General features: G+C 52.1%; 55 protein-coding genes, 5 tRNA genes and 2 pseudogenes (2 of these 62 running past the window's edge). 27 read left to right on the top strand and 35 right to left on the bottom strand.

Annotated features, from left to right (window positions below; genetic code table 11):
* The 3 genes from galK to gpmA form a co-directional block, all read left to right on the top strand.
* Positions 1-1,118 carry the 3' portion of a galactokinase gene (gene galK / locus OGX97_RS17630; protein WP_032942744.1) on the top strand. It extends 31 nt beyond the left edge of the window, so 1,118 of the gene's 1,149 nt are visible here — the last part of the coding sequence; its start codon lies beyond the left edge, outside the window; its stop codon occupies positions 1,116-1,118.
* A complete protein-coding gene (galM, locus tag OGX97_RS17625; RefSeq protein ID WP_279850456.1) occupies positions 1,112-2,152 on the top strand; it encodes a galactose-1-epimerase in 1,041 nt (346 codons plus the stop codon). The genes galK and galM overlap by 7 nt, the downstream gene beginning before the upstream one ends.
* 232 nt (positions 2,153-2,384) lie before the next feature.
* Positions 2,385-3,137 carry a 2,3-diphosphoglycerate-dependent phosphoglycerate mutase gene (gene gpmA, locus OGX97_RS17620; protein WP_003022999.1) on the top strand — a complete coding sequence of 251 codons (753 nt, stop codon included), beginning with the start codon at positions 2,385-2,387 and terminating at the stop codon, positions 3,135-3,137.
* Between the two features lie 108 nt (positions 3,138-3,245).
* On the opposite strand, the gene aroG is transcribed toward gpmA, so the two are convergent.
* On the bottom strand, positions 3,246-4,298 hold the full coding sequence (aroG, locus tag OGX97_RS17615; protein ID WP_020996538.1) for a 3-deoxy-7-phosphoheptulonate synthase AroG: 1,053 nt from the start codon (positions 4,296-4,298) through the stop codon (positions 3,246-3,248).
* Positions 4,299-4,615: 317 nt separating this feature from the next.
* Here aroG and OGX97_RS17610 point away from each other — a divergent pair, with 317 nt between their 5' ends.
* Entirely contained in the window at positions 4,616-4,990 is a 375-nt protein-coding gene (locus OGX97_RS17610) for a YbgS-like family protein (protein WP_003022994.1), read from the top strand.
* Between the two features lie 113 nt (positions 4,991-5,103).
* Entirely contained in the window at positions 5,104-6,045 is a 942-nt protein-coding gene (gene zitB, locus OGX97_RS17605) for a CDF family zinc transporter ZitB (protein WP_032942740.1), read from the top strand.
* Here zitB and pnuC read toward each other — a convergent pair.
* From pnuC to cydA, 18 genes are all read right to left on the bottom strand, one after another.
* Entirely contained in the window at positions 6,042-6,761 is a 720-nt protein-coding gene (pnuC, locus tag OGX97_RS17600) for a nicotinamide riboside transporter PnuC (RefSeq protein ID WP_003831446.1), read from the bottom strand. The genes zitB and pnuC overlap by 4 nt on opposite strands.
* Before the next feature lie 26 nt (positions 6,762-6,787).
* The gene (gene nadA, locus OGX97_RS17595; protein WP_279850455.1) at positions 6,788-7,831 is read right to left on the bottom strand and encodes a quinolinate synthase NadA; all 1,044 of its coding nucleotides are present in this window, start codon (positions 7,829-7,831) and stop codon (positions 6,788-6,790) included.
* Positions 7,832-8,112: 281 nt separating this feature from the next.
* Positions 8,113-8,188 (bottom strand) — tRNA-Lys (locus OGX97_RS17590).
* A gap of 32 nt (positions 8,189-8,220) precedes the next feature.
* Positions 8,221-8,296: transfer RNA gene (locus OGX97_RS17585), tRNA-Lys, on the bottom strand.
* A 45-nt stretch (positions 8,297-8,341) separates the two neighbouring features.
* Positions 8,342-8,417 (bottom strand) — tRNA-Lys (locus OGX97_RS17580).
* A gap of 3 nt (positions 8,418-8,420) precedes the next feature.
* Positions 8,421-8,496 (bottom strand) — tRNA-Val (locus OGX97_RS17575).
* 137 nt (positions 8,497-8,633) lie between these two features.
* Positions 8,634-8,709 (bottom strand) — tRNA-Lys (locus tag OGX97_RS17570).
* A 165-nt stretch (positions 8,710-8,874) separates the two neighbouring features.
* Positions 8,875-9,666, bottom strand: coding sequence for a cell division protein CpoB (cpoB, locus tag OGX97_RS17565; RefSeq protein WP_003831441.1), 792 nt, complete (start codon positions 9,664-9,666; stop codon positions 8,875-8,877).
* Positions 9,667-9,675: 9 nt separating this feature from the next.
* Complete coding sequence (pal, locus tag OGX97_RS17560) at positions 9,676-10,194, bottom strand: peptidoglycan-associated lipoprotein Pal (RefSeq protein ID WP_003022983.1); 519 nt, start codon at positions 10,192-10,194, stop codon at positions 9,676-9,678.
* A gap of 34 nt (positions 10,195-10,228) precedes the next feature.
* Positions 10,229-11,521: a Tol-Pal system beta propeller repeat protein TolB gene (tolB, locus tag OGX97_RS17555; RefSeq protein ID WP_003022981.1), complete on the bottom strand. Its 1,293-nt coding sequence runs from the start codon at positions 11,519-11,521 to the stop codon at positions 10,229-10,231.
* Between the two features lie 128 nt (positions 11,522-11,649).
* Positions 11,650-12,906 carry a cell envelope integrity protein TolA gene (tolA, locus tag OGX97_RS17550; protein WP_008784157.1) on the bottom strand — a complete coding sequence of 419 codons (1,257 nt, stop codon included), beginning with the start codon at positions 12,904-12,906 and terminating at the stop codon, positions 11,650-11,652.
* Between the two features lie 64 nt (positions 12,907-12,970).
* Complete coding sequence (gene tolR / locus OGX97_RS17545) at positions 12,971-13,399, bottom strand: colicin uptake protein TolR (protein ID WP_003022978.1); 429 nt, start codon at positions 13,397-13,399, stop codon at positions 12,971-12,973.
* A 3-nt stretch (positions 13,400-13,402) separates the two neighbouring features.
* Positions 13,403-14,095 (bottom strand): Tol-Pal system protein TolQ, encoded by a 693-nt coding sequence (gene tolQ / locus OGX97_RS17540; protein WP_003022976.1) that lies wholly within the window; start codon positions 14,093-14,095, stop codon positions 13,403-13,405.
* Positions 14,092-14,496, bottom strand: a complete 405-nt coding sequence (gene ybgC / locus OGX97_RS17535) for a tol-pal system-associated acyl-CoA thioesterase (RefSeq protein WP_003831439.1) — start codon at positions 14,494-14,496, stop codon at positions 14,092-14,094. Before ybgC ends, tolQ begins: the two co-directional genes overlap by 4 nt.
* A 275-nt stretch (positions 14,497-14,771) precedes the next feature.
* On the bottom strand, positions 14,772-15,065 hold the full coding sequence (gene ybgE / locus OGX97_RS17530; protein WP_003831434.1) for a cyd operon protein YbgE: 294 nt from the start codon (positions 15,063-15,065) through the stop codon (positions 14,772-14,774).
* Positions 15,065-15,178, bottom strand: a complete 114-nt coding sequence (gene cydX, locus OGX97_RS17525; RefSeq protein ID WP_003022970.1) for a cytochrome bd-I oxidase subunit CydX — start codon at positions 15,176-15,178, stop codon at positions 15,065-15,067. The genes ybgE and cydX overlap by 1 nt, the downstream gene beginning before the upstream one ends.
* Before the next feature lie 14 nt (positions 15,179-15,192).
* Positions 15,193-16,332, bottom strand: a complete 1,140-nt coding sequence (gene cydB, locus OGX97_RS17520) for a cytochrome d ubiquinol oxidase subunit II (protein WP_003831431.1) — start codon at positions 16,330-16,332, stop codon at positions 15,193-15,195.
* A 15-nt stretch (positions 16,333-16,347) separates the two neighbouring features.
* Positions 16,348-17,916: a cytochrome ubiquinol oxidase subunit I gene (gene cydA, locus OGX97_RS17515; protein WP_008784156.1), complete on the bottom strand. Its 1,569-nt coding sequence runs from the start codon at positions 17,914-17,916 to the stop codon at positions 16,348-16,350.
* Positions 17,917-19,133: 1,217 nt separating this feature from the next.
* Between cydA and glmS the strand changes: the two genes are divergently transcribed.
* The 10 genes and pseudogenes from glmS to cobO all read left to right on the top strand — a co-directional run bounded on the left by glmS (position 19,134) and on the right by cobO (position 30,342).
* Positions 19,134-19,583, top strand: a complete 450-nt coding sequence (glmS, locus tag OGX97_RS17510) for a methylaspartate mutase subunit S (RefSeq protein ID WP_003022963.1) — start codon at positions 19,134-19,136, stop codon at positions 19,581-19,583.
* Positions 19,583-20,971 (top strand): methylaspartate mutase accessory protein GlmL, encoded by a 1,389-nt coding sequence (glmL, locus tag OGX97_RS17505; RefSeq protein ID WP_032942739.1) that lies wholly within the window; start codon positions 19,583-19,585, stop codon positions 20,969-20,971. Before glmS ends, glmL begins: the two co-directional genes overlap by 1 nt.
* 18 nt (positions 20,972-20,989) lie before the next feature.
* On the top strand, positions 20,990-22,435 hold the full coding sequence (locus OGX97_RS17500; RefSeq protein ID WP_003831428.1) for a methylaspartate mutase subunit E: 1,446 nt from the start codon (positions 20,990-20,992) through the stop codon (positions 22,433-22,435).
* Positions 22,435-23,676, top strand: coding sequence for a methylaspartate ammonia-lyase (locus OGX97_RS17495; RefSeq protein ID WP_286592651.1), 1,242 nt, complete (start codon positions 22,435-22,437; stop codon positions 23,674-23,676). The genes OGX97_RS17500 and OGX97_RS17495 overlap by 1 nt, the downstream gene beginning before the upstream one ends.
* 3 nt (positions 23,677-23,679) lie before the next feature.
* Positions 23,680-25,050 (top strand): acyclic terpene utilization AtuA family protein, encoded by a 1,371-nt coding sequence (locus tag OGX97_RS17490; RefSeq protein WP_279850454.1) that lies wholly within the window; start codon positions 23,680-23,682, stop codon positions 25,048-25,050.
* Entirely contained in the window at positions 25,047-25,364 is a 318-nt protein-coding gene (locus tag OGX97_RS17485; RefSeq protein WP_219987768.1) for a DUF4387 domain-containing protein, read from the top strand. The genes OGX97_RS17490 and OGX97_RS17485 overlap by 4 nt, the downstream gene beginning before the upstream one ends.
* Before the next feature lie 169 nt (positions 25,365-25,533).
* A pseudogene (locus OGX97_RS17480) lies at positions 25,534-26,815 on the top strand (dicarboxylate/amino acid:cation symporter); the annotation flags it as partial.
* Between the two features lie 151 nt (positions 26,816-26,966).
* Positions 26,967-27,968: a glutaminase A gene (gene glsA / locus OGX97_RS17475; protein WP_032942734.1), complete on the top strand. Its 1,002-nt coding sequence runs from the start codon at positions 26,967-26,969 to the stop codon at positions 27,966-27,968.
* 109 nt (positions 27,969-28,077) lie between these two features.
* Positions 28,078-29,730, top strand: a complete 1,653-nt coding sequence (locus OGX97_RS17470; RefSeq protein ID WP_279850453.1) for a class I fumarate hydratase — start codon at positions 28,078-28,080, stop codon at positions 29,728-29,730.
* A 9-nt stretch (positions 29,731-29,739) separates the two neighbouring features.
* Positions 29,740-30,342 carry a cob(I)yrinic acid a,c-diamide adenosyltransferase gene (gene cobO, locus OGX97_RS17465; RefSeq protein WP_003022939.1) on the top strand — a complete coding sequence of 201 codons (603 nt, stop codon included), beginning with the start codon at positions 29,740-29,742 and terminating at the stop codon, positions 30,340-30,342.
* Between the two features lie 82 nt (positions 30,343-30,424).
* Here the strand turns inward: cobO and OGX97_RS17460 are convergent, their stop codons facing one another.
* Entirely contained in the window at positions 30,425-31,327 is a 903-nt protein-coding gene (locus OGX97_RS17460; RefSeq protein ID WP_003022936.1) for a LysR substrate-binding domain-containing protein, read from the bottom strand.
* A gap of 405 nt (positions 31,328-31,732) precedes the next feature.
* On the opposite strand from OGX97_RS17460, the gene cobA reads away from it, so the two are divergent.
* Complete coding sequence (gene cobA / locus OGX97_RS17455) at positions 31,733-32,521, top strand: uroporphyrinogen-III C-methyltransferase (RefSeq protein WP_003831416.1); 789 nt, start codon at positions 31,733-31,735, stop codon at positions 32,519-32,521.
* Here cobA and OGX97_RS17450 read toward each other — a convergent pair.
* Complete coding sequence (locus OGX97_RS17450; RefSeq protein ID WP_103015097.1) at positions 32,500-33,393, bottom strand: PocR ligand-binding domain-containing protein; 894 nt, start codon at positions 33,391-33,393, stop codon at positions 32,500-32,502. The genes cobA and OGX97_RS17450 overlap by 22 nt on opposite strands.
* A 372-nt stretch (positions 33,394-33,765) precedes the next feature.
* On the opposite strand from OGX97_RS17450, the gene otnK reads away from it, so the two are divergent.
* Genes otnK through OGX97_RS17410 form a run of 8 tightly spaced genes read left to right on the top strand, consistent with a single transcriptional unit; the run spans position 33,766 to position 40,520 of the window.
* The gene (otnK, locus tag OGX97_RS17445; protein ID WP_279850451.1) at positions 33,766-35,022 is read left to right on the top strand and encodes a 3-oxo-tetronate kinase; all 1,257 of its coding nucleotides are present in this window, start codon (positions 33,766-33,768) and stop codon (positions 35,020-35,022) included.
* On the top strand, positions 35,019-35,663 hold the full coding sequence (gene otnC / locus OGX97_RS17440) for a 3-oxo-tetronate 4-phosphate decarboxylase (RefSeq protein ID WP_235124577.1): 645 nt from the start codon (positions 35,019-35,021) through the stop codon (positions 35,661-35,663). The genes otnK and otnC overlap by 4 nt, the downstream gene beginning before the upstream one ends.
* Before the next feature lie 6 nt (positions 35,664-35,669).
* The gene (locus OGX97_RS17435) at positions 35,670-36,479 is read left to right on the top strand and encodes a DeoR/GlpR family DNA-binding transcription regulator (protein WP_008784145.1); all 810 of its coding nucleotides are present in this window, start codon (positions 35,670-35,672) and stop codon (positions 36,477-36,479) included.
* Positions 36,460-37,236 (top strand): hydroxypyruvate isomerase family protein, encoded by a 777-nt coding sequence (locus OGX97_RS17430; protein ID WP_020996542.1) that lies wholly within the window; start codon positions 36,460-36,462, stop codon positions 37,234-37,236. The genes OGX97_RS17435 and OGX97_RS17430 overlap by 20 nt, the downstream gene beginning before the upstream one ends.
* Positions 37,237-37,264: 28 nt before the next feature.
* The gene (locus tag OGX97_RS17425) at positions 37,265-38,077 is read left to right on the top strand and encodes a 3-keto-5-aminohexanoate cleavage protein (protein ID WP_008784143.1); all 813 of its coding nucleotides are present in this window, start codon (positions 37,265-37,267) and stop codon (positions 38,075-38,077) included.
* A 21-nt stretch (positions 38,078-38,098) separates the two neighbouring features.
* Positions 38,099-39,445, top strand: coding sequence for a bile acid:sodium symporter family protein (locus OGX97_RS17420; RefSeq protein WP_153686960.1), 1,347 nt, complete (start codon positions 38,099-38,101; stop codon positions 39,443-39,445).
* A 5-nt stretch (positions 39,446-39,450) separates the two neighbouring features.
* The gene (locus OGX97_RS17415; RefSeq protein WP_267445097.1) at positions 39,451-39,870 is read left to right on the top strand and encodes a GlcG/HbpS family heme-binding protein; all 420 of its coding nucleotides are present in this window, start codon (positions 39,451-39,453) and stop codon (positions 39,868-39,870) included.
* Complete coding sequence (locus OGX97_RS17410; RefSeq protein ID WP_279850450.1) at positions 39,867-40,520, top strand: aspartate/glutamate racemase family protein; 654 nt, start codon at positions 39,867-39,869, stop codon at positions 40,518-40,520. The genes OGX97_RS17415 and OGX97_RS17410 overlap by 4 nt, the downstream gene beginning before the upstream one ends.
* A 96-nt stretch (positions 40,521-40,616) precedes the next feature.
* On the opposite strand, the gene sucD is transcribed toward OGX97_RS17410, so the two are convergent.
* The 8 genes from sucD to sdhC form a co-directional block, all read right to left on the bottom strand.
* Positions 40,617-41,486, bottom strand: a complete 870-nt coding sequence (gene sucD / locus OGX97_RS17405) for a succinate--CoA ligase subunit alpha (RefSeq protein WP_003022929.1) — start codon at positions 41,484-41,486, stop codon at positions 40,617-40,619.
* Positions 41,486-42,652 carry an ADP-forming succinate--CoA ligase subunit beta gene (sucC, locus tag OGX97_RS17400; RefSeq protein WP_003022927.1) on the bottom strand — a complete coding sequence of 389 codons (1,167 nt, stop codon included), beginning with the start codon at positions 42,650-42,652 and terminating at the stop codon, positions 41,486-41,488. Before sucC ends, sucD begins: the two co-directional genes overlap by 1 nt.
* Positions 42,653-42,742: 90 nt before the next feature.
* The gene (gene odhB, locus OGX97_RS17395; protein ID WP_003022925.1) at positions 42,743-43,966 is read right to left on the bottom strand and encodes a 2-oxoglutarate dehydrogenase complex dihydrolipoyllysine-residue succinyltransferase; all 1,224 of its coding nucleotides are present in this window, start codon (positions 43,964-43,966) and stop codon (positions 42,743-42,745) included.
* A 14-nt stretch (positions 43,967-43,980) separates the two neighbouring features.
* Complete coding sequence (gene sucA / locus OGX97_RS17390) at positions 43,981-46,782, bottom strand: 2-oxoglutarate dehydrogenase E1 component (RefSeq protein ID WP_003831411.1); 2,802 nt, start codon at positions 46,780-46,782, stop codon at positions 43,981-43,983.
* A 265-nt stretch (positions 46,783-47,047) separates the two neighbouring features.
* Positions 47,048-47,764 (bottom strand): succinate dehydrogenase iron-sulfur subunit SdhB, encoded by a 717-nt coding sequence (sdhB, locus tag OGX97_RS17385; protein WP_286592644.1) that lies wholly within the window; start codon positions 47,762-47,764, stop codon positions 47,048-47,050.
* Between the two features lie 15 nt (positions 47,765-47,779).
* Complete coding sequence (gene sdhA, locus OGX97_RS17380) at positions 47,780-49,546, bottom strand: succinate dehydrogenase flavoprotein subunit (protein WP_003022919.1); 1,767 nt, start codon at positions 49,544-49,546, stop codon at positions 47,780-47,782.
* Entirely contained in the window at positions 49,546-49,893 is a 348-nt protein-coding gene (sdhD, locus tag OGX97_RS17375) for a succinate dehydrogenase membrane anchor subunit (protein WP_003831408.1), read from the bottom strand. The genes sdhA and sdhD overlap by 1 nt, the downstream gene beginning before the upstream one ends.
* A complete protein-coding gene (sdhC, locus tag OGX97_RS17370) occupies positions 49,887-50,291 on the bottom strand; it encodes a succinate dehydrogenase cytochrome b556 subunit (RefSeq protein WP_003831406.1) in 405 nt (134 codons plus the stop codon). Before sdhC ends, sdhD begins: the two co-directional genes overlap by 7 nt.
* 383 nt (positions 50,292-50,674) lie before the next feature.
* Between sdhC and OGX97_RS17365 the strand changes: the two are divergent.
* The 3 genes and pseudogenes from OGX97_RS17365 (at position 50,675) to OGX97_RS17355 (ending at position 53,494) form a co-directional block, all read left to right on the top strand.
* Positions 50,675-50,785, top strand: a pseudogene (locus tag OGX97_RS17365) (hypothetical protein).
* 203 nt (positions 50,786-50,988) lie between these two features.
* Positions 50,989-52,272 carry a citrate synthase gene (locus OGX97_RS17360; protein WP_003831404.1) on the top strand — a complete coding sequence of 428 codons (1,284 nt, stop codon included), beginning with the start codon at positions 50,989-50,991 and terminating at the stop codon, positions 52,270-52,272.
* 175 nt (positions 52,273-52,447) lie between these two features.
* Positions 52,448-53,494, top strand: coding sequence for an AbrB family transcriptional regulator (locus OGX97_RS17355; protein ID WP_008784134.1), 1,047 nt, complete (start codon positions 52,448-52,450; stop codon positions 53,492-53,494).
* Here the strand turns inward: OGX97_RS17355 and nei are convergent.
* The 6 genes in view from nei to pxpC are tightly spaced (at most 55 nt apart) and all read right to left on the bottom strand, a layout consistent with a single transcriptional unit that may run on beyond the window.
* On the bottom strand, positions 53,491-54,282 hold the full coding sequence (gene nei, locus OGX97_RS17350) for an endonuclease VIII (protein WP_048214670.1): 792 nt from the start codon (positions 54,280-54,282) through the stop codon (positions 53,491-53,493). The two genes, OGX97_RS17355 and nei, sit on opposite strands and share 4 nt — an antisense overlap.
* A gap of 14 nt (positions 54,283-54,296) precedes the next feature.
* Entirely contained in the window at positions 54,297-54,941 is a 645-nt protein-coding gene (gene pcp / locus OGX97_RS17345; RefSeq protein WP_100272761.1) for a pyroglutamyl-peptidase I, read from the bottom strand.
* Positions 54,942-54,950: 9 nt separating this feature from the next.
* On the bottom strand, positions 54,951-55,946 hold the full coding sequence (locus tag OGX97_RS17340) for a DUF979 domain-containing protein (protein ID WP_032942722.1): 996 nt from the start codon (positions 55,944-55,946) through the stop codon (positions 54,951-54,953).
* Positions 55,943-56,665 carry a DUF969 domain-containing protein gene (locus OGX97_RS17335; RefSeq protein WP_003831395.1) on the bottom strand — a complete coding sequence of 241 codons (723 nt, stop codon included), beginning with the start codon at positions 56,663-56,665 and terminating at the stop codon, positions 55,943-55,945. Before OGX97_RS17335 ends, OGX97_RS17340 begins: the two co-directional genes overlap by 4 nt.
* 55 nt (positions 56,666-56,720) lie before the next feature.
* Entirely contained in the window at positions 56,721-57,455 is a 735-nt protein-coding gene (gene pxpA, locus OGX97_RS17330; protein ID WP_057067724.1) for a 5-oxoprolinase subunit PxpA, read from the bottom strand.
* Positions 57,445-57,523, bottom strand: the 3' end of a protein-coding gene (gene pxpC, locus OGX97_RS17325; protein ID WP_048214672.1) for a 5-oxoprolinase subunit PxpC. Its footprint extends 854 nt past the window's final position; only the last 79 of its 933 coding nucleotides appear in the window; its start codon lies beyond the right edge, outside the window — the gene reads right to left on this strand; the stop codon is at positions 57,445-57,447. The genes pxpA and pxpC overlap by 11 nt, the downstream gene beginning before the upstream one ends.

Here is a 57,523-nt window from a genome sequence, read left to right as displayed (position 1 = left end):
TTGCTGAAACATTTGGCTACCCTGCCACCCATACTATTCAGGCACCGGGTCGTGTGAACCTGATCGGTGAACATACCGATTATAACGACGGCTTCGTTCTGCCCTGCGCTATCGACTATCAAACCGTTATCAGCTGTGCGGCACGCGACGATCGAAAAGTCCGTGTGATCGCCGCTGATTACGACAATCAGGTTGATGAGTTCTCGCTTGATGCGCCAATTATCGCTCATGACAGCCAGCAGTGGTCAAACTACGTGCGTGGCGTAGTGAAACATCTGCAAAAGCGCAATAACGCCTTTGGCGGCGCGGATCTGGTGATCAGCGGTAACGTCCCGCAGGGTGCGGGCTTAAGCTCTTCTGCCTCACTGGAAGTCGCTGTGGGTACGGTATTCCAGCAGCTCTATCATCTGCCGCTCGACGGCGCGCAGATTGCCCTGAATGGCCAGGAAGCTGAAAACCAGTTTGTCGGCTGTAACTGCGGCATTATGGATCAACTGATCTCGGCACTTGGTAAGAAAGATCATGCGCTACTGATCGACTGCCGAACGCTGGGCACCAAAGCCGTTTCCATGCCTGAGGGCGTAGCGGTGGTGATCATCAACAGTAACTTTAAACGCACATTGGTCGGTAGCGAATACAATACCCGTCGCGAACAGTGTGAAACCGGCGCGCGTTTCTTCCAGCAGCCAGCGCTGCGTGATGTCAGCCTTGAAGCGTTTAACGCCGTCGCCCACGAACTGGATCCGATTGTCGCCAAACGCGTTCGCCACGTGATCACGGAAAATGCGCGTACCGTTGAAGCCGCTCAGGCGCTGGAAAAAGGCGACCTGCTGCGCATGGGCCAACTGATGGCGGAATCTCACGCCTCAATGCGCGATGACTTTGAAATTACCGTGCCGCAAATTGATACGCTGGTCGAGATTGTCAAAGCAACCATCGGCGATAAAGGCGGTGTCCGTATGACCGGCGGCGGCTTCGGCGGCTGCATCGTGGCGCTGATCCCGCAAGATTTGGTGCCTGCCGTACAGCAGGCCGTCGCGGAACAATACGAAGCAAAAACCGGTATCAAAGAAACATTCTACGTCTGCAAACCTTCACAAGGAGCAGGACAATGTTAAGCGAAATCCCTGTGCAGGCTCCGGACGGTCAGCCGTTTCGCCTGCTCACCCTGCGCAATGACGCAGGGATGGTCGTCACGCTCATGGACTGGGGCGCGACGCTGCTCTCTGCGCGTATTCCGCTTAGCGATGGTAGCGTGCGTGAAGCATTGCTCGGGTGCGCCAGTCCGGAACAATACCCGGAGCAGGCTGCGTTTCTGGGCGCTTCAGTTGGTCGCTACGCTAACCGTATCGCCAACAGCCGCTATACCTTTGCCGGCGAAACCGTTGAGTTGGTACCAAGTCAGGGCAACAACCAGCTGCACGGCGGGCCAGACAGTTTCGACAAACGCCGCTGGCAGATAGTCAATCAGAATGACCGTCAGGTGCTGTTCGCCTTAACATCTGACGATGGCGACCAGGGTTTCCCTGGTAATCTTTGCGCCACCGCGCAGTATCGCCTGACTGACGATAATCGTATTTCGATAACCTACCGCGCCACGGTCGATAAGCCCTGTCCGGTGAATCTGACGAATCACGTTTATTTTAACCTCGACGGTGACAAAACGGATGTGCGCCAGCATAAGCTGCAAATTATGGCGGACGAGTACTTGCCGGTGGACGAAATGGGCATCCCGCATGACGGGCTGAAATCCGTCGCTGGTAGCACTTTCGATTTCCGCACGCCTAAAATCATCAGCAGTGAATTTCTTGCCGATGACGATCAGCGCAAGGTAAAAGGTTACGATCACGCCTTCCTGCTTCAGGCACAGGGCAATGCGCGTACGCCGGTCGCCCGACTGTGGTCCCAGGATGAAAAACTGCAGATGGTGGTATACACCTCCGCCCCGGCATTGCAGTTTTACTCCGGCAACTTCCTCGGCGGTACACCATCTCGCGGACCAGACGCCTACGAAGACTGGCAAGGTCTGGCGCTGGAAAGTGAGTTTCTCCCGGACAGCCCGAACCATCCAGAGTGGCAGCAGCCGGACTGCTTCTTACGCCCGGGTGAAGAGTATGCCAGCGTGACGGAATATCAGTTTATTCCAGTCTGATCCTTTCCCCTCACAGGCCCGACGACGTAACGTAGCGGGCCTGTTATTTGTTTATCACAGTAGAACCGCTCAAATCCCCACCACTCAAAGACAAAATCGCAACCTTGAATTCACAAGAACCTTACACTGTGGCGCTATTTTCGCTATGGTTATGCGTAAGCATTGCCGCTGACGCTTTACGGCAATATAATGAGAATTATTATCATTCAATATGATTTATAGGAGTGAGTGTATGGCTGTAACTAAGCTGGTTCTGGTACGTCACGGTGAAAGTCAGTGGAACAACGAAAACCGTTTTACCGGTTGGTATGACGTTGATCTGTCAGAGAAAGGCGTGGGCGAAGCAAAAGCGGCAGGTAAACTGCTGAAAGAAGAAGGCTACAGCTTCGATTTTGCTTATACCTCTGTGCTGAAACGTGCCATCCACACCCTGTGGAACGTACTGGACGAACTGGATCAGGCCTGGCTGCCGGTTGAAAAATCCTGGAAACTGAACGAACGTCATTACGGCGCGCTGCAAGGTCTGAACAAAGCTGAAACCGCTGAAAAATACGGTGACGAGCAGGTTAAGCAATGGCGTCGCGGCTTTGCGGTAACACCACCGGAACTGACCAAAGATGACGAGCGTTATCCGGGTCACGATCCGCGTTATGCGAAATTGACCGACAAAGAGTTACCGGTTACCGAAAGCCTGGCGCTGACCATCGATCGCGTTATCCCCTACTGGAACGAAACCATTCTGCCGCGCATGAAAAGCGGTGAGCGCGTAATTATCGCCGCTCACGGTAACTCTCTGCGTGCGCTGGTTAAATATCTGGATAACATGGGCGAAGATGAGATCCTTGAACTGAACATCCCGACCGGCGTACCGCTGGTATATGAGTTCGACGAAAACTTCAAACCAATCAAACACTACTATCTGGGTAATGCTGACGAGATCGCAGCAAAAGCGGCAGCCGTTGCGAACCAGGGTAAAGCGAAGTAATTTTCATCTTGGGTCAAACGAGAAAAGCGTGGAATGCTCCACGCTTTTTTATTGCCGGATGACGGCGTTGTCTTATCCGGCCTACCGAGCGTAGCCAGGATGAATTTTTTAACCGCGGCGCGCTTTTACAGCATCCGCCAGCTGGCGCAATACTGCATCGGTATCTTCCCAGCCAATGCAGGCGTCGGTGATGCTCTTACCGTAGGTCAGCGGCTCACCGCTATCCGGGTTCTGATTACCTTCTACCAGATGGCTTTCGATCATCACACCAATAATTGCTTTTTCGCCCCCAGCAACTTGTCCGCAAACATCTTTCGCGACATCCATCTGCTTTTTGAACTGCTTGCTGGAGTTGGCATGGCTAAAGTCGATCATCACCTGCGCTGAAAGCCCTGCTTTGATCAGACCTTCTTTCACATCGGCAACGTGCTGAGCGCTGTAGTTCGGCTCTTTGCCGCCGCGCAAAATAATATGGCAATCGCCATTACCACTGGTATTTACGATCGCCGAATGACCCCATTTGGTCACAGACAGGAAGCAGTGCGGCGCTCCTGCGGCGTTAATCGCATCAATCGCTACTTTTATCGTGCCATCAGTACCGTTTTTAAAGCCAACCGGGCAGGACAGACCAGACGCCAATTCGCGGTGCACCTGAGATTCTGTGGTACGTGCCCCAATCGCGCCCCAGCTCATCAGGTCGGCGAGGTATTGCGGCGTAATCATATCGAGGAATTCCCCCGCAGCAGGCAATCCGCTGTCATTGATATCCAGCAGCAGTTTACGCGCAATGCGCAGCCCATCGTTGATCTGGAAGCTGTTGTCCATGTGCGGATCGTTGATAAGCCCTTTCCAGCCAACGGTAGTTCGCGGTTTTTCAAAATAGACGCGCATAACGATTTCAAGCTCGTCTTTTAACTCTTCACGCAGTGCCAGCAGGCGAGCGGCATACTCTTTGGCGGCTGCCGGATCATGAATAGAGCAAGGCCCAATCACTACCAACAGGCGATCGTCACTCCCTTTCAGGATTTTATGAATCGCCTTACGGGCATGAGCCACCGTGTTTGCGGCATTTTCAGTAGCGGGGAATTTTTCCAACAATGCGACTGGCGGTAATAACTCGTTGATCTCTTTAATGCGTAAATCGTCGTTCTGATAATTCATGATTATTCCAGCGTTGCCATACTTATATAAATGAATGCAATCCCTCCAATCTATATCTTCAGTCATAAAGTGTAAACGGGGTTTTACACTTTGGACGGATTAATCCTGGAATTGGCCAAAAAAACGCAATAAAGTAGCGAAAAACGAGATCCAACCTACAATTTATAACTGTAACAGCTTTAATTTTCATAAATTTCAAGATTCTATGCTGGGTTTAATTTCTCTGGCAAAACTATTAACCACATATTGATGATGTAACTGGCACATGCACTGTTGGAAGACGTTATCCGACATATCGACCATAACAGGAGCATATTATGCATATGACAAAGCTGGCTTCACTCTTTCTTACCGCTACACTCAGCCTCGCCAGCGGCGCGGCGCTGGCAGCTGAAACCAATACGCAGTCCAATAACGGCCAGGCAAATTCCTCGGCGGATGCCGGTCAGGTCGCCCCAGACGCACGCGAAAACGTGGCACCAAATAATGTCGACAACAGTAACGTGAATTCGGGTGGCACAATGCTGCACCCGAACGGTTCATCAATGAACCATGAAGGGATGACCAAAGACGAGATGCACAAAAACACAATGTGTAAGGACGGTCGCTGCCCTGATGTGAATAAGAAGGTTGAGACCGGAAACGGCATTAACAATGATGCTGAGACAAAAACTGATGGCACTACGCAGTAACGCTGAAAATAAAGCTAATAATGGGAGAGCAATAGCTCTCCTTTTTAATTTTATCATCCCAAAAACGGTATGATGGCATACAGTAAAGATGAGAATAACAAAGGGATGGCATAATGGCGCACTCGCATACTCATACTTCTTCTGAGCAACCCAAGGACAATAATGCCCGCCGCTTGATGTTTGCATTCTGCATTACAGCCGGATTTATGTTGGTTGAAGTGGTGGGTGGCATACTTTCAGGTTCACTGGCCTTGTTGGCCGATGCCGGGCATATGCTCACTGATGCCGCAGCGCTCCTTTTTGCGCTGCTGGCCGTCCGGTTTTCCCATCGCCCGCCCACAATACGACACACCTTCGGCTGGCTGAGGCTCACGACACTGGCCGCGTTTGTTAACGCCATCGCATTGGTCGTGATCACCATTTTAATCGTCTGGGAAGCCATTGAGCGCTTCCATACGCCCCGCCCCGTGGCTGGCGGCATGATGATGGTTATAGCTGTCGCGGGTTTACTGGCTAACGTGCTGGCTTTTTGGGTTCTACACCGCGGCAGTGAGGAGAAAAACCTGAACGTCCGCGCCGCGGCACTACATGTGATGGGCGATTTACTCGGCTCGGTCGGGGCGATCATCGCTGCGCTGATTATTATCTGGACGGGCTGGACGCCTGCGGACCCGATTCTCTCGATTCTGGTTTCCGTGCTGGTACTGCGTAGCGCCTGGCGACTGTTAAAGGATAGCGTTAATGAATTACTGGAAGGCGCCCCGCTGACGCTGGATATCGCCGCACTACAGCGCCATCTCAGCCGGGATATCCCCGAAGTCCGCAATGTGCACCATGTCCATGTCTGGATGGTGGGTGAAAAACCGGTAATGACGCTGCATGTGCAGGTGGTCCCGCCGCACGATCACGACGCGCTGTTGGAGCGTATTCAGCATTTCCTTATCCATCACTACCAGATTGAACACGCCACGATCCAGATGGAGTATCAGCCGTGTAATGGGCCGGACTGCCACCTGTATCAGGGGGTATCCGGCCATTCACACCATCACCATTAATGGGACAGCGCGTGGGAACCCCGCTCGCGCGCGCTGTTAATCCACATTCTGCTACCGTTCAGGGCGATAACCGTCAGGATCACATATTCCAGCGACATGGCATATACGCCTTGCAGGGCGAAAATCACTACGCTTATTACGTTAATGATCACCCACAGCAGCCAGTTTTCAACGTACTTACGCGTCATCAGGATCATCGCCGCAATCGACAACACCATCATGCAGGAGTCCCAGAACGGGAATGCATCGGGTTGCAACTCAGGCACAACAACCTGCAATCCTAATGCCTGCATAATGTTCACCGCAATGCGGGTCAGGAACGCAAAGACCGGATCGATATAGACCGACATCAGGCCGATCGCCACCACGCAAGCCGCCAGCCAGCCGATCGCTTTTGGTAACGGCAGCCAGCGAATTTTCAGTTCCGCTTCATGCTGGTTGGTTTGCCTGGACCACGCATACCAGCCGTAGATGTTGGCGGCAAAGAAGAAAACTTGCAGCAACAGGCTTGCATAGAGCTGGATCTGAAAGAAGATAATCGCAAACAGCGTGACGTTTATCAGGCCGAAGAAGTAATTGCTGATTTTCTCAAGGCTCGCCAGGCCAATACACAGCAACCCGGCGATCGTCCCCACAGCTTCGATCCACGACAGATCGTAACCGCCAGCGCCAATCGGAATATGTACCAGAATGTTCTGCGTGCTAAAAAAGTCCATCTTTTCCCCCAGAGCAAAAAAATTAATTAAGCTCGAAGTGTAGCCGCAAATTCCAACATGCGGTTTAACGGCAACAACGCCCCTTCTCGCAGCGCAGCATCAACATGTATCTCATGAGCCGCTCCGCCTTGTTCCAGGCCCTCAGCAATCGCCTTGAGGCCGTTCATCGCCATCCACGGACAATGCGCACAGCTGCGGCAGGTTGCCCCCTCACCAGCCGTCGGCGCTTCAAGCAATTCTTTATCCGGAACGGCCTGCTGCATTTTGTAAAATATGCCCCGGTCAGTCGCCACAATCAGCTGTTGATGCGGTAACGATTTAGCGGCGTTGATTAACTGGCTGGTTGAGCCAACCGCATCGGCCATATCAACGATAGACTGAGGGGACTCCGGGTGCACCAACACCGCTGCATCAGGGTAAAGCCCCTTCATGCGTGTTAAAGCCTGAGTTTTAAATTCGTCGTGGACGATACAGGCCCCCTGCCAACAAATAACATCTGCACCGGTCTGTTTTTGGACGTAGTTGCCCAGATGTCTGTCCGGAGCCCAGATGATTTTTTCACCTAAACTATCAAGATGCTCAATAAGTTCTACCGCGATACTGGATGTGACGACCCAGTCCGCACGTGCTTTAACGGCGGCTGAGGTATTGGCGTAAACCACCACGGTACGATCGGGGTGCGCATCGCAAAACGCGCTGAACGCATCAATCGGACAGCCCAGATCTAATGAGCATTCCGCCTGTAGGGTCGGCATCAGGATGGTCTTTTCCGGGCTGAGGATTTTGGCGGTTTCCCCCATAAACCTCACGCCTGCAACCAACAGCGTAGAGGCAGAATGTTTTGAGCCGAAACGCGCCATCTCCAGAGAATCAGAAATACAACCACCGGTCTCTTCGGCCAACTGCTGAATTTCGGGATCGGTGTAATAGTGCGCGACCATAACGGCATCACGCTCTTTCAGCAGGCGCTTGATTTTTTCACGATAAAATTGCTTTTCATCCACACTCAGCGGGGCTGGCTTCGGCGGAAACGGATAAATTGCTGCTTCTGGATCAAACATCACGCTCATCTTGCTTTCTCGTTTTACTGGCTTAACGAAATAACCGATTAAAAGCGTGACGCACGCCATATTCGGTTGGTTTTGTTTTATATGCTAAACAAGATAGCGGATTGGCGTAAGAAAGTCACAATAATTGCGTGTGAGGAATGCCGGAAGGCGACTGACGTCTTATCCGGCCTACGTGAATAGTGTCGTCTGTAGGACTGATAAGCGAAGCGCATCAGGCAAGCAGCTTCGAATCTTATAAATCGCAGATAGCAAAAAGGCGCCTTTAGGGCGCCTTTTTACACTGGTGGGGCGTGCAGGATTCGAACCTGCGACCAATTGATTAAAAGTCAACTGCTCTACCAACTGAGCTAACGCCCCCTTATGGGGTTTACTTCTTTATACTTTCAGGATGGTGGGTCGTGCAGGATTCGAACCTGCGACCAATTGATTAAAAGTCAACTGCTCTACCAACTGAGCTAACGACCCGCTCGGGTATAACCTGAAAAATTTTACTCGGTGCCACCAATAAATTGGTGGGGCGTGCAGGATTCGAACCTGCGACCAATTGATTAAAAGTCAACTGCTCTACCAACTGAGCTAACGCCCCGAGTGGTGGGTGATGACGGGATCGAACCGCCGACCCCCTCCTTGTAAGGGAGGTGCTCTCCCAGCTGAGCTAATCACCCGATACTGCGCTGGATACTACTTACTAACTAAGTTAGTGGTGGGTCGTGCAGGATGACTCGACTTCGTCTCGCCCTACGGGCCGTTGCTTACGCAACGTTATCCTTCACGTTTTACTATCGCGTTCCACCAGAACGATTGGTGGGTCGTGCAGGATTCGAACCTGCGACCAATTGATTAAAAGTCAACTGCTCTACCAACTGAGCTAACGACCCACTTTTTTTGCCGCTTTCGGGCTGTTTGATATCCCTTGGCAACGGCGGCATATATTACTGATTTCAGATTTTAGCGCAACAAAAATTTCGATGTAAATAACTCAACTGCTTAGGAATCACACGACGCGACCAGAATTAACACGATTTCTGGTCGCATGGTGTTCATTACATCGCGCCAAGGCGTTTTTGCGCTTGTTTCGCGCCATCAGTGCCAGGGTATTTAGTGATAACCTGCTGATAAACGGCTTTCGCTTTCTCTTTATCACCTTTGTCCTGCATGATGACGCCGACTTTATACATCGCGTCTGCAGCCTTTGGTGATTTCGGGAAGTTTTTGACTACTGAAGCAAAATAGAACGCTGCATCATCTTTTTTCCCCTTGTTGTAATTCAACTGACCCAGCCAGTAATTCGCATTTGGCAGGTAAGTTGAGTCTGGGTACTTTTTAATGAAGTTCTGAAATGCTTCAATCGCGTCATCCTGGCGGGATTTATCCTGCACCAGAGCAATGGCCGCATTGTAATCGGTATTCGCATCGCCAGTTTGTACCGGAGCACCTGACGCTGCCGCTGCACCCGCATCAGGTGCAGGGGTTGCTGCTGCCCCGCTCTGATCGCCGCCCGCAGATTGCGCCGCAGGTGCACTACCGCTGCCAAGATTATTCATCTGCAGCAATATCTGCTTCTGGCGTTCAACAACCTGATTCAGTTGATACTGATTTTCCTGAATTTGACCGCGCAGGGAATCAATATCGGACTGATTATCGGAGAGTTGTTGCTGGAGTTGGGTTAAAAGCTGACTGTGAGCGTTAGAAATACGCTCGAGTTGAGTGACACGGTCTTCGACCGAGCCTGAGCCGACACTACTGATTGGCGCCTGTGCAAAAGCGGCCCAGGGGGCCGCTATGCCAACCAGTAACGACAGACTCAACAGATGATGTCTGAAGTTACTGCTCATGCAATTCTCTTAGTAAACCAGTACGGCGCGACGGTTTTTGGCGTAAGCCGCTTCGTCATGACCCAGTACTGCAGGTTTTTCTTTACCGTAAGAAACGATGGAGATCTGGTCAGCAGAAACGCCTTTACCCTGCAGGTACATCTTAACGGCGTTCGCACGACGCTCACCCAGGGAGATGTTGTACTCAGGAGTACCACGTTCGTCCGCATGACCTTCTACGGTGACTTTGTAAGACGGGTTGCTACGCAGGAAGTTAGCGTGAGCATCCAGCATTGCAGCGAAGTCAGAACGGATATCGTACTTGTCCAGATCGAAGTAAACGATGTTGTTCTGCTGCAGCTGTTGCATCTGAAGACGCGCTTGCTCTTCAGAAGACATGTTGCCGCTGCCGTTTGCATCCATACCAGTGCCGGCACCCAGCATGCCTTCGCTGCCGTCATTGCTGGCGTTCTTGTTAGAAGAACACGCTGCAATAGCCATAACAGGCAGAGCAATCATCAGCCCTTTCAGCACTTTGTTCAGTTGCATTTCAATGATTCCTTTATTAATCAATTATTTATTATCACAGATACGGCGACCAGGCAGGGAATTTAACCTGTCCATCAGTTGCCGGAAGACGCGCTTTGAAACGCCCATCTGTAGAAACCAAATTCAGCACGGATCCCATCCCCTGAGAAGAGCTGTAGATTACCATAGTGCCGTTAGGTGCCAGACTTGGCGTTTCGTCCAGGAACGTTGACGACAGAACTTGTACGCCACCCGCTACCAGATCTTGTTTGGCAATGTGCTGCTGACCGTTGGCCGAGCTTACCATTACCATAAATTTACCGTCGCTGCTCACATCCGCATCCTGGTTTTGCGAACCTTCCCAGGTAATGCGCTGCGGAGCACCGCCGTTGACGTTAACTTTATATACCTGCGGACGACCGGCCTGGTCAGACGTAAAGGCCAGGTTTTGGCTGTCCGGGAACCAGGTAGGTTCCGTGTTGTTGCTACGACCATCCGTCACCTGACGGATCTGACCGGAACCAATGTCCATGACATACAGGTTCAGGCTACCGGTTTTAGACAGGGCAAACGCCAGTTTGCTGCCATCCGGAGAAAACGCAGGCGCACCGTTGTGACGTGGGAACGAGGCTACCTGACGAACCGCGCCGTTAGACAGTGTCTGAATAACCAGTGCAGAACGACCGCTTTCGAAGGTAACGTACGCCAGTTTTGAACCGTCCGGGGACCACGCCGGAGACATCAGCGGCTGCGGAGAACGGTGTACCACGAACTGGTTGTAACCATCGTAGTCGGACACACGTAATTCGTACGGGAACTGACCACCGTTGGTCTGAACAACATAAGCGATACGGGTACGGAATGCACCTTTAATGCCGGTCAGTTTTTCAAACACTTCGTCACTTGCAGTATGGCCCGCGTAACGCAGCCACTGCTTGTTCACTTTATAGGTGTTCTGTGCCAGTACGGTACCCGGTGCGCCACCGGTGTCAACCAGCTGATAGGCAACGCTGTAAGAACCATCCGGGTTCGGCGTAACCTGGCCGACGACTACGGCATCAATGCCCAGCGCAGACCACGCAGCAGGTTGAACTTCCTGCGCGGTACCGGGCTGCTGAGGCAGACGAGAACGGTCTAACGGGTTAAATTTACCGCTGTTACGCAGGTCAGCACCTACGATACCACCGATATCTTCAGGTGCAGCACCCGGTCCTGCCCACTGGAAGGGGACAACACCAATCGGGCGCGCCGAGTCCACCCCCTGGGTGATCTCGATACGTACTTCTGCGTGCAGCACCGCTGCCCACAGCATCAGAAAACCAAATGCTACTCGTAATGCCTGCTTCATCATATCTCCCTTATCTGGACGGAAAGCCCACGATAATTTAGCAGAATGTTAACAAACTCAAATACACAAAACTACCAGAACTCTGTCTCAACCTTAGACCGTTTCCCCTGATTTCTCAGGGGTCGTTATTACAGTTTGAAGTCCAGTTTGGCATCTTTTACTTTTTCATAAACTGCCTGGCTAGGCGGTTTAGGAATTCTGGCGGTTTTCGCAGCCGTCAGCGCAGCCTGACACAATGCCGGATCCCCGCCCTCTTCGGTCACATCCAGTAACAGACCATCGGGTGCTAACTTGATATGTAATACGCAAGATTTACCTGCATACAAATCTGCACCATACAGACGGCTCTGGATCGCATTGCGAATTTGAGATGCGTAAGCACTGATATCAGCGCCAGATGCACCGCCATTGGCACCACTTGTACCACTATCTTTCGCCGGTTGGCCGTTTCCTTTCGCTCCACCGCCCGATTTCGGTGCATTCTTACCGGAGCTCAGGTCACCCAACAAGTCGTCAACGCCAGAGGCTGCAGCGGCTTTTTCGGCCGCAGCCTTTTTAGCAGCAGCTGCTTTATCTGCCGCAGCTTTCTTATCGGCAGCGGCTTTCTCAGCTGCAGCTTTTTTGTCTGCTGCTGCTTTTTCTGCAGCGGCTTTCTTATCAGCCGCCGCTTTTTCAGCAGCGGCAGCTTTCGCGGCAGCGGCTTTTTCTGCTTTCTCAGCAGCAGCTTTCTCGGCTGCTGCTTGCTTAGCGGCCTCAGCCTGTGCTTTCTTCGCAGCGTCCGCAGCTGCCTTAGCAGCTTGTGCTTCTGCAGCTTTCTTCGCATCAGCGGCGGCTTTAGCGGCTTCAGCCTCAGCTTTTTTCTGTGCGTCCGCAGCGGCTTTCTTCGCGGCATCTGCCGCTTGCTTAGCCTGGGCATCAGCTTTAGCCTTCGCGTCTGCAGCAGCCTTCGCCGCAGCCTCTTCAGCCTGTTTCTGTTGCTCTTGCGCTTTCGCTGCGGCGGCTTCAGCTTGCTTCTGCTGTTCCGCCTGTTCGCGCACTTTTTCCTGCGCGGCTAAACGTTCTTTTTCCAGCTGCTTCAGTCGCTCTTGCTCAGCTGCCTGCTTCTCGCGAAGTTCTTCAGCTTGCTGCTGCGCCTGCTTTTCACGCTGCTCTTCAGCGCGTTTCGCACTTGCCTGCTGTTGCTGCTGCCTGTCGTACTGTTGCACAACGGCGCCAGGATCGACCATAACGGCGTCGATGGACGAACCGCCACCGCCGCCGGCTGAAGCATCAATGTGCTCATCGAACGAACTCCAGATCAGCGCTGCAAATAAAATGACATGCAGCACCGCTGAAATAATTATCGCCCTTTTGAGCTTGTCGTTTTGTTCGGTTGCCTTTGACACTCTCGGTTCCCAAAAAACTGTTCGCCTGTTACGTGCTATCTTTCAAGCCAGCAAAACGCAGTCATCAGATTGGCTGCGTCATCAAGCCAACCGATTTTACGCCTGCACTGTGTAACAAGTTCAGCGCTTTAATTATTTCATCATAAGGCACGTCTTTCGCACCACCGATTAAAAAGACCGTTTTCGGATTGGTCTGCAGGCGGCTTTTCGCCTCCGCGATAACCTGCTCCGGCGGCAGTTGATCCATACGATCTTTCTCAACTACCACGCTGTATTGCCCAATACCGGAAACTTCAATAATGACCGGGGGTTCGTCGTTACTGCTGACGGCTTGCGACTCGGTCGCATCCGGCAGGTCGACTTCCACACTCTGCGTAATGATCGGCGCGGTTGCCATAAAGATCAGCAACAGCACCAGCAGTACGTCGAGCAGCGGTACAATATTGATTTCGGACTTGAGTTCGCGACGACCTCGTCCACGCGTTCTGGCCATGGCTTACCCCTTGTTGCTCTCGCTAACGGTAAACGCCTGGCGGTGCAGAATCGCGGTGAACTCTTCCATAAAGTTGTCGTAATTCAGTTCCAGTTTGTTCACGCGCTGGTTCAGACGGTTATAGGCCATAACCGCTGGAATTGCCGCAAACAGACCGATAGCCGTTGCAATCAACGCTTCTGCGATACCCGGTGCGACCATTTGCAGCGTCGCCTGTTTTACCGCGCCCAGCGCGATAAATGCGTGCATGATCCCCCAAACGGTACCGAACAGACCGATATACGGGCTAATGGAGCCAACGGTGCCGAGGAATGGAATATGCGTTTCCAGCGTTTCCAGTTCACGGTTCATCGAGATACGCATCGCACGGGAAGCCCCCTCTACGACCGCTTCCGGCGCGTGGCTATTTGCCCGATGCAAACGCGCAAATTCTTTGAATCCGCTATAGAAAATTTGTTCCGAGCCCGCCAAATTATCACGACGCCCCTGGCTTTCCTGGTACAGGCGCGACAATTCAATGCCGGACCAGAACTTGTCTTCAAATGCTTCGGCTTCACGTGAAGCAGCATTAAGAATACGGGTCCGTTGGATGATGATGGCCCAGGATGCGATTGAGAAACCAATCAAAATCAACATGATAAGTTTAACCAGAAGGCTTGCCTTCAGGAACAAATCAAGGATATTCATGTCAGTCACTGCTTAAACTCCGCGACAATAGACTTGGGAAGCGCACGAGGCTTCATTTTGAGTGGATCAACGCAAACAATCAGAACTTCGGCTTCATTCAGCACGGTGTTCTCTGCGTTGACAATGCGTTGCGTGAAAACCAATGAGGTGCCACGCATTGACGTAATTTCGGTTTGAACTTCGAGCATATCGTCGAGCCGGGCAGGCGCAAAATACTCGAGGGTCATCTTGCGCACCACAAAGGCGACACGTTCGGCCAACAGGACCTGCTGACTGAAGTGATGATGACGAAGCATTTCTGTGCGTGCTCTTTCATAAAAAGCGACGTAACTGGCGTGGTAAACCACCCCACCGGCATCGGTATCTTCATAATAGACACGAACCGGCCATCGAAACATATACTTATTCATTCCTACTGCCTCTTTGTTGGCTTCGCCCACTCACACCAGTTACTTACCTTTGTAAGCGTCTGGTGATTCGCGCTCTTGCCGCCGCGATGCATCAAGAATGTCGTTGTATATCGCGCTGTCTTCACTGTACATCCCGGTAATGCAACAAAAGGTTAGTGCTTTCAAACTTCGCTACTATACGCGCGGGAATGGTGCTTTGGAATGGGGGAAAGTAAACGGAGAGTAAAAAATTATGGGCTTATGCAAGCCCATAAATATTTAAGGATGTTTCTTATTCAAAAGAAGAAGAAAATCAGACCAACAACGAGGACAATATCCGCGATCAGCGGGCAGAAGATGCCCTGCCAATGTACGGCGCGAGGACGGAAGCCAACGCCGTGAATAATGCCTGCGCAGACCGCCCACATCAGCAGGAAACCATGCCAGATTTCAAGCTCACTGGTTTTGGCCGCGAAACGAGACGGATCCCAGAATATGCAGCCAGCCAACACGATTGCCAGCACAAATGAAAGCGCCCGCAAGGGGCGCTTGTCCATCGCGTTGTATACCATCGCGATAATGTTGGTCATTAGCTATCTTCTTGCCCGGCTTTGCCTGATTCAACGTGCTCAAGCGCCAGCGCTGTGATTATCCCAAATGCACAGGCAAGAAGCGTTCCCAAAATCCATGCGAAATACCACATTTTAAGCTCCTTACTTAGTACAGAGAGTGGGTGTTGCTTTCAATATCTTCTTTAGTGATGCGACCGAACATCTTCCAGTAACACCAGCTGGTGTACAGCAGAATAATCGGTACAAACACCGCCGCGACCCAGGTCATCAGATTCAATGTACGCTGGCTGGAGGTGGCATCCCACATGGTCAAACTTGCGTTCATCATGGTGCTGGATGGCATCACAAACGGGAACATTGCGATACCGGCAGTCAGGATGATGCAGGCTAACGTCAGTGAGGAGAAGACGAACGCCCATGCCCCTTTCTCCATACGAGAAGTCAGGATGGTTAACAGCGGCAGAACCACGCCCAGTGCAGGAACCAGCCACAGGATAGGTGCATTGTTAAAGTTCACCATCCATGCGCCAGCCACACGAGCCACTTCTTTGGTCAGCGGGTTAGAGGCAGCATGATGATCCAGTGCTGAGGTCACAACATAACCGTCAATACCGTAAATCACCCACACACCGGCCAGCGCGAAGCAGACCAGAGTCACCAGCGCCGCAACCTGTGAAGTTGCACGAGCACGCAGATGCAGTTCACCTACCGTACGCATCTGCAGATAGGTCGCACCCTGGGTGATGATCATCCCAACGCTCACGACACCTGCCAGCAGACCAAACGGATTCAGCAACTGGAAGAAGTTACCGGTGTAGTACAAACGCATGTAGTCATCTACGTGGAACGGAACCCCTTGCAGCAGGTTACCGAACGCCACGCCAATCACCAGCGGTGGCACGAAGCTACCAATGAAGATGCCCCAGTCCCACATGTTGCGCCAGCGCATATCTTCAATCTTAGAGCGGTAGTCAAAACCGACCGGACGGAAGAACAAGGACGCCAGAACCAGAATCATCGCCACATAGAAACCGGAGAACGCAGCGGCATACACCATCGGCCAGGCAGCGAACAGTGCGCCACCCGCGGTGATGAGCCAAACCTGGTTACCGTCCCAGTGCGGGGCGATGGAGTTAATCATAATTCGACGCTCGGTATCATTACGACCGAGGAAACGGGTGAGCATGCCCACCCCCATGTCGAAGCCATCAGTGACTGCAAAACCAATCAGCAGAATGCCAACCAGCAGCCACCAGATAAAACGCAATACTTCATAATCGATCATTTGACGACTCCTGTCTTAGCGTGCCGGCTGAGAAGTCACAGTGGACTGCTCGTAGTGATAACGACCGGTTTTCAGGCTACTCGGCCCAAGGCGTGCGAACTTGAACATCAGATACAGTTCAGCCACCAGGAACAGGGTATACAGGCCGCAAATCAACAGCATCGAGAAGATGAGGTCGCCAGCAGTCAGCGAAGAGTTCGCTACGGCTGTTGGTAACACTTCACCAATCGCCCACGGTTGACGACCGTACTCTGCAACAAACCAACCGGATTCAATAGCAATCCACGGCAGAGGAATCGCATACAGCGCGGTGCGCAGCAGCCATTTTTTCTCACCGATACGGTTACGAAGCACAGTCCAGAAGGACACCGCGATAATTGCCAGCATCAGAATGCCGCATGCCACCATGATACGGAAAGCGAAGTACAGCGGCGCAACGCGAGGAATAGAATCTTTCGTTGCCTGCTGAATTTGCGCTTCGGTCGCGTCGGTAACTTTGTCCGTATAGCGTTTCAACAGCAGACCATAACCCAGGTCTTTCTTCATGCTGTTGAACTGGTCACGAACGGCCTGGTCGGTAGTACCAGCACGCAGTTCTTCCAGCAACTGATACGCTTTCATCCCGTTACGGATACGCTCTTCGTGTTGCACCATCAGATCTTTCAGACCAATGACCGGTGTATCAACAGAGCGGGTGGCAATGATGCCCAGCGCATAAGGAATTTGAATCGCAAAATGGTTTTCCTGCGCATCCTGGTCCGGAATACCGAACAGCGTGAAGGAAGCCGGTGCAGGCTGAGTTTCCCATTCTGCTTCAATCGCAGCGAGTTTGGTTTTCTGCACGTCGCCCATTTCGTAACCAGATTCATCACCCAGAACGATAACAGACAGAATAGCAGCCATACCAAAGCTGGCAGCGATAGCAAAAGAACGTTTAGCAAACGCGAAGTCACGACCGCGCAGCATATAGTAGGAGCTGATACCCAGAACGAACATCGCGCCACATACATAACCAGATGCCACAGTGTGAACAAATTTCACCTGTGCTACCGGGTTGAGCACCAGTTCAGAGAAGCTCAGCATCTCCATACGCATGGTTTCGAAGTTGAAATCCGCTGCGATTGGGTTCTGCATCCAGCCGTTCGCAACCAGAATCCACAACGCGGACAGGTTAGAACCCAGAGCCACCAGCCAGGTGACACACATATGCTGGACTTTACCCAAACGGTCCCAGCCGAAGAAGAACAGACCTACAAAGGTGGATTCGAGGAAGAAGGCCATCAAACCTTCGATCGCCAGCGGCGCACCGAAAATATCCCCTACATAGTGGGAGTAGTAAGACCAGTTAGTCCCGAACTGGAACTCCATGGTCAGACCGGTAGCCACACCCAGAGCGAAGTTGATACCAAACAACTTGCCCCAGAACTTGGTCATATCTTTATAAATCTGTTTGCCGGAAAGGACGTAGACCGTTTCCATGATGGCCAACAAGAACGCCATACCGAGCGTCAGTGGCACAAACAGGAAGTGGTACATCGCGGTCAAGGCAAACTGTAAGCGCGACAGTTCGACTATATCTAACATCATGACTCCTTGCTCATCGCATGAAGACTCCGAGAGTGAACCCCGTTAGAAAGGGTCACACGCATGCCCCAATACAAATTTATCTGCTTCCTTCCGCCGCTACCCTTTCCTCTCATTTGAAGAAAGGACAATGATGAAAGGTTACAAACATGTTAATAAAACACTCAAATTGATCCCGCAATTATATTACGCCGTAAAATCCTTACAATAAACAGGTTTTTATCGAGACAAATTTGCATTTTTCGATAGTGATCAATTTATAGCTAATTTACCACTTTCAGACCAATTTGATCTGAAGCAATTTACCCTCTTTTGATGCTGTTTTCCAAGTTTTAAACATTGATTTAAATCAATTTTCAAATTTAATGTTAATAGTGTTTAGCACTCACGCTACTAGTAAACGCGATGTTAACAACATGTTTTTCAATGAGTAATTGCCGTTACTACAAATGATAGGATATTTATTTAAATGTACACGATCTTTTAACCAGCCCGGATGACTTAATTGATAGAAGATAAAGAATCACTAATGCTGGGTAGCTCACAGTTTTTTGTTTAGCAAGTCATGGATTTGTTATTTCATACAAATTATTCATTTAAATTTTACTTATAATTAACACCGAGATGTAACTATCTCAACTGGAAGCGAAAACGTTCCACAATGACCGATGCATTGCGTTTGTCGTTCTGCGAGAGAACGCTGACGTTTCGCTTAAGTCATCACTGAAAGTTATCATTAACACCCCCTCTTCTCTTATGTGGCAAAGATTAAATATGCCACAAACATTTCCTTATCATTTTTATCCTAAATTTAACAAAAATGAATTGTGACATATAAGATTAAAAAATAAAAAACCGTTATGTCGTTCACAAGTTAATTAGTAATTGGGATTTTTGAAATTATTTAAAACACGTCATAAACGGCGCGCATAACAAAATAAGATTTCGATCACAAACATGGCAAGTCATTTATTACCCAATTCTCTAATAAATTAAAACCAGCTAAGAAAAGATAATCTATCACATTGATTATGAAAGGATTTTATAGATAACAAATATAACAATCATTTTTCTCAGGATATTTTGAAAATAGATCAATTGCTTCCTTTTTCGCTTCCACAGAAACTCCAACCCTATTAAGAGGTTGTCACAATCCATGTTCTAAATATTAGAAAATAATTTCACTTATTGACCATCAGCCCTACAGAGGATTACCCATGAAGAAATCTACACTTGTTATTGGCGTCATCGGTGCTGACTGCCATGCAGTAGGTAATAAAGTTCTGGATCGCGTTTTTACTGCTCATGATTTTCACGTAATCAACCTCGGGGTGATGGTGAGCCAGGATGAATATATTGATGCTGCGATTGAAACAGGCGCCGATGCCATCGTGGTGTCCTCTATCTACGGTCATGGCGACATTGACTGCCTCGGATTACGTGAGCGCTGCATCGAACGCGGCCTTGGCGACATTCTGCTGTACGTCGGCGGCAACCTGGTCGTCGGTAAACATGACTTCGCCGACGTGGAAGTGAAGTTTAAAGAGATGGGCTTTAACCGGGTTTTCGCCCCCAGCCACGATCTGGAAGATGTTTGCGCGCTTATCACTAATGATATTCACCAACACAATGGCCTCGAACAGCGTTGCCTGGAAGAGGCCATCTGATGCAAACAGTTTCTGTCGATATCGGCTCGACATGGACCAAGGCAGCCCTCTTCGCACATGAAGGCGAGGAATTAACCCTGGTAAACCATGTCCTGACCCCAACCACCACACATCATCTGGCAGACGGTTTTTTTGCCAGCCTGAATCAGGTGCTGAATGTTGCCGATGCTCGCCCGTTACTGAAAAGTGGTGAAGTGCAGTTGAAATACTCCTCCTCAGCGAAAGGTGGGCTCGCCGTTGCAGCAATGGGGCTGGTGCCTTCCATTACGCTGGAGTCGGCAAAAGTTACCGCCCATTCGGCTGGAGCGAAAATCGCGCAATATTATTCGTACAAGCTGAACCGTCATGACATCCAGGAGCTGGAATCATCACCGCCAGACATTCTGTTGTTTACCGGCGGGACAGACGGTGGCGAAGAAAGTTACGGCCTGGCGAATGCGCACGCGCTGGCAGGCTCAAAGCTTGATTGCGCCATTATCTACGCCGGAAACCGGGACATTCAGGACGAAATACAAACGATTCTGGGACATAAGGATCTGACCACGGTAGACAACATTCTGCCGGACCTCGATCACCCGAATCCGTTTGCCGCGCGTCAGGCGATTTGCGATGTGTTCTTGTCACGCATCGTCAAAGGCAAAGGTCTGGACGTTATCGTCGGCGAAACAGGCGAAGAGCCTATGCCGACGCCATGGACGGTATATGAGTTAGTCAAAGCCATTAGCGATTACGACAGCGCATGGAAGGAATTCATGCTGATTGATATGGGCGGAGCCACCACGGATGTCTATTCGGCCAGCGCGAATACCCTCTCCCCCGATACCGTCCTGCATGGTGTTCCTGAACCGTTCGTCAAACGTACCGTTGAAGGCGACCTTGGAATGCGCGTTTCCGCCGTTGTAGTGGGAGAAAGCACGCAGGATATGGTGAAAGTCATCTTCGCCCAGCAGCCACAGCGCGAGGAAGCGTTTTACCGCTATCTACGCCACCTGGTTGGGCAACCGGATTACCTGCCACTCAGCGAGGAAGAGAAATATTTCGACACCCTGCTGGCAGGTTTATGCGTGGGCTATGCCGCTGAGCGCCACGCGGGCACTAAAAAGCAGGTTTGCACCTGCGTGGGTAATGTGGATTTACAGATGGGTCGCGATCTCACCACCGTACGCAAAATCGTCGGTTCAGGGGGATGGCTCTCTCGCGCCAGCCAGTTCGATATCCATAACTGGCTCAAATACAGGGAGCTGGACGACCAGGGTAAAAGAATTCTGTTACCGAATCAGTTTGAGTATTACCGCGATTCAAATGGCCTGCTCCCTCTACTGGCAAACGTCGCCAGACTATACCCGCAAGCCGCTGCTCGCACCAGCATTCAGTGTTTAACCCTATAAAACTTAAGGCAGCTACGAATGGAACTTCGAAATAAAAAATTGACCCACGACGAATTCATGACCGAAAGGCATCAGGTGTTACAAACCTGGGAAACCGGCAAAGACGTTGAGAACTTCGAAGATGGCGTGAAGTACCAGCAATCAATTCCAGAGAAAAAGCGTTTCTCCCTCGCCCTGCTGAAGGCCGATCAGGAAGGTAAAACTCTGAGCCAGCCGCGCGCAGGTGTGGCATTAATGGATGAGCATATTGCGCTGCTCAAAACATTGCAGGAAGAGTGCGACCTCCTGCCAAGTACTATCGATGCCTATACCCGTCTGAACCGCTATGAAGAAGCCGCTGTCGGGATCCAAAAATCCATCGAAGCAGGTACTTCCAAGCTGAATGGTTTACCGGTCGTCAATCACGGGGTTGCTGCCTGCCGTCGTATGACTGAATCGCTGGATAAACCGATCCAGGTTCGCCACGGTACACCGGATGCGCGTCTGCTGGCAGAAATCGCCATGGCCAGTGGCTTTACCAGCTACGAAGGCGGCGGTATCTCCTACAACATCCCTTACGCCAAACGCGTCACTCTGGAAAAATCTATCCGTGACTGGCAGTACTGCGACCGTCTGATGGGTCTGTACGAAGAGAACGGCATTCGCATCAACCGTGAGCCGTTTGGTCCGCTGACCGGCACGCTGATCCCGCCGTTCATGTCCCACTCAGTCGCGATTATCGAAGGTCTGCTGGCGCTGGAGCAGGGCGTGAAGTCTATTACCGTCGGTTACGGCCAGGTCGGTAGCCTGACACAGGATATCGCTGCTATTCAGGCACTGCGTGAACTGTCCCACGAATACTTCCATAACCATGGCTTCGACGATTACGAGCTGAGCACCGTTTTCCACCAGTGGATGGGCGGATTCCCGGAAGATGAAGCAAAAGCCTTCTCCGTTATCGCCTGGGGCGCAGCGGTTGCCGGTATGTCTGGTGCCACAAAAGTTATTACCAAAAGTCCGCACGAAGCATTCGGTATCCCAACCGCGGCAGCTAACGCCCAGGGTCTGAAAGCGTCACGCCAGATGCTCAACATGGTCAGCGATCAGAAATTCCCGCAGTGCGCTGCCGTGGAGCAGGAAGTTGACCTAATTAAGAGCGAAGTCCGCGCGGTATTGAAGAAAGTCTTCGAACTGGGCAATGGCGACATTGCGCGCGGTACGGTGCTGGCCTTTGAAGCTGGCGTGCTGGATGTGCCTTTCGCTCCTGCCGCCTGTAACGCCGGTAAGATCCTGCCTGTTCGCGATAACACAGGCGCAATCCGTATTCTTGAAGCCGGTGCAGTGCCGCTGCCGAAAGATATTCTCGCCCTGCACCACGACTACGTTGCAGAGCGCGCACATTTCGAAGGTCGCAAGCCTTCTTTCCAGATGGTCATTGATGACATCAACGCCGTATCCCACAGTAAATTAATAGGAAGACCATAATGAAAATTAAACAGGCCCTTTTCACAGCTGGCTACTCCTCATTTTATTTTGACGATCAGCAGGCCATCAAAAACGGCGCCGGTCATGACGGGTTTATCTATACCGGCGATCCGGTAACGCCAGGATTTACGTCTGTTCGTCAGGCGGGTGAATGTGTTTCCGTACAGCTGATTCTGGAAAACGGCGCGGTAGCTGTGGGCGATTGCGCAGCGGTGCAATATTCAGGTGCAGGCGGTCGTGACCCACTGTTCCTGGCTGAAAACTTCATTCCGTTCCTCAACGACCACATCAAGCCGTTACTGGAAGGTCGTGACGTTGATTCGTTCCTGACCAACGCCCGTTTCTTTGACGAACTGCGTATTGACAGCCATCTGCTGCATACCGCCGTACGTTATGGTCTGTCTCAGGCGCTGCTCGACGCGGCGGCACTGGCTACCGGTCGTCTGAAAGCCGAAGTGGTTTGTGATGAATGGCAGCTGCCATGCGTCCCGGAAGCCATTCCGTTATTTGGTCAGAGCGGCGACGACCGTTATATCGCCGTCGACAAGATGATCCTCAAAGGTGTGGATGTCCTGCCGCATGCGCTGATCAATAACGTTGAAGAGAAGCTGGGCTTTAAAGGTGAAAAACTGCGTGAGTACGTCCGCTGGTTGTCTAACCGCATCCTGAGCCTGCGCACCAACGATAGCTATCACCCAACGCTGCACATTGATGTCTACGGCACCATCGGTCTGATCTTCGATATGGATCCAGTGCGTTGCGCCGAATACATCGCCAGCCTGGAAGCCGAAGCGCAAGGCCTGCCGCTGTACATTGAAGGCCCGGTTGATGCCGGTAACAAGCCGGATCAGATCCGCATGTTAACCGAGATCACTCAGGAGCTGACTCGTCTGGGTTCTGGCGTGAAAATCGTTGCGGATGAATGGTGTAACACCTATCAGGATATCGTGGACTTCACCGACGCGGGCAGCTGCCACATGGTGCAGATTAAAACCCCGGACCTGGGCGGCATTCACAACATCGTTGATGCAGTGCTGTATTGCAACAAACACGGAATGGAAGCCTATCAGGGCGGTACCTGTAACGAAACGGAAATCAGTGCTCGTACCTGCGTACACGTCGCGCTGGCCGCGCGTCCAATGCGCATGCTGATCAAACCGGGTATGGGTTTCGATGAAGGTCTCAACATCGTGTTTAACGAAATGAACCGCACCATCGCGCTGTTGCAAACTAAGGATTAAGAGATGGCACGCACATTTAAGATCTTATCGCCTACGGCTATCCTGGGTTATGGCTTCCCGGAAGAAAGTTTTCGTAAAGCCATGGAAGAGTCACCGGATCTTATTGCTGTTGACGCAGGTTCCTCCGATCCTGGCCCTCACTACCTGGGGGCAGGTAAACCCTTTACTGACAGGGCCGGTGTGAAACGCGATCTGCGCTATATGATTGTGGCAGGCGTTAAGAACAACATCCCTGTCGTGATCGGCACAGCCGGTGGTTCTGGCGCAGCTCCGCATCTGGAGTGGTGTCGTCAGATAATCCATGAGATCGCGCAGGAAGAAAAACTGTCTTTCTCAATGGCGCTGATTCCGTCTGATGTCGACAAAGAAATCGTTCATCAGGCGCTGGATAACGGCAAAATCACCGCGCTCGATTTTGTGCCTGAACTGACTCACGAGGCCGTTGAAGAGAGCACCTACATTGTCGCGCAGATGGGCGTCGAGCCTTTCCAGCGTGCGTTGAAAGCCGGTGCGCAGGTGGTCCTGGGCGGACGTGCCTACGATCCGGCCTGCTTCGCCGCGCTGCCGATTATGCAGGGCTTTGATGAAGGTCTGGCGCTTCATTGCGGTAAGATCCTTGAGTGTGCAGCCATTGCCGCCACCCCTGGTTCCGGCTCAGATTGTGCGATGGGAATCATTGACGATAACGGCTTTACGCTGAAGGCGTTCAATCCCAAGCGTAAGTTCACCGAGACTTCCGCAGCAGCGCACACTCTGTACGAGAAGTCAGATCCGTACTTCCTGCCAGGGCCAGGCGGTGTGCTGAACCTGAAGGCATGCACTTTCACCCAGGTTAACGAGGGTGAAGTGTATGTCAGCGGTTCACGGCATGAAGAAACACCGTATGCGTTGAAACTGGAAGGTGCACGCCAGGTTGGCTTCCGTTGCCTGACCATCGCCGGAACACGTGACCCTATTATGATTGCCGGGATTGACACGATTCTTGAAGAGGTACAGGCAAGCGTTGCACGTAACCTCTCACTGAATGACGACAGTATCCGCATGACGTTCCACCTTTACGGTAAGAACGGTGTGATGGGCAACCATGAGCCGATGAAAACTGCGGGCCATGAACTGGGAATTCTACTGGATGTCGTTGCGCCAACGCAGGATATCGCCAACAGCGTTTGCTCGCTGGTGCGCTCTACCCTGCTGCACTACGGCTATGAAAATCGCATTGCGACTGCGGGCAACCTCGCCTTCCCGTTCTCGCCATCTGATATTCAGAGTGGACCGGTGTATGAGTTCTCGATCTATCACCTGATTGAAGCGAGCGATGCGCTGCGTTTTGATTTCCACATTGAACAGGTGACGCCAGAAGGAGTTCAGGCATGAAACACTCAATTTGTTCACTGGCGCAAGTAATTCGTTCCAAAAACGCCGGACCGTACGAACTGGTTTTAGATATTTTATTTAAAACAAGGGAAGACTATCAGCGGGTAAAAGCCTGCGAGCAATTAACGCCACATCTTATTGCCGGTTTATATAATGTTGAGCCTGAATTTATTCACAATATCGTCTGGTTCGATCCAGCGAATGCCGTAAAAATCGTCATGCCACGAGATATTATTTCCGGCAACGTCGGTGACAATGATGTTTATGGTGCGCAGCAACACGCTCCATTATTAAGTATTGAGTTCGACTTGTAACAAAAAAACACAATAACAACCATTGGAGCACAGAATTCAGCTGTATCACAGTGCTTCGAATTATTCATGCGGTTGGTCACAACAGGCGTGCGTCTGAGCTGCTGTCCAGGTTCAGGCACACGCCACCCTACACAATTCCAATTACCAGCCTTTATCCGATGGAGTACACATGAAGAAAATTAGTTTAACGAAGATGATCATATTAGGCCTGATACTCGGCATGATTGCCGGGGTGGCCATAAATAATATGGCCGCGGCTGAAACAGCAAAATCTTATGCAGCAGACATTTCCATTTTCACCACCATATTCTTACGTATGGTGAAAATGATTATCGCTCCATTGGTTATTTCAACTCTGGTTGTAGGTATTGCCAAAATGGGCGATGCCAAAACGCTGGGACGTATATTTTCGAAAACCTTCTTCCTGTTTATTTGCGCCTCTCTGGTGTCAATTGCACTGGGTCTGGTTATCGTTAATATCTTCCAGCCAGGCGCAGGTATCAACTTTGTGCCACATGACGTCGGAGCCGTTGCCGCCGTTAAGTCAGAGCCATTCACGCTGAAAGTATTCATCTCACACGCGGTACCGACCAGTATTGTCGATGCGATGGCGCGTAACGAAATTCTGCAGATCGTCGTGTTCTCAATCTTCCTCGGTTGCAGCCTCGCTGCGATTGGTGAAAAAGCCGATCCTATCGTGAAAGTGCTGGATTCACTGGTGCACGTCATGCTGAAGCTGACGGGTTACGTCATGTTGTTTGCACCACTGACCGTTTTTGCCGCTATTTCAGGCCTGATTGCCGAACGTGGTCTGGGTGTGATGGTTAGCGCCGGGATCTTCATGGGTGAGTTCTACCTGACGCTGGGTATGCTGTGGGCGATCCTGATTGGCCTGTCTACGATGATCGTCGGGCCTTGCATCGCGCGTTTAACGAAATCAATCCTCGAACCCGCTCTGCTGGCCTTTACCACTTCAAGCTCTGAAGCCGCCTTCCCGGGTACGCTGGACAAGCTGGAAAAATTCGGTGTTTCGTCAAAAATTGCCAGCTTCGTTCTGCCTATCGGTTATTCCTTTAACCTGGTCGGTTCCATGGCTTATTGCTCATTTGCCACCGTCTTTATTGCCCAGGCGTGCAACATCGAACTGAGCATGGGCGAGCAAATCACCATGCTGTTGATCCTGATGCTCACCTCGAAAGGAATGGCAGGCGTACCGCGCGCATCAATGGTGGTTATCGCTGCAACCCTGAACCAGTTCAACATTCCAGAAGCAGGTCTGATTCTGCTGATGGGTGTCGATCCGTTCCTCGATATGGGTCGTTCCGCCACGAACGTTATGAGTAACGCCATGGGAGCAGCCATTGTCAGCCGTTGGGAAGGTGAACACTTCGGCCAGGGTTGCCGTGGCTCTGCACCAGTGAAGTCCCCGGAGCAGGAACGTCCGGTTACCGAACCGTCAGAAGTTGCCATGTCCTGACACAACGCCATTGCCGGATGGCGCTCGCGCTTATCCGGCCTACATAACGTTTAACCATCCGTAGGCCGGATAAGGCGGTACGCCGCCATCCGGCACCAAGATGAGCACACCAACAGGAATGCATAATGAATAAAACAATTCTCGGCGTGAGTCTCTTTTCTTTCAGCGTCTTGTTTAGCGCAACCACATTCGCGCAAACCACGCCCGACTACGCCAAGCTGATAGAACAGGCTCATCAGAAGTACAAAAGTAACAACGATGGAAAAGTCGCCGACTACATCCCTGCTCTGGCGACCTATAGCCCGAAAAATTTTGCCATCACCATTGCGACGGTGGACGGCAAGATCTACCAGGTTGGCGATGTTAACAAACCTTTCCCAATGGAATCCCTGAGTAAAGTGTTCACCATGGCGCTCGCCATGGAGCAGCACGGTCCTCAGGTAGTGCTGGATAAACTTGGCGCCAATGCCACCGGAATGCCATTCAACTCAGGTTTAGCTGTTGAACTGACCAAAGGCGCGCCTGAAAACCCTCTGGTAAACGCCGGGGCCATGAGCACCGTTAGCCTGATCGAAGCCAAAGACAAAACCGATCGTTGGAACAAAATCCTCGACAACCTGAACGTCTGGGCCGATGCCACTCTCACCGTGAACGAACCGGTTTTCAAATCTGAAATGGAAACCAACCAGCACAATCAGGCGCTGGCCAAACTGATGGAATCCTATAACAGCTTCTATGGCAACACTGACGAAGCCGTTGAAATTTATACCCGCCAGTGCTCGGTGGATATCACCGTTGAGCAACTGGCCAAAATGGGTGCCGTGCTCGCGAACAAAGGCAAATCTCCGTTCAACGGTAAACAGTTGCTGAATGAGAAATATGTTCCGCAGGTGCTGGCAGAAATGGCAATCGCCGGGCTTTACGACGGTAGCGGTAAATGGCTGTACACCGTTGGCATCCCGGCGAAAAGCGGCGTCGGCGGCGGCATGGTTGCCGTTGTCCCTGGCGAATATGCGATTGCGGTCTATTCTCCGCCGCTTGATGAAGCCGGAAACAGCGTTCGTGCCCAGAAAACTATCGAATATGTCGCCGAAGCGACAAAAGCCAATGTCTTTTTAGCCAAATAACTTTACGCCGGATGGCGCTTCGCTTATCCGACCTACATCAATGCGTTAATCGTAGGCCGGATAAGCGAAGCGCCATTCGGTAAACAACACGAAGAGGTGAGAAGTAAACATGTATAAACCATTTGTCTGGCAGGAACTCTTTGTTCAGAGTAAGGATAGTACCGAGTATGAATTACTTAGTAACCAGCACGTTACGGTAACGGAGTTAGACGGAGAGGAAGTGATCAAGGTTGCACCGGAAGCGTTAACCTTGTTAGCACAGCAGGCGTTTTATGAGGCTTCATTTTTCCTGCGCGCCGGACATTTAAAACAAATTGCCAGCATTCTGCACGACCCTCAGGCCAGCAGTAACGATAAGTACGTCGCATTGCAGCTGCTGCGCAATGCAGAGGTTTCAGCTAAAGGCGTACTGCCCAACTGCCAGGATACCGGGACGGCAACCATTGTGGCCAGCAAAGGACAACATGTCTGGACCGGCGGCGATGACGCAGAAGCATTAAGCAAAGGCGTGTATTCCACCTTTACCGAAAACAACCTGCGTTACTCGCAAAATGCCCCGCTGGATATGTATACCGAGGTCAATACCCAGACCAACCTGCCCGCACAAATCGATATTAGCGCCACCCCAGGTAACGAATACCGTTTCCTGTTCGTCAATAAAGGTGGTGGCTCAGCTAACAAAGCGGCGCTGTACCAGGAAACCAAATCCATTCTACAGCCGGAAAAACTCACTGCGTTCCTGATCGAAAAAATGAAATCACTGGGTACAGCCGCTTGTCCGCCGTATCACATCGCTTTTGTGGTTGGGGGCTTATCCGCCGACCAGGCGCTGAAAGTCGCCAAACTGGCTTCAACCAAATATTACGATAATCTACCCACCAGCGGGAACGAGCTGGGCCAGGCGTTCCGTGATACGGCGCTGGAAGCCGAGTTGCTCAATGCCAGCCGCGAGTTTGGCATCGGGGCGCAGTTTGGCGGCAAATACTTTGCCCACGATATCCGCGTAATTCGCTTACCGCGCCACGGCGGCTCCTGCCCAATCGCGATGGCCCTCTCCTGCTCTGCCGACCGTAACATTAAGGCCAAAATTAATAAACACGGTATCTGGCTGGAGAAACTCGAGCATAATCCGGGCAAATTCATTCCTGATTCTCACCGGATAGAAAACGGCGCTCAGACCGTACAACTGGATCTGAACCGTCCGCTGCGTGACATCCTGCATGACCTTTCCGCTCTGCCCATTGGTACACGCCTGTCGTTAAGCGGCCCGATTGTTGTCGCTCGCGATATCGCCCACGCGAACATCAAAGCACGACTGGATAACGGCGAACCGATGCCGGAATACATGAAAAAACATATCGTTTACTACGCGGGTCCCGCCAAAACCCCGGAAAATCAGGCTTGTGGCTCAATGGGGCCCACCACCGGCGGGCGCATGGATGGGTATGTCGATGCTTTCCAGGCACAAGGTGGCAGCCTCATTATGCTCACCAAGGGTAACCGCAGCCAGCAGGTCACTGATGCCTGTCACAAACACGGTGGATTTAGCCTCGGCAGCATTGGCGGTGCAGCAGCCCTGCTGGCGCAGCAGTACGTGAAAAGCCTGCAGTGCCTTGAATATCCCGAACTGGGAATGGAAGCCGTATGGATGATGGAAGTTAAAAATATGCCGGCCTTCGTATTAGTGGATGACAAAGGCAATAACTTCTTTAGCCAGTTCGAGCAGCAGCATCGCTGCGCAACTTGTCCGGCAGGGCATTAAGGAGTTTCCATGGAAGCGCGCGCCAATAACGACAGACACCGTCAGCGTCAGCAGAAGCTGAAAGAGCAGGTTGATACCCGCGTAGCGGCGGCAACGGAGAAGAAAGGGATCCTGATTGTCTTCACCGGCAACGGAAAAGGAAAATCCACCGCAGCCTTTGGCACGGCAACGCGCGCAGTGGGTCACGGAAAAACCGTTGGCATCGCGCAGTTTATTAAAGGTCAGTGGGATAATGGCGAGTACAACACCCTGCAACCCCTCGGCGTCGAGTTCCATATTATGGGCACCGGATTTACCTGGGAAACCCAAAATCGGCAAGCAGATATCGAGGCGGCAACGGTTGTCTGGCAGGAAAGTAAGCGCATGCTGGCTGATGCGCATTACGATCTAGTGGTGCTGGATGAACTCACCTACATGCTTGCTTACCACTATCTGGATACCCAGGAGGTTATCAGCGCCATCGAAAATCGCCCTGCCGGTCAGAGCGTTATCGTCACAGGACGCGGATGCCACACACTGTTGCTGGAACTGGCCGATACGGTCAGTGAAATTCGCCCGGTCAAACACGCGTTTGACCGCGGTATTCAGGCACAGATTGGGATCGACTGGTAGCCGTTCTTTTGCCGGATAACGATGCTAACGCGTCTTATCCGGCCTACCCATCGTTGTAGGCCTGATAAGGCGCAAGCCATCCTCAGGCAGCCGATACCACGGACTTACTGAGCAACCAGTTACGGAAAATCTGTAAATGCTCGGATTCCGATTTCTCTTCACGCCACGTCATAATAAATCGATTCCCGGTACGCATTGGAACATCGCAAGGAATGACCATATCACCGCTGTCCAGATCGTGCTGAATGGCAAAACGTGGGAGCAGCGCAACGCCCAGATTAGAGCGGACCGCCGCGATCAGCATCGATAACAAATCAAATCTCGGACCTTTATTCACCAGCGGACTGCTGACATCTGACAGCGCAAACCACTCCTGCCACCCTTTGATGCGCGTGCTTTGGTGCAAGAGCGGAAATTCGTTTAGTAATTCGTTCACCGCCAGTTTTCGTTCCGGTTCGGCCAGCAAACAGCGACTGCAAACCGGCAGAATTTCCTCTTCAAACAGGTACTCAACCCCTGACCATGGCGAATAAAAGTCTTCGCGCATGATTGCCGCGTCATACTCTCGATTGAGAAAATCACCAATATTCGCCAGGGAATGAATGTTCACGATAATATCAGGATTAAGTTTGTTAAATTCACGCAGGTTTGGGATCAGCCAGTGCGTGCTGAACGTCGGATTCACCGCCAGCTCAATAACCTGTACCGTCGGCTGCCAGGTCATTATCGTCGTCGTATCTCGTTCAAGTTTATTTAACGTTTCTTTAACGATACTTAAATAGTGTTTGCCGGCCGCATTTAAGAAAATGCGTTTTTTGGCATGATTAAATAGCGCGGTATTGAGAAAATCCTCCAGTGCATTTACCTGGCGGAAAACAGCACTTTGTGTCAAAGCCAGCTCTTCAGCTGCCCGGGTATAACTTTCGTGACGCGCAACAACTTCAAAAGTTACCAGCAACTCCGTCTTGGGTATTTTTCCTCTCATAACCTCTTCCATATGCAGCGTACAAAAATAGTTTAATTTATAAAAAATAATTCAAGCTACCCAGATAAGCACCGAGAGTTATATTTTATTTCATCCATTAATGTCATTGATCCAATCCATGATTTACTCACACTGATGGCGGATAAATATTAACCAATAATACTCAAGAGCAGCAATAAACACAATTTAAATAAGGTTAAACCTAAGCAAATGGTGCCAATAAGTTCTTAATAATTTTTCAAGTTATCTTGTTTATTGCAGAAAAAACTTTGCGAGATTAATCAATATTATCAGTGCGATAATTTTGGATAATTTCACGTTATAACTTACGGGCAAACGACTGCTTTTTATCATTCCTTGATGTGGTTTCTGCCTTTTTTTGATCGATGTGATAAAGGACACAATGTGAAAACTTTCGGAAAGGTCTGGCTCGTTGGGGCAGGTCCTGGTGATATTTCATTACTTACCCTCAAAGCAATGATGTGCATTAAACAGGCTGATGTCATTATTTACGATCGGCTGGTCAACCCTAAAATTTTGGAATGGGCATTACCTGATTGTCTGCTTATCAATGTCGGCAAAAACCCGGGTTTCCATTGTGTACCGCAGGATGAAATCAATGCACTGCTTGTCCAGTATGCCCAAACGCACAATAATATTGTGCGTCTGAAAGGCGGCGATCCGTATGTTTTTGGACGTGGGGCTGAAGAAGTTGAGGATCTCGTCGAGACGGGCATCCCGTTTGAAGTGGTGCCGGGTATCAGCTCAACCATTGGTGGCCTGACCTATGCCGGGATTCCGGTAACACACCGCGATTTCGCCTCGGGATTTCACGTGGTAACCGGTCATACGCGGGAGGGCAACCAACAGCAGGACTGGCGTCAGCTGGCCAAACTGAATGGTACGCTGGTTATCGTCATGGGTATCGCCAATCTGGCGTTTATCTGTGAGGAATTATTGATGGGTGGAAAATCAGCAGATACGCCTGCAGCGCTAATTATGTCCGCCACCCGCGATAACCAACGCCGACTGACCTGTACGCTCGGTTCACTACTGAGCAAGGCGCAGGAAGCTAACATCCTCCCCCCTGCGCTGATAGTGATTGGTGATGTGGTAACCCTGAGCGATCGGCTCTCTTTTATCCCTGAAGCCATTACGCTGCCAGAAAACCTTTACTGCGACAGTCTGGCATGACGAAAAGACTGGGGCGACGTTTGATGCGCCGCCCGGAAAACGCGGCAAAAGTAACTGGTTTGTGCGTATTGGAGTTTCCGGGCAATGCTGTCTATTGAATGAACGGGATCGTGCAATAACTCCCCCGCTTTTTGCATTTTTTTCTGATTCACCCAGGTTTTAAAGTTAACGCCCTGCCGTTTCTTAAAAAAACGGCTGAAATAGTTTGCGCTTAAGCAAACGTGAGCTGCTACGGATTCCAGTGATAATTCACTATATAAATTCTCATCAATATAACGCAACGCTGCCAGAAGCTTTTTCTCGTGTCGGGAAGGCTCTGTAAAATAATGACGCATGTAACTGGTCGGCGGGATAACAAACTCATCAGGTTGTTGCTGTTCTGTCTCAAAATTATCAACAATAAAATTTAATAAATTAGCTGATGCCACCAGCGTATTATTATCGACTACCGCCACCTGACTCCATTCAGCTTTTATTTTTGGTTCATCCATCCATGAGCATTCATTATCAATAACGATAGTTTTATATTCCTGATATTTTGCCCGCACCTGCCCACAGAGCATAAAACCGTACAGATGCCCCTCGCGAATTAATGGCATAGAAAACAGACTTAGCCCTGCGTGGCAGCTGAGTATTCTGGGTTTAAGGTGTTTTAATCCTTCAAAAGCACAATATTTTTCACACTTTTGGCAACTCGTACAATATCGTTCATCCGCCCGCATTAATGTGCAGAACGAATTAAAGTTATGGCAATCCGAGAGAGTTTTTCCGTTAACATCAACCACAACCGTGGCTAATCCAGTCGCACTGGAGAATACTTTTGCTATCGAGAAAAAACGTTGTAGATAATCATCCTGGATTTTCAACGACACGGTATCCTCCGGCATTAATGAAATTAAAGCCGGTAATATGCAGAAATTAATCAAGAGAAAGAATGATGCTCACCGCAAAAAATAATCTCATTTATGCAGATGATTATGATCAATTGGCAAGAGAGTTAAAGCGACCTCGATAATACTCCGCTGCATACTACTGACTTCGCTTTCTCAAAGATTAACGAATCTTCACACTCTCTTGTGAGACTCTTTCCGCAACACCAAACATCTTTATCCATTATTTTCAATAGATTACTCATTTTTACTGTGAATCAATGATGTGCTTATTTGTGATAATCATCATGTGAATGTGAAAGTCCCTCCTGAATAATATGTTCAATTAGCAAACAATCTGAACGGAGTTGATCCATGGCCGTCACCACAGGCGTTATCGCCGACGATTTCACCGGCGCAACGGACATTGCAAGCTTTATGGCGCAGCAGGGGTGGCGCGTTGCGCTACTGCCCGGAATGCCTGATACCACTCAATGCTGGAATGAAGAGGTCGAAGCTATCGTCATCTCGCTGAAAAGCCGCTCATTACCCGCAGAACAGGCCATCGCACAATCTCTGTCCTGTGCCCGCTGGCTGAAACAAAAGGCAGGTGTCCGCCAGATCTATTTTAAATATTGTTCGACGTTCGACTCCACGCCAACAGGCAATATTGGACCGGTCAGCGATGCGTTGATGAACGAGCTGCATACACCCGTGATCGTCCACTGCCCCGCCCTGCCGCAAAACGGGCGCACGGTGGTGCATGGCCATCTTTTTGTAAACGGCGTACTGCTTAACGAATCCGGGATGGAAAAGCATCCGCTTAATCCTATGACCGATGCCAGCCTGCCACGCCTGCTGAGCGCGCAAACGCCAGGCAAGGTTGGTTGCATCAACCTCACGACGCTGCGTCAAGGTGTGGAAGCGGTCACTGACGCTCTGGCCCAACTTCAGGCTGAAGGTACGCGTCACGTTATCGTCGATACGCTGGATGAAGCAGATCTCACCACGCTGGCGCAGGCACTCCATGCCAGCCCTCTGTTAGCCGGGGGCTCCGGGCTCGGTGGCGCACTGGCCGCCTGCACCGGAACTCAGCAAACCATGCCGCCGGACGCTTTTCCACTACCCGCTAAAACGGTGATGTTCTCCGGTAGCTGTTCTGCAATGAGTAATCGTCAGGTCAATCGCTATAAGGCCGCAGCAGCCTCTCGTGTACTCGACGTGGCCCGCTGCCTGTCTGATACAGAACGCTACACTGATGAACTGTGTGCCTGGGCGATGACGCATATCAACGACCCATTCGCGCCGATGATATACGCCACCCAGCCGCCAGACGTACTCCAACGCATTCAACAAGAGTACGGCGAACAGACTGCCAGCCAGGCGATCGAACACGCTTTTTCCCGACTGAGCGCAAAGCTACAAGTTGCAGGTGTAAACACCTTTATCGTCGCAGGCGGAGAAACATCCGGCACCGTGGTAGAGGCACTGCAGGTGAAGCGTCTGTCCGTTGGCAAAGCCATTGCGCCTGGCGTGCCGTGGGTATTTTCCTCCGGTCTGGCGCTGGCGCTGAAGTCAGGCAACTTTGGTGACGAAGATTTCTTTTTTACAGCCCAGGAGTACGCATTATGAATCCGGTGAGTGAACACCAACTGCGCGAACTACTCGTCCACTATGGCCGTTCCTTGTTTATGCGTGGTTACAGCAGCGGCGGCTCCGGCAACCTCAGCGTCAAATTGCCGGATGGCGGCTATCTGGTGACCCCGACCAACTCCTGCCTGGGTGAGCTTGATCCTGCCACGCTAAGTAGGCTGGATGCCAACGGCGTGCATCTTAGCGGCGACAAACCGTCAAAAGAGGTACCCATGCATCTGGCGTGGTATCGGCATCGGCCATCCTGCGGCGCGGTTGTGCACCTGCATTCTCCATGGCTGACCGCGCTCTCCTGTCTGCCTTGCTCCACACCAGAAAACTGTCTACCGCCACTAACGCCATACTATGTGATGCGCGTCGGACAGCTACCGCTGCTGCCTTATTTCAAGCCCGGCCATGAAGGCATTGCCAGCGCACTGAGTAAAATCGCGGCAGATCATACGGCTGCGTTGCTGGCCAATCACGGGCCGGTAGTAAGCGGTCGCTCGCTGCGTGAGGCGGTGTTTAACGCCGAGGAACTGGAAGACAGCGCCCGCATCTGGCTGACATTAAAACCGCTCGGCTATGTTCCGCTCTCAGAAGAGGCGGTGGCCGAACTTGAACATTCCCGGCAAGCGTGAGGTGACATGATGATCCCCGAGCAACGACGTGATTTTATCTACCGCTATGTGCACGAAAAGAATGCCGCCTCATTTAATGAACTGGCAGATCTGATGAGCGTGTCGCATATGACCGTGCGTCGCGACATTCAGTTGCTGGAAGAAGAAGGCAAAGTTATTGCCATTAACGGCGGCGTAAAGCTCAATAACCTGCTGAAATCCGAACTGCCGTGGCGGGAAAAAGCCGAGTTGAATCATGACGTGAAGCGTAAGATGGGCCAGCTCGCCGCAATGCTCATTGAGCCCGGACAAACGCTGTATCTGGATGCCGGAACGTCGTTGTTTGAAGTGGCGAAAGCGGTGGCCGCCAGCCACTGTTTCAATCTGACGGTAGTCACCAACGATTTTTCCATCAGCCACTATCTGATGGATATGCCACACATTACGCTCTATCACACCGGCGGTCTGGTGGATCAGCGTAACCGCTCATGTCTTGGCAAAAGCGCCGCCAGTTTTCTGCGCACCATTAATATTGATGTGGCGTTTCTCAGTTCATCGTCGTGGGATACCGAGCGCGGCATGTCGACGCCGAGTGAAGGGAAAGCCTCGGTCAAAGAAGCGGTGCTTACCGTCTCCCGGCGTCGGGTGCTGGTCTGTGACAGCAGTAAATTTGGCAAATACGGCATGTTCCACATCTGTGGGCTGGAGCAGTTAACCGACATTATTTCTGATAACCGGTTACCGGAAAATGCGCAGCAGACTATTGTCAGCCAGGGCGTTAAGCTGCATCTGGTTGATGGCCGGGAGGGTGCACGCCATGCTGAAGTTAGCGGCTAACCTCGACTGGTTATTTACTGATTTACCGATAGCGGGTCGATTTCAGGCGGCAAAAGCAGCCGGTTTTCGCGGCGTAGAAGGGCTGTTTCTCTGGCAGCACCCGCTGGAGCATTTGCGGGCCGCTCAGCGGGAAACATCTCTGCCGGTGGTGCTGATGAACGCCCCGGCTGGCAACTGGGCACAGGGTGAACGGGGACTCGCTGCATTGCCCGGTCGAGACCAGGAATTTCATCACAGCCTGAACGTGGCGCGAGATTACGCCACGGCGCTGGGCTGTCGCCGGGTTCACGTTATGTCCGGCTTGCGCTGCAATGACCTGACGCTGCACGCCCAGCGCGACCTCCTGACGAATCGACTGCGCATCGCCTGCGATGTGATGGCAGACGCGGAAATCGATGTACTGATTGAACCATTAAATTCGCAGGATATGCCCGGTTATTTTATTGACAGTTTCCCGCTGGCTGAATCTATCATTCACGAGGTTGGTAAGAAGAATATCGGCTTACAGTTTGATATTTACCACTGTCAGAAAACTCATGGCAACGTGGCGAAAAATATCGAACGCTATTTTACCCTTATTAAACATTTTCAAATCGCTTCTGTTCCTTATCGCCATGAACCAGGAACCGGGGAGTTAAATGAAGCATGGCTATTTAATTTTATAAGAAAAATGAATTACCAGGACTGGATTGGCTGTGAATATCAACCGTCAACATCAGGGCCGGAATCATTACGCTGGATAACGCCTTACCTATAATTTTAATATCTCTGTACCGGAGGAAAAAATGTCGGATACTGTTATTATTTCGCTGGCACCCGTTGCCGCGGATTGCCCCAGAGTTATACCCGAAGAACTGGCGCAGGAAATACTCGCCAGCGTAGAACATGGCGCGTCCATCGTCCATTTACACGTTCGCGATAAACAGGGACGCCTGACGCCAGATACTACCGACTTTCAGGCAACAATTGACCGCGTTATGCGCCATTCAAACCTGATTATTCAGGCTTCTACCGGCGGCGTCTCTTCGATGTCCATCGCCGAGCGCTGCGCGCCACTGGCCTGCCCCGGCGTGGAGATGGCCTCGCTGAACGTCGGTTCCGTTAACCTCGGTGATGCGGTGTATTTTAATCCCGGTCCGGACGTGGAATATTGTTCACGGCAAATAACTGAACGCAATATTATTCCAGAGTTTGAAGTTTTTGAAATCGGCATGATTAATAACATCCTGAACCTTGAAGATAAAATAAAATTTCAAAAACCTATGCTCTTTAATATTGTTCTCGGTCACCGCGGCAGTACGCCTGCAACCGTTGATGCATTAATTGCTCTGCGTAGTATGATCCCACGCGACGCCTTATGGGGAATTACTCATTTTGGCAGAAGGAATTTCGATATTATCGCTGCCGCGGTCGCTATGGGTGCCAGTGAAGTGCGAATCGGCTATGAAGATAGTTATTATTTAAGCGCCGAAGAAAAAGCTCAGCATAATTATCAGCAGGTAGCCAAACTCGCTACGCTCATTCGCAGTATGGATAAAAAAGTTGCTACGCCGGAAATTGCGCGGCGCATGTTATCTATTCCACCCCGGCAGCAATAACAACAGCAAGGACATTTCAACATGACTATGACCACTGTTATTCACAAAACCGGACTCGGCGTCAGCGTTGCGGGCGTGGCGCTGGCGATTATCGGCGCGCTCATCCAGTCCACGGCGCTGTGGCAGCCGGGGCTGGTGATGTTCACCGTCGGATTCGCCGCCGGTGCAGGCTACTGGCCTGGTTTACGCAGCTATCAGTTTACGTTGTGGATCATCGCCGGTTTTGTTGCCGCCATGACCTGGTCTACGGATCTGATCGTCTGGGGCGGTTTCAATATCACCCATAAATGGATCGTGTTCCTTGTGATTCAGGCCACCATGTTCAGCATGGGCACCAAGCTAACGATCCAGGATTTTATTGATGTCGCCAAAATGCCGTGGGCAGTTTTTATCGGTACCTTCTGCCATTTCGTGATCATGCCCCTGCTCGGCCTGAGCATTACCCTGATCTTTGATTTTCCGCCTGAAGTGGCGGTGGGCATTTTGTTGATTGGCGCTTGCCCCAGCGGTCTCTCGTCGACGGTGATGGTTTACATCGCCAACGCCAACCTCGCGCTGGCGGTATCAATCGCCGCAGTCTCAACGCTGGCGGCAACGGTAATGACGCCGCTGTGGGTTAATCTGCTGGCGGGTTCAATGATTGATATCCAGCTCACCGCGATGGTGATGGACGTGGTGAAAATCGTATTAATTCCCATCGGCGCGGCAATTCTGCATGACTATCTGAAAACCTATGCAGGCGTGCGCGGACGCCGTGTTGTCCAGATGTTGGCCGGGATCGGCGCAATTTGGCTGCTGTATATGATTGCCGGCGGCTGGGACGCGCTGTTTGGTCATGCCAGCGCCGAAGCGCAGATGTACGCGGTGGTCCTCAACTTCGTAGCAGGCGGCCTCGTTTGGGCATTGTTCTACAACTGGCTGTATGGCCGCGTGGCGGGCGTGAAGAAGGTCATGCCAACCATCTCAATGATGGGGATCATTTTCTTTACCACCACCGCCGCCGCAGCCGGGCGCGACAACCTGGTGCAGGTCGGTTTCCTGCTCTGCTTCGCCATGTTGATGCATAACCTCGGCGGCTTCCTGATTGGTTATCTGATGAGCCGCTGGATCTTCCGCATGGACGTGCAGTCTGCCCGTACCGTGGCCTTTGAAGTCGGCCTGCAAAACGGCGGTATGGCGTCAGGGCTTGCCGCCGCGATGGGCAAACTGGCAACGGTTGGACTCGCATCAGCGGTGATGACACCGCTGGGTAACGTTAGCGGCTCGCTGCTCGCCAACTACTGGCGCAAAAAAGACGCCAGACAGGCGCAGGTAGCAGCAGCCAAAGATCCCGTTCAACCTGCTTGCGAAAATCTGTCGAAAGGATAATCACGATGACAACTCTCACTCTGGGACAGGCCCTGCGCGCCGTAACCTGTGCGCTCGAACTCGCCGAAACACGTTATGCAAATCGCCCGTTAAGCGTGGCCGTATGCGATGCCAATGGAGAACTGCTCAGCTTTGCGCGGATGGATAACGCCAAACTGTTAACCATCGAGTTAACCCAGCGTAAAGCGCGCACCAGCAGCCGCCTGGGCTGCACCACGCAGGCATTTTTACAGCGTCTGCAAAAAGAGCAACTGGATATTAGCTATTTTGCCGATCCGCGTTTTACGGCGCTGCCGGGCGGGATCCCGATTCTGCACCAGGGGAAATGCCTTGGAGCCGTCGCGGTGGGCGGTTTATCCGCGCAGGAAGATCATGATGCGGCGCTGTCCGTCGCGGAAACGTTACTTAAGGAGATTGCCCAATGAAAAAGGTCGCCATGCTGCATACCAGTGCAGCCACGCTTGCGATAATGCAACAGCTGATCGCCGACATCATGCCGGAGGTCGAAGTGATGCACCTGGTTGAAGAATCTATGATTAAACAGGTGATGAAAGCCGGAGGCGTATCGCCAAATATTGCCGCCCGCATCGCCGACTATGTGCATATTGCTGAAAAGGCGGACTGCGATATCTTTATTACCGCCTGCTCTTCAATTGGTACTGCGGTGGAGCAATGCCAGTTTATGACCCCACTCCAGCTCGCGCGCATTGACTGCGCGATGGTGGAAGAGGCGATTGAAAAAGGCGAACGGATCGCCGTGTTAGCAACCGTGGCAACCACGCTGAAGCCAACGCTGGATTACGTCCAGCGTAAAGTTCAGCAAAGCGGTAAATCACGAACCATTACGCCTGTATTAATGGAGGATGCATTCCACGCGCTGCTGGCGGGAGATATGGATACCCATGACTGTATCGTCAGTGAAGGGTTACAGAGCGCCTTTACCCAGGCGGATGTCGTGATGCTGGCGCAGGCTTCGATGGCGCGCGTTTTACAACAGCTCCCTTCCCCGCCGGTGCCGGTAATGACCTCACCGGAAAGTGGAATTCGCTGGTTGAAAACGCTGGCTGAACGCTAAATTCCCGGCAAAAAAAGGCCATCATCAGATGGCCAACCATGTCGAAACGGGACCAGCCCTTGACTATGCAGAGAGTCAGGGCTGTTTTTTTATTTCTTACTTAATAACGGTTTTCAGCGCTTCGCCGATATCGGCCAGGCTACGAACAGTTTTCACGCCTGCAGCTTCCAGCGCAGCGAATTTCTCATCCGCTGTACCTTTCCCACCCGCGATGATCGCACCCGCGTGACCCATACGCTTACCTTTCGGCGCAGTCACGCCCGCGATGTAACCTACAACTGGCTTGGTTACATGATCTTTGATGTAAGCAGCCGCTTCTTCTTCCGCGCTACCGCCGATCTCACCGATCATGACGATCGCTTCAGTCTGCGGATCTTCCTGGAACAGCTTCAGGATGTCGATGAAGTTAGAGCCAGGGATCGGGTCGCCACCGATACCCACACAGGTAGACTGGCCGAAACCATAGTCGGTGGTCTGCTTAACCGCTTCATAGGTCAGGGTACCTGAACGGGAAACGATACCCACTTTACCCGGCTTGTGAATGTGGCCCGGCATGATACCGATTTTACATTCACCCGGAGTGATAACGCCTGGGCAGTTCGGGCCGATCATGCGTACGCCAGCTTCATCCAGCTTCACTTTCACGGTCAGCATATCCAGCGTTGGGATACCTTCGGTGATGGTGATGATAAGCTTGATGCCTGCATCGATTGCTTCCAGAATGGAATCTTTGCAGAACGGTGCCGGAACATAGATAACGGTGGCGGTTGCGCCGGTCGCTTCTACCGCTTCACGTACGGTGTTGAACACTGGCAGACCCAGATGCGTGGTGCCGCCTTTGCCCGGCGTAACGCCACCGACCATTTGCGTACCGTAAGCGATCGCTTGTTCGGAGTGGAATGTCCCCTGGCTACCGGTGAAGCCCTGGCAGATAACCTTGGTATCTTTATTAATTAAAACTGACATTATTTCCCCTCCACTGCGGCAACAACCTGCTGAGCTGCATCCGTCAGACTTTTCGCTGCAATAATATTCAGGCCGCTATCAGCCAGTTTTTTCGCGCCGAGTTCAGCGTTGTTACCTTCCAGACGTACCACAACCGGAACGTTTACACCTACTTCTGCTACCGCGCCGATGATACCGTCAGCGATCAGGTCGCAACGTACGATACCGCCGAAGATGTTAACCAGTACGGCTTTAACATTGTCATCAGAGAGGATAATTTTGAACGCTTCGGTTACACGCTCTTTAGTCGCACCGCCGCCAACGTCGAGGAAGTTAGCCGGTTCGCCGCCGTGCAGCTTAACGATGTCCATGGTGCCCATTGCCAGGCCCGCACCGTTAACCATACAACCGATGTTGCCGTCCAGTGCGACGTAGTTCAGTTCCCACTGTGCAGCCTGCGCTTCACGCGGATCTTCCTGAGACTGGTCGCGCATTTCGCGCAGGTCAGCCTGGCGGAACAGTGCGTTGCCGTCAGCGCCCAGTTTGCCGTCGAGGCAGATCAAGTCGCCCTGCTTGGTCACCACCAGCGGGTTGATTTCGATCAGCGCCAGATCGCGTTCCAGGAAGATAGTCGCCAGACCCATGAAGATCTTGGTGAACTGCTGAACCTGTTTACCTTCCAGACCCAGTTTGAACGCCAGCTCACGACCCTGGTAAGGCATCGGGCCTGCCAGCGGATCGAGCGCCACTTTGTGAATCAGGTGCGGGGTTTCTTCCGCTACTTTTTCGATTTCCACGCCGCCTTCGGTAGAGGCCATGAAGACCACGCGACGGGAACTACGGTCAACAACTGCGCCGAGGTAAAGTTCTTTACCAATGTCGGTCGCGGCTTCAACCAGAATCTGATTTACCGGTTGGCCATGAGCATCTGTCTGGTAAGTGACCAGACGTTTACCCAGCCAGTGTTCAGCAAAAGCGCGAATGTCTTCTTTGCTGTTTACCACCTTCACACCGCCCGCTTTACCACGGCCACCAGCGTGAACCTGACATTTCACTACCCACGGGCCAGCGCCGATTTTAGATGCAGCTTCTTCGGCTTCGCGCGGAGTAGTACAGGCATAACCCACCGGTGCCGGTAAGCCATAGCGGGCAAAAAGTTGTTTTGCCTGATATTCATGTAAGTTCATGTGTTCTGTCCATCCTTCAGGTAATCGTTATCTTTTACCCGTAGGTCTGATAAGCGTCCAGACCTACGGGGCAGGTGATACTCTTATTAACTACACGTCCAGCAGCAGACGCGTTGGATCTTCCAGCAACTCTTTAATGGTTACCAGGAAGCCTACTGACTCACGACCATCGATCAGACGGTGGTCATAAGACAGCGCCAGATACATCATCGGCAGGATTTCAACCTTGCCGTCTACCGCCATCGGACGATCTTTGATGGCATGCATACCCAGGATGGCGCTCTGCGGTGGGTTGATGATCGGCGTGGACATCAGGGAACCGAACACACCACCGTTAGTGATGGTGAAGTTACCACCCGTCAGATCTTCGACCGTCAACTTGCCGTCGCGACCTTTAACTGCCAGTTCTTTAATATTCTTCTCAATGTCAGCCATACCCAGCAGATCCACATCACGCAGGACCGGCGTGACCAGGCCACGCGGCGTGGAGACCGCCATGCTGACATCAAAGTAGTTGTGGTAAACCACGTCATCGCCGTCGATGGACGCGTTCACTTCCGGATAGCGTTTCAGCGCTTCAACAACCGCTTTCACGTAGAAAGACATAAAGCCCAGACGGATACCGTGGCGTTTCTCGAACGCATCACCGTATTGCTTACGCAGGTCCATGATTGGCTTCATGTTGACTTCGTTGAACGTGGTCAGCATGGCGGTAGAATTTTTCGCTTCCAGCAGACGCTCGGCTACGCGTTTGCGCAGACGGGTCATCGGAACACGTTTTTCGCCACGCGCGCCCAGTTGAGCCTGCGGTGCAGGTGCTGCAGCCGGCGCTTTTGCTTCGGCTTTCGCAGCCGGAGCTTTCGCCAGATGTTTTTCAACATCTTCACGGGTGATACGACCGCCGACACCGGTGCCGTTGATAGCGCTGGCTTCGAGGTTATGCTCACCCAGCAGACGACGGATCGCCGGGCTCAGGGCATCGTTGTTCTGCTCAGCAAGAGACGCCTGCTGGCGCTGTGCCGGAGTAGAATCTTTCTCTTCAGACTTAGCACTGGTTTCTTTACCGGTGCTGTTGCCTTCACGCAGGCGACCGAGGATCTGGCGAGAAGTGACGGTTGTCCCTTCATCTTCCAGAACCGCATCAAGAATACCGTCCGCTGATGCCGGTACTTCCAGTACCACTTTGTCAGTTTCGATTTCTACCAGTACTTCATCACGACGTACTGCATCGCCCGGTTTTTTGTGCCAGGTTGCAACCGTTGCATCCGCTACGGATTCAGGCAGGTCGGGAACAAGAATATCTACGCTACTCATTATTTATCCTTTATTTAATCGACGTTCAGCGCGTCATTTACCAGATCTTGTTGCTGCTTCTGGTGAACGGACATATACCCTACTGCCGGAGAGGCAGAGGCCGGGCGACCTGCATAACGCAGAGCTGACCCAAATGGAATTACTTCACGGAAATGATGCTGGCTGCAGTACCATGCGCCCTGGTTGAGCGGCTCTTCCTGGCACCAGACAAAATCATGTACGTGAGCAAATGGTTTCAGCGCTTCCTGCACCGCTTTATGCGGGAACGGATAGAGCTGTTCGATGCGCACAATGGCGACATCTTTTTGGTCGTTCTTGCGGCGTTGCTCCAGCAGGTCGTAATAAACCTTACCAGAACACATCACTACACGCTTCACGCCTTTAGGATCAAGTTCATCTACTTCGCCAATGGCTGGCAGGAAAGTACCATTTGCCAGTTCGTCCAGCGTAGACACCGCCAGCGGATGACGCAGCAGCGACTTCGGTGACATCACCACCAGCGGACGACGCATACCGCGCAGCGCCTGACGACGCAGCATGTGGTAAACCTGCGCCGGGGTAGACGGGACGCAAACCTGCATGTTTTGCTCAGCGCAAAGTTGCAGATAACGTTCCAGACGCGCGGAGGAGTGCTCCGGCCCCTGACCTTCATAGCCGTGCGGCAGCAGCATAACCAGACCGCACATACGGCCCCATTTCTGCTCGCCGGAAGAGATGAACTGGTCGATAACGACCTGTGCACCGTTAGCGAAGTCACCGAACTGTGCTTCCCAGATGGTTAGCGTGCGCGGTTCTGCTGTGGCATAACCGTACTCAAACGCCAGCACCGCTTCTTCAGACAGTACGGAGTCCCATACGCGGAAGGTGCCCTGTCCGTTATGCACATGCTGCAGCGGAGTGTAGGTTGAACCGTTCGCCTGGTTATGAATCACCGCGTGACGGTGGAAGAAGGTTCCGCGACCGGAGTCTTCACCCGACAGACGGACCGGAATGCCTTCGTCAACCAGCGTGGCGTAAGCCAGATTCTCTGCACCACCCCAGTCAAACAGCTTCTCTCCTGCGGCCATGGCCTGGCGGTCGCCGTAAATCTTGGCAACACGCGACTGCATTTCAACCGCTTCAGGTACGGTGCTGATGCGTTTTGCCAGCTCCTGCAGACGCTTCATCTCAACTTTGTTCGGGTAGTTTTCATCCCATTCGTGGTTGAGGTACGGCGACCAGGTGAAGGAGTGCATGTTCATTGGACGCCACTCTTTCACTACGCATTCGCCAGCATCCAGCGCGTCACGGTACAGATTGACCATCTCGGTCGCATCTTCCAGCGTGGCGACCTTGTCCGCTTCCAGCTTATCAGCGTAGATTTTGCGCGGGGTCGGATGCTTTTTGATTTTCTGATACATCAGCGGCTGGGTTGCGCTCGGCTCGTCGGCTTCGTTGTGGCCGTGACGGCGGTAGCACACCAGATCGATGAAGACATCGCGTTTAAAGGTATTACGGAAATCTAGCGCCAGACGCGTCACGAAAGCGACCGCTTCCGGGTCATCCGCGTTCACGTGGAAAATCGGCGCCTGAACCATCTTACCGATGTCGGTACAGTACGGTGTAGAACGCGCATCCAGCGGGTTAGACGTAGTGAAGCCCACCTGGTTGTTGATAACGATGCGAACGGTACCGCCCACTTCGTAACCACGCGCTTTCGACATGTTCAGGGTTTCCTGAACCACGCCCTGCCCGGTAACTGCCGCATCACCGTGAATGGTGATTGGCAGGACTTTATTGCTGCTCGGCTCGTCCAGACGATCCAGACGCGCACGTACGGAACCGATAACCACCGGGCTAACGATTTCCAGGTGCGACGGGTTAAACGCCAGCGCCAGGTGCACCAGACCGCCTTCGGTTTCGATATCTGATGAGAAGCCCATGTGGTACTTCACGTCACCGGTGCCGAGGTGTTCTTTATGTTTGCCCGCAAATTCGTCGAACAGTTCCTGCGGGCGTTTGCCCAGTACGTTAACCAGAACGTTCAGACGACCACGGTGCGCCATGCCCAGTACCACTTCACGGGTACCGCTGTTACCGGCGTGGCGGATCATCTCTTTGAGCATTGGGATTAACGCATCGCCGCCTTCCAGCGAGAAGCGTTTCGCGCCCGGGAACTTAGCGCCCAGGTAGCGTTCCAGACCTTCTGCTGCGGTCAGTTCACTGAGGAAACGTTTCTTCTCTTCGCTACTGAATGCGGCACGGCCAGACTCGATACGCTGCTGAAGCCAACGTTTTTCTTCGGTGCTGGTGATGTGCATGTACTCGGCGCCAATTGGGCCGCAGTAGGTTTGTTTCAGCGCAACAACCAGGTCGCTCAGCTTCATCGTGTCTTTGCCGCCGGCAAAAGAACCTACGTTAAAGCTTTCCTGGAAATCCGCATCGGTCAGATCGTGGAAAGACGGGTCCAGATCGGCCACATTTTCTTGCTGCCACAGTCCCAGCGGATCAAGATTCGCATGCTGATGACCGCGGAAACGATAGGCGTTAATGAGCTGCAGGACTTTAACCTGCTTCACATTGGCATCAGGGTCGGAAATAGAAGAAGAGTAACGTGGGGTAATCAACGCCTGTCGACGGAAATAATCACGTGTTTTTGAGTGAAGTTGATCCGGTTTGACTCCGGTACCAGGTAACTGCTGGAACGTCGAACGCCAGTTAGCATCTACCGAGTCAGGGTCGGTTAAGAAGTCTTCATAGAGCTGTTCTATCCAGCTCTGGTTAGAACCAGAGAGGTAAGAAGAGTCCAACCAGGCTTTCAAAGCGCTGTTCTGCATCGTGATCCCTTAAGCATTTGTATGCTTACTTCGCCGTGGATACTACCACGCACACCGATGTGCGTGCCGGGGTTCACTTGTTGCGGACTGTCGTGTCATCTGCGTCCGCTAAGGAACCTTTAAAAACTGTCTAATAATGTGGCAGTTTTTAGAGGTTTCCTGCACTTATATTGCCTGATGGCGCTTCGCTAATCAGGCCTACAAGGTACGTAACCCGTAGGCCGGATAAGACGCTACGTCGCCATCCGGCAACCACTACAACTACTTACGCACTACGTTTGAGCAGCATCGACTTAATATGGCCGATGGCGCGCGTCGGGTTCAGTCCTTTCGGACATACGCTGACGCAGTTCATGATGCTATGGCAGCGGAATACGCTGAAAGCGTCACTTAAACCTTCCAGGCGGCTGTCGGTCTCGGTATCGCGGCTATCAATTAAGAAGCGATACGCTGCCAGCAGGCCTGCCGGGCCAATAAATTTGTCCGGGTTCCACCAGAATGATGGGCAGGACGTTGAGCAGCATGCACACAAAATACATTCATACAGCCCATCGAGCTTCTCACGCTGCTCTGGCATTTGTAAATGCTCACGAGCTGGCGGATTTTTCCCATTATTCAACAAGTAAGGCTTAATCTTCTCATACTGTGCGTAGAATTGCCCCATGTCTACCACCAAATCGCGCACAACCGGTAAACCCGGCAGCGGGCAAATGACAATTTTTTTGCCCGGCTGATTCAGCGCAGAAATAGGAGTGATACAGGCCAGTCCATTTTTGCCGTTCATGTTCAGACCGTCGGAGCCACAAACCCCTTCACGGCAGGAGCGACGAAACGACAGCGACGGATCTTTTTCTTTCAGCTGCATCAATGCATCCAGCAGCATCATGTCGCGCCCTTCTTCCGCCTCCAGGGTGTAATCCTGCATGCGCGGAGCGTCGTCAACATCCGGGTTATAGCGATAAACTGAAAACTCGAGTTTCATTGTCCTGTCTCCGCATTAATAAGTACGAATCTTCGGCGGGAATGCCGGGCGCAGCTTCGGTTCCATATTGACTTGACGTCGCGTCATGGATTCCGACTCTGGCAGGTACAGGGAATGGCACAGCCAGTTTTCATCATCACGTTCCGGGAAGTCGAAGCGGCTATGCGCGCCACGGCTTTCGGTACGGAAGTTTGCAGATACTGCAGTGGCGTACGCGGTCTCCATCAGGTTATCCAACTCCAGACACTCAACGCGCTGGGTGTTGAACTCGCTGGAGGTATCGTCCAGACGGGCATTTTTCAGGCGTTCGCGGATCGCTTTCAGCTCTTCCAGACCTTTCGCCATCGCATCGCCTTCGCGGAATACCGAGAAGTTATGCTGCATACATTCTTGCAGCGCTTTGCGAATCGCCACCGGGTCTTCACCGTTACGGTTACCGTTCCAGCGGTTCAGACGCGCCAGAGAAGCGTCGATTTCATCTTCGGTCGCATCCAGCAGGTCACCCTGCTCAGCGATGGACTCCTGCAGATGCAGACCAACCGCACGACCAAATACTACCAGGTCCAGCAGCGAGTTACCGCCCAAACGGTTGGCGCCGTGAACCGATACGCAGGCGATTTCGCCGACGGCAAACAGCCCAGGGATCACCACATCTTCGCCCTGCTCATTCACGGTCAGCGCCTGGCCAGTTACTTTGGTCGGAATACCGCCCATCATATAGTGGCAGGTTGGGATAACCGGAATCGGCTCTTTGACCGGGTCAACGTGAGCAAAGGTACGAGACAGTTCGAGAATGCCCGGCAGACGGGATTCCAGCACTTCTTTACCCAGGTGGTCGAGTTTCAGTTTGGCGTGCGGACCCCACGGGCCGTCGCAGCCGCGACCTTCGCGAATTTCGATCATGATGGAACGCGCCACCACGTCACGACCCGCCAGGTCTTTCGCATTTGGGGCATAACGCTCCATGAAGCGCTCGCCATGTTTGTTCAGCAGGTAGCCACCTTCACCACGGCAGCCTTCTGTTACCAGAACGCCTGCACCGGCGATACCGGTTGGGTGGAACTGCCACATCTCCATATCCTGCACCGGCACGCCAGCGCGGATAGCCATACCAACACCGTCACCGGTATTGATGTGGGCATTAGTAGTGGACTGATAAATACGGCCAGCACCGCCGGTGGCCAGCACGGTCGCACGGGCTTTGAAGTAAACCACTTCACCGGTTTCGATACACAGCGCAGTACAACCGACAATTGCGCCATCGGCGTTTTTCACCAGGTCCAGCGCATACCACTCGGAGAAGATGGTGGTATGGTTTTTCAGGTTCTGCTGATACAGCGTGTGCAACAGCGCATGACCGGTACGGTCGGCCGCTGCCGCAGTACGAGCCGCCTGCTCGCCGCCGAAGTTCTTCGACTGGCCGCCAAACGGACGTTGATAAATTGTGCCATTGTCGAGGCGAGAGAACGGCAGCCCCATGTGGTCCAGCTCCAGAATCGCTTCCGGACCGGTTTTACACATATATTCAATAGCGTCCTGGTCACCAATGTAGTCCGACCCTTTAACGGTGTCGTACATGTGCCATTCCCAGTTATCTTCATGGGTATTACCGAGCGCAACGGTGATGCCACCCTGCGCTGATACGGTATGGGAACGGGTTGGGAACACTTTGGAGAGCAGCGCACAGGTCTGACCGCTCTGGGAAATTTGCAGCGCCGCGCGCATACCTGCGCCGCCGGCACCAATCACAACAGCATCAAATTCTCTGACTGGCAGTTTCATTACACACCCCACACCACAACAAATCCATAAATGACGTAAACCACCAGCGCAACGACGATAGCCAGTTGCAGAATCAGGCGCACAGCCAGAGGTTTAACGTAGTCGGTCAACACCTGCCACATGCCAATCCAGGCATGAATCAAGATGGAGAAGAGTGCCAGCAGGGTGAAGACTTTGGTGAATGCCGATGAGAAGAAACCGGTCCAGACTTCATACGTCAGCTCGCCGCTGGTGGCGAAGAAACCGACCATATAGATGATGTATAACGTCAGAACGATAGCGGTAGCACGGACCAGAATGAAGTCATGTACGCCGTTGCGTCCTAATGCGGAGGCGTTGCTTACCATACGAGGACTCCTGCGAGAAGTGAAAGCACGACAATGATAACGAAACAAATTTTGGCGGAGCGTGTCCCTGCTTCGAGGGTTTCTTCGATATAGCCAAAATCCATCAACAGATGGCGAATGCCCATTACGGCGTGATATGCCAGCGCAATCAGGATCCCCCACAGAATTAACTCCACAAAGAAGTTATTCATAATGGATGACGCGGTGAGGAAACCTTCAGGGGAGGAAAGGCTGGTACCCAATAACCACAACAGAATCCCGACCGCCACAAAGGTGATCACTCCGGATACGCGATGGAGAATGGACGCTATCGCCGTGATTGGGAACCGGATCGTTTGCAGATCCAGATTGACAGGTCTTTGTTTTTTCACATTTCTTATCATGAATAACGCCCACATGCTGTTCTTATTATTCCCTTTAGACTTCGGGTACAGAAGATGAAGACACCTGTAGCCTGAAAGACGACGGGATTTCCTTCCTCCGGTCTGCGTGCGGGTCAGACAGCGTCCTTACTATAACTACGCGTCATATAAAACACTGCTTCCAGATGCTAAAACGACACGTTACAACGCTGGTTGGCTCGGGATTGCAGGGTATTCCGGAGACCTGGCGGCAGTATAGGACGTTCACAAAATCATTACAATTAACCTACATATAGTTTGTCGGGTTTTATCCCGAACAGTGACATAGGTCACGATAACAACATTATTTTAATTTTTAATCATCTGATTTGACAATCATTAAACAAAGTTGTTACAAACGACACCAGAAAAAGCATATAATGCGTAAAAGTTATGGGGTCACTCTTTCACCGGAGATTTAGTTATGTAACAGTGTGGAAGTATTGACCAATACCTTCAGGACAGTTATTAGTGATAGACAGGTTAAATAATTCGGATTGCTAAGTTCTTGATTTGCAGTTTATTCGCCATGAAAAGACCGTTTTACCTGCAAGCGCCCATAGCTCTGTACCCAGGTCATCCCCTCTTTCGCAGAGCGGCGAGCCAAATAACAAACTGGTAACGGTTTATTGATGCACGAAGGCAAATTTAAGTTCCGGCAGTCTTAAGCAATAAGGCGCTAAGGAGACCGTAAATGGCTGATACTAAAGCAAAACTCACTCTAAATGGTGACGCTGCTATTGAACTGGATGTGCTGAAAGGTACGCTCGGTCAAGATGTTATTGATATTCGTAGCCTTGGCTCAAAAGGGATGTTTACTTTTGACCCAGGTTTCACCTCTACTGCATCCTGCGAATCCAAAATTACTTTCATCGACGGTGATGAAGGTGTTTTGCTGCATCGCGGCTTCCCGATTGACCAACTGGCGACCGAGTCCAACTATCTGGAAGTGTGTTATATCCTGCTGTACGGCGAAAAACCGACTCAGGAAGAGTACGACGAGTTCAAAACCACAGTCACTCGCCATACCATGATCCACGAGCAGATCACCCGTCTGTTCCACGGTTTCCGCCGCGACTCTCACCCGATGGCCGTTATGTGCGGTGTAACCGGAGCGCTGGCAGCGTTCTATCATGACTCGCTGGATGTAAACAACGCGCGTCACCGTGAAATCGCCGCCTTCCGCCTGCTGTCCAAAATGCCAACCATGGCAGCGATGTGCTACAAATATTCCATCGGGCAGCCGTTCGTGTACCCACGTAATGATCTCTCCTACGCCGGTAACTTCCTGAACATGATGTTCTCTACGCCGTGCGAAAAATACGAAGTGAATCCGATTCTGGAACGCGCAATGGACCGTATCTTAATCCTGCACGCTGACCACGAACAGAACGCCTCAACCTCTACCGTACGTACCGCGGGCTCTTCTGGCGCTAACCCGTTTGCCTGCATCGCGGCAGGTATTGCTTCCCTGTGGGGACCGGCACACGGCGGCGCAAACGAAGCTGCGCTGAAAATGCTGGAAGAAATCAGCTCTGTTAAACACATTCCGGAATTTGTTCGCCGCGCGAAAGACAAGAATGATTCCTTCCGCCTGATGGGCTTTGGTCACCGTGTTTATAAAAACTATGACCCGCGCGCTACCGTCATGCGTGAAACCTGCCATGAAGTACTGAAAGAACTGGGTACCAAAGATGATCTGCTGGAAGTAGCGATGGAACTTGAGCACATTGCGCTCAACGACCCGTACTTCATTGAGAAGAAACTCTACCCGAACGTAGACTTCTACTCCGGCATCATCCTGAAAGCGATGGGTATTCCGTCCTCCATGTTCACCGTGATCTTCGCCATGGCACGTACCGTTGGCTGGATTGCACACTGGAACGAAATGCACACCGACGGCATGAAAATCGCGCGTCCGCGTCAGCTGTACACCGGTTACGACAAGCGCGATTTTAAGTCTGATATTAAGCGTTAATTGTCTGCCGGATGGCGCTAGCGCTTGTCCGGCTTAAAATTATAAACGCTCTCAGGTCGGATAAAGCAGTGATGCCTGTGTCCGGCCTGTTTTTATTTGATCCAAATTATTTTATTCTTATCGTGCTTTCTCTATGATTTACTGAGATTTCTCACATTTTACTCAGGAGCATGGGATGCCTGTTTTGCAGTGGAGCCTGTTGTTTGTGCTATCGCTCCTTCTTTCCCTGCTCTTTCTGTTTATCCATCTTCCAGGCCCCTTGCTGCTCGGTTCGATGATCGTCGGCATCATCTTCAGTATGCGCGGCATCTCGCTGCATCCTCCTCGTTGCACATTTCTTGGCGCACAGGCGATTCTCGGCTGCATGATTGCCCAAAATCTGACCGGTTCAATCTTCACAACCCTTGCAGCCCACTGGCCGATGGTGATCGTTATCCTGCTGGCTACCCTTATCAGCAGCGCGATAATCGGCTGGCTGCTGGTTCGCTATAGTAATCTACCGGGGAATACCGGTGCGTGGGGCTCGTCACCAGGCGGTGCAGCGGCAATGGTCGCAATGGCCCAGGATTATGGCGCCGACATCCGGCTGGTGGCGTTTATGCAGTATCTGCGCGTACTGTTGGTGGTCGGCGCGGCAGCGCTGGTCACCCGGCTGGTGATGGGCGACCAGGCCCAAACGGTCAGTGAACAAATCATCTGGTTTCCGCCACTAAGCGGCAATCTTTTCAGCACTCTGATGCTGGCCGCCGTTGCCGGCACGGCTGGACGCCTACTGCGTATTCCCTCTGGCGTTATGCTATTGCCAATGCTGGTGGGTGCCATGCTGAATGCAAGCGGAGTGATGGTGATTGAACTGCCGGAATGGCTACTGGCAATAGCCTATATGTCAATTGGCTGGCAAATCGGTCTTGGCTTTGACAAGCAGATCTTTTTAATGGCATTACGACCACTGCCACAGATCCTGTTGTCTATTTTTTCACTGATGGCGATCTGCGCAGCCATGGCCTGGGGACTGGCGCATTACATGCAGATCGATTTTCTCACTGCCTATCTGGCAACCAGTCCTGGAGGAGTGGATTCTGTTGCGGTGATCGCCGCAGGGAGCCACGCTGATATGGCGCTCATCATGGCGATGCAAACCCTGCGACTGTTCAGCATTTTGTTAACTGGCCCCGCAGTCGCGCGTTTTATTTCGGTGCACGCACCAAAACAACCCGCTTAGTGCTGACAACCCGGGCACCAGTAAAAGGGGCGCGAAGAGAGCATCGTTTTCTCGATTATTCCACCACAACGCTCACAGGTTTCGCCATCCCGATGAAAGACCTTAAAGCGAAACAACGCACCGTGATGTTTATTCTCGTCGACCAGGCCGCGGGTAGTATAAGACAGCCGCGGAATATCAAGCAGCGCATGTGCCAGTTTATCCAGTTGCTCATCACTAAGCTGCGACGCTTTATGCTGCCCGGTCAACCCAACCTGCCAGAGGATCTCTACCCGCAGGTAGTTACCTAATCCCGCCAGAAATGCCTGGTCCAGTAGCAGACCAGAAAACTGGCGATTGCGAAAACGCGGAGATAACAGACGCGCTTTAACCTCATCGGGCGTTAAACGTAAATCCAGTACATCTGGCCCTACCCGTTGCAGGAACGGATGGGTGGAGAGCTGTTCTGGCGTCAGCATTTCGATATCAGACGCGCTATAGAGCAGGATAGTTTTGTCGTGTGTCTGCAGCCTGACACGCAGTACCCGTGAAGTTTGCGGAATTTTGCCGGTATCCACCACTCGCCACACGCCATAGAGCTGATTGTGACTGTACAGCGTCAGGCCATTAGAAAAATGGGTCAGTAATGCTTTCCCCCGCGTTTCAAGCTGGGTAACACGTTGCCCAATCAGTTGAGATTGATACGGTTTTAACTGCTCAAAGGCAAACCAGACATCCGTCAGGGGTTTGCCTTTGACTGCCGCCTCCAGGTTATCCGCCGCGCGGCGGATCTCCGGGCCTTCAGGCATAATACTTTCCTTTGTTAATGTGTTGCACCGCCCGTCACTGCGATATCGCTTTCCACCTGCAAGGCGGTGGCAATCGCAATCTCCAGCGCACGGCGCACCGTTTCTGTCGCCATACTTGGCGCCCCGGGATGCTGTGCAGCCTGTTGCGGCAAATAAGGGATATGAATAAAGCCGCCCTTCACCGCCGGTACGTCGCGTAGTTTATGCAGCAGGCCATACATCACATGGTTACACACGAAAGTACCCGCAGTCTGGGAAACCGAGGCCGGAATTCCCGCGTTGCGCATGGAGACAACCATCGCTTTAATCGGCAACGTACTAAACCATGCCGCCGGGCCATCGACTACAATCGGCACATCGACCGGCTGTTGCCCCTGGTTATCCGCAATACGCGCATCGTCAACGTTAATCGCCACACGTTCCACGGTGATATCCGTGCGACCACCCGCCTGCCCCACCGCCAGCACCAGTGATGGCGACAACGCGTCAATCGCGGCATTGAGTACAGCGAGAGACTCGCCAAAGACACACGGTAGTTGGCGGGCTATTACGCGGCATCCACCGATAATAGCATTGTCGAGGCTCGAGACCACTTCCCAGGAAGGGTTAACTGACTCGCCGCCAAAGGGTTCAAATCCCGTGATGAGTACTGTTTTCATCCTTCCTCCTTACAGGAACATCAGGAAATACATCAGGAACACGTTGACCAGCAGCAGCAGTATGCCGGTTGGCACCTGCGCTTTAATCACCGCATTTTTGTCCGGTAGTTCCAGCAACGCTGCAGGAACAATATTAAAGTTCGCCGCCATCGGCGTCATCAGCGTCCCACAATAGCCGGAGAACATACCAATCGCCGCCATTACCGCTGGGTTGCCGCCGTGTTGCAGTACGAGGATTGGAATACCAATCCCAGCGGTCACGATCGGGAAAGCAGCAAACGCATTACCCATAACCATGGTCAGCAATGCCATGCCGATGGTGTACACCGCCACCGCGATAAAGCGACTATCCACCGCCAGATATTCCTGCGTCAGGTATGAAATGCCGCTACCGACACCCGCCGCTGTAAACAGCAGCCCAAGCGTAGCCAGAATCTGCGGCAGAATGAACGCCCAGCCAATGGAGTCCAGCAGACGGCGTGCCTCCTGAATCGGTTGATGCACCCGCTCATGGGTCATTTTTATCGCCATCGCCAGACCAATCAACGAGCCCGCTGTCATTGAAAAGAGCGTTACCAGCGTGGCGTGATTACCCGGCCCGAACAGCGCATCCTGTAAGCCCGGAATATGGTTGAACATCAGTACGCCAATGACCGTTACCACCGGAATCGCTAATGCCGGGAAAAACAGGCGGTTGCCCAGGCGGCTGGCGCTTTCTTCGCGCTGTTGCTGCGTGCGTTGATGGTAGCTTCCCAGCTTCACACCGCCAAAACCCGCGATCAGGGCCAGCACGACCACCGCAACGCCGACGGCAATATGCACTGCGCGTTTATCGCCAAACAGCGAGTATGTCCAGTCACCAAGCAGAAACAGTACGCCATATATGCCCCAAAACAGGCCTGTGGTGAAACGGCGCGGGTTTGCTTTGTCCTGCCAGGACATCAGCGCCACAATCAGTAATACCGCACCTGCCAGCCAGTAGAGATAGCTTTGTTGAAAATTCATTTCGCTTCCCCTTTCGCTGCGGCATTCGCTTTCGCCACTTCACGTTGCAAATAGCTATCCAGACGCCACAAACGCGTGCCGTGGATCAGGAAAGCACAAATTGCCGTCGGGATCCCCCACAAGGCGATATGCAGCGGTTCGGTCTGGATCCCACCAGACTCCAGCATAAAGTTGTGCATGAATATGATCGCGCCGAAGGCAACAAAGATATCTTCACCGAAAAACAGCCCGACGTTATCGGTCGCCGCTGACATTGCGCGCAGGCGATAGCGAACCGCGCCGGGTATCTCGCCGTGATTTTTCTCGGCGGCCCCTTCCGCCATTGGCGCCAGCAGCGGGCGCACCATCTGCGGATGCCCCCCCAGGCTCGTCAACCCTAACGCAGCGGTCGCTTCACGAATGAACAGATAGACAATAAGCAGACGGCCACTGGTGGCACTGCGGATTTTCGCAATCCACGCCTGAGCGCGCTCTTTGAGTCCGTGACGTTCCAGCAGGCCAATAACCGCCAGTGGGATCAGCAGGATAAACGGCAGGTTGCGGGTGTTAAGAAAACCTTCACCCAGCTTCTCGAGGATGGTGGCGATCGGCATATGCGCCGCCAGTCCCGTGACGATCCCGGCAATAATAACCACCAATACCGGATTAAAACGTAAAAGAAATCCGACCACGATGACGGCGATCCCCGTCAATGGCCAGAGAGAAATTACCTCTCCCATAATTCATTCCCGTATATGTTGTTGTGTAATATATTGTTGTTTTGTATGGTAAATCTTATGCACCAATTTCAATATTGCATGCATTAAAGGCGCTACGCAAGCGACGGGCAAAAGCGAGTGCGTGCTCGCCATCCCCATGAATGCATACCGTCTGGGCGGTTACGCTTGCCCATGTTCCACTTTGGCTTTTTACTCTGCCGGATTGCACCATTTCTAACGTTTGCGCCAGCGCCTGCTCTTCATCCTCAATCAGTGCGCCCGGCTGGCTGCGAGGTACCAGACTGCCATCGGCCTGATAACCCCGATCGGCAAAAACCTCCTGACGCGTTATCAAGCCATAGTGTTCTCCAGCGCGAATCAGTTCGCTTCCCGCCAGCCCGACCAGAACCAGCGACGGATCGCAGGCATGAACCGCTTTCGCAATCGCATCGGCCAATTGAGGATCTTTCGCCGCCTGGTTATAGAGCATGCCATGCGGTTTGACATGGCGCATCACGCCACCTTCTGCCCGCGTGATGGCAGCCAGCGCGCCAATTTGATACAGCGTCTGTGCATACACCGTTTGTGCAGGCAGGGTCATGGCGCTACGACCAAAATTTTCCCGATCCGGAAAGCTGGGGTGCGCGCCTACCGCCACACCATTTTTTAACGCATCACGCACGCTTGAGAGCATAGTTTGCGCATCGCCGGCGTGAAACCCACAGGCGATGTTGGCCGATGACACCAATTGCAGCAACGCTGCATCGTTCGCACATCCCTCACCGAGGTCTGCATTGAGATCAATTTTCATTGTTAAGTCGCCATGCTAACTGTTCCAGATAACGCTGCTGGTCGTACCGCGCCTTCAGCGCTTCCTCC

Source organism: Citrobacter sp. Cpo061, from assembly GCF_030332845.1.
GTDB classification, from domain to species: domain Bacteria; phylum Pseudomonadota; class Gammaproteobacteria; order Enterobacterales; family Enterobacteriaceae; genus Citrobacter; species Citrobacter portucalensis.
The sequence above is the reverse complement of the archived record's forward strand: the minus strand, read 5'-3'. Positions and strand labels throughout refer to the sequence as shown.

Bases quoted from the DNA above. Each gene is read 5' to 3' on its own strand.
- galM (WP_279850456.1), top strand. From the start codon at position 1,112: ATGTTAAGCGAAATCCCTGTGCAGGCTCCGGACGGTCAGCCGTTTCGC.
- gpmA (WP_003022999.1), top strand. From the start codon at position 2,385: ATGGCTGTAACTAAGCTGGTTCTGGTACGTCACGGTGAAAGTCAGTGG.
- aroG (WP_020996538.1), bottom strand. From the start codon at position 4,298: ATGAATTATCAGAACGACGATTTACGCATTAAAGAGATCAACGAGTTA.
- OGX97_RS17610 (WP_003022994.1), top strand. From the start codon at position 4,616: ATGCATATGACAAAGCTGGCTTCACTCTTTCTTACCGCTACACTCAGC.
- zitB (WP_032942740.1), top strand. From the start codon at position 5,104: ATGGCGCACTCGCATACTCATACTTCTTCTGAGCAACCCAAGGACAAT.
- pnuC (WP_003831446.1), bottom strand. From the start codon at position 6,761: ATGGACTTTTTTAGCACGCAGAACATTCTGGTACATATTCCGATTGGC.
- nadA (WP_279850455.1), bottom strand. From the start codon at position 7,831: ATGAGCGTGATGTTTGATCCAGAAGCAGCAATTTATCCGTTTCCGCCG.
- cpoB (WP_003831441.1), bottom strand. From the start codon at position 9,666: ATGAGCAGTAACTTCAGACATCATCTGTTGAGTCTGTCGTTACTGGTT.
- pal (WP_003022983.1), bottom strand. From the start codon at position 10,194: ATGCAACTGAACAAAGTGCTGAAAGGGCTGATGATTGCTCTGCCTGTT.
- tolB (WP_003022981.1), bottom strand. From the start codon at position 11,521: ATGAAGCAGGCATTACGAGTAGCATTTGGTTTTCTGATGCTGTGGGCA.
- tolR (WP_003022978.1), bottom strand. From the start codon at position 13,399: ATGGCCAGAACGCGTGGACGAGGTCGTCGCGAACTCAAGTCCGAAATC.
- ybgC (WP_003831439.1), bottom strand. From the start codon at position 14,496: ATGAATAAGTATATGTTTCGATGGCCGGTTCGTGTCTATTATGAAGAT.
- ybgE (WP_003831434.1), bottom strand. From the start codon at position 15,065: ATGACCAACATTATCGCGATGGTATACAACGCGATGGACAAGCGCCCC.
- cydX (WP_003022970.1), bottom strand. From the start codon at position 15,178: ATGTGGTATTTCGCATGGATTTTGGGAACGCTTCTTGCCTGTGCATTT.
- cydB (WP_003831431.1), bottom strand. From the start codon at position 16,332: ATGATCGATTATGAAGTATTGCGTTTTATCTGGTGGCTGCTGGTTGGC.
- cydA (WP_008784156.1), bottom strand. From the start codon at position 17,916: ATGTTAGATATAGTCGAACTGTCGCGCTTACAGTTTGCCTTGACCGCG.
- glmS (WP_003022963.1), top strand. From the start codon at position 19,134: ATGAAGAAATCTACACTTGTTATTGGCGTCATCGGTGCTGACTGCCAT.
- glmL (WP_032942739.1), top strand. From the start codon at position 19,583: ATGCAAACAGTTTCTGTCGATATCGGCTCGACATGGACCAAGGCAGCC.
- OGX97_RS17500 (WP_003831428.1), top strand. From the start codon at position 20,990: ATGGAACTTCGAAATAAAAAATTGACCCACGACGAATTCATGACCGAA.
- OGX97_RS17495 (WP_286592651.1), top strand. From the start codon at position 22,435: ATGAAAATTAAACAGGCCCTTTTCACAGCTGGCTACTCCTCATTTTAT.
- OGX97_RS17490 (WP_279850454.1), top strand. From the start codon at position 23,680: ATGGCACGCACATTTAAGATCTTATCGCCTACGGCTATCCTGGGTTAT.
- OGX97_RS17485 (WP_219987768.1), top strand. From the start codon at position 25,047: ATGAAACACTCAATTTGTTCACTGGCGCAAGTAATTCGTTCCAAAAAC.
- glsA (WP_032942734.1), top strand. From the start codon at position 26,967: ATGAATAAAACAATTCTCGGCGTGAGTCTCTTTTCTTTCAGCGTCTTG.
- OGX97_RS17470 (WP_279850453.1), top strand. From the start codon at position 28,078: ATGTATAAACCATTTGTCTGGCAGGAACTCTTTGTTCAGAGTAAGGAT.
- cobO (WP_003022939.1), top strand. From the start codon at position 29,740: ATGGAAGCGCGCGCCAATAACGACAGACACCGTCAGCGTCAGCAGAAG.
- OGX97_RS17460 (WP_003022936.1), bottom strand. From the start codon at position 31,327: ATGAGAGGAAAAATACCCAAGACGGAGTTGCTGGTAACTTTTGAAGTT.
- otnK (WP_279850451.1), top strand. From the start codon at position 33,766: ATGGCCGTCACCACAGGCGTTATCGCCGACGATTTCACCGGCGCAACG.
- otnC (WP_235124577.1), top strand. From the start codon at position 35,019: ATGAATCCGGTGAGTGAACACCAACTGCGCGAACTACTCGTCCACTAT.
- OGX97_RS17435 (WP_008784145.1), top strand. From the start codon at position 35,670: ATGATGATCCCCGAGCAACGACGTGATTTTATCTACCGCTATGTGCAC.
- OGX97_RS17430 (WP_020996542.1), top strand. From the start codon at position 36,460: ATGCTGAAGTTAGCGGCTAACCTCGACTGGTTATTTACTGATTTACCG.
- OGX97_RS17425 (WP_008784143.1), top strand. From the start codon at position 37,265: ATGTCGGATACTGTTATTATTTCGCTGGCACCCGTTGCCGCGGATTGC.
- OGX97_RS17420 (WP_153686960.1), top strand. From the start codon at position 38,099: ATGACTATGACCACTGTTATTCACAAAACCGGACTCGGCGTCAGCGTT.
- OGX97_RS17415 (WP_267445097.1), top strand. From the start codon at position 39,451: ATGACAACTCTCACTCTGGGACAGGCCCTGCGCGCCGTAACCTGTGCG.
- OGX97_RS17410 (WP_279850450.1), top strand. From the start codon at position 39,867: ATGAAAAAGGTCGCCATGCTGCATACCAGTGCAGCCACGCTTGCGATA.
- sucD (WP_003022929.1), bottom strand. From the start codon at position 41,486: ATGTCAGTTTTAATTAATAAAGATACCAAGGTTATCTGCCAGGGCTTC.
- sucC (WP_003022927.1), bottom strand. From the start codon at position 42,652: ATGAACTTACATGAATATCAGGCAAAACAACTTTTTGCCCGCTATGGC.
- odhB (WP_003022925.1), bottom strand. From the start codon at position 43,966: ATGAGTAGCGTAGATATTCTTGTTCCCGACCTGCCTGAATCCGTAGCG.
- sucA (WP_003831411.1), bottom strand. From the start codon at position 46,782: ATGCAGAACAGCGCTTTGAAAGCCTGGTTGGACTCTTCTTACCTCTCT.
- sdhB (WP_286592644.1), bottom strand. From the start codon at position 47,764: ATGAAACTCGAGTTTTCAGTTTATCGCTATAACCCGGATGTTGACGAC.
- sdhA (WP_003022919.1), bottom strand. From the start codon at position 49,546: ATGAAACTGCCAGTCAGAGAATTTGATGCTGTTGTGATTGGTGCCGGC.
- sdhD (WP_003831408.1), bottom strand. From the start codon at position 49,893: ATGGTAAGCAACGCCTCCGCATTAGGACGCAACGGCGTACATGACTTC.
- sdhC (WP_003831406.1), bottom strand. From the start codon at position 50,291: ATGTGGGCGTTATTCATGATAAGAAATGTGAAAAAACAAAGACCTGTC.
- OGX97_RS17360 (WP_003831404.1), top strand. From the start codon at position 50,989: ATGGCTGATACTAAAGCAAAACTCACTCTAAATGGTGACGCTGCTATT.
- OGX97_RS17355 (WP_008784134.1), top strand. From the start codon at position 52,448: ATGCCTGTTTTGCAGTGGAGCCTGTTGTTTGTGCTATCGCTCCTTCTT.
- nei (WP_048214670.1), bottom strand. From the start codon at position 54,282: ATGCCTGAAGGCCCGGAGATCCGCCGCGCGGCGGATAACCTGGAGGCG.
- pcp (WP_100272761.1), bottom strand. From the start codon at position 54,941: ATGAAAACAGTACTCATCACGGGATTTGAACCCTTTGGCGGCGAGTCA.
- OGX97_RS17340 (WP_032942722.1), bottom strand. From the start codon at position 55,946: ATGAATTTTCAACAAAGCTATCTCTACTGGCTGGCAGGTGCGGTATTA.
- OGX97_RS17335 (WP_003831395.1), bottom strand. From the start codon at position 56,665: ATGGGAGAGGTAATTTCTCTCTGGCCATTGACGGGGATCGCCGTCATC.
- pxpA (WP_057067724.1), bottom strand. From the start codon at position 57,455: ATGAAAATTGATCTCAATGCAGACCTCGGTGAGGGATGTGCGAACGAT.